The organism is Streptococcus sp. HMSC073D05 (assembly GCF_001812015.1).
Lineage (GTDB): Bacteria > Bacillota > Bacilli > Lactobacillales > Streptococcaceae > Streptococcus > Streptococcus parasanguinis_D.
Window position 1 is genome coordinate 263006 of record NZ_KV807483.1, and the last position, 45131, is coordinate 308136.

Annotated in this window: 44 protein-coding genes and 2 tRNA genes; 43 read left to right on the forward strand and 3 right to left on the reverse strand. The window is 41.8% G+C overall.

The window, feature by feature from the left end:
- The first annotated feature begins 105 nt into the window (after window positions 1-105).
- The 29 genes from HMPREF2832_RS02430 (at window position 106) to HMPREF2832_RS02570 (ending at window position 24264) form a co-directional block, all read left to right on the forward strand.
- The gene (locus HMPREF2832_RS02430; RefSeq protein WP_070505434.1) at window positions 106-801 is read left to right on the forward strand and encodes a B3/B4 domain-containing protein; all 696 of its coding nucleotides are present in this window, start codon (window positions 106-108) and stop codon (window positions 799-801) included.
- A 173-nt stretch (window positions 802-974) separates the two neighbouring features.
- On the forward strand, window positions 975-2588 hold the full coding sequence (locus HMPREF2832_RS02435; RefSeq protein WP_003004055.1) for a CTP synthase: 1614 nt from the start codon (window positions 975-977) through the stop codon (window positions 2586-2588).
- Window positions 2589-2853: 265 nt separating this feature from the next.
- Window positions 2854-2939 (forward strand) — tRNA-Leu (locus tag HMPREF2832_RS02440).
- An 81-nt stretch (window positions 2940-3020) separates the two neighbouring features.
- The gene (locus HMPREF2832_RS02445; protein WP_070505436.1) at window positions 3021-3473 is read left to right on the forward strand and encodes a hypothetical protein; all 453 of its coding nucleotides are present in this window, start codon (window positions 3021-3023) and stop codon (window positions 3471-3473) included.
- Between the two features lie 188 nt (window positions 3474-3661).
- The gene (locus tag HMPREF2832_RS02450; RefSeq protein ID WP_003004573.1) at window positions 3662-4543 is read left to right on the forward strand and encodes a class II fructose-bisphosphate aldolase; all 882 of its coding nucleotides are present in this window, start codon (window positions 3662-3664) and stop codon (window positions 4541-4543) included.
- An 84-nt stretch (window positions 4544-4627) separates the two neighbouring features.
- Complete coding sequence (locus tag HMPREF2832_RS02455; protein ID WP_070505438.1) at window positions 4628-5569, forward strand: alpha/beta hydrolase; 942 nt, start codon at window positions 4628-4630, stop codon at window positions 5567-5569.
- Between the two features lie 359 nt (window positions 5570-5928).
- A complete protein-coding gene (locus HMPREF2832_RS02460; RefSeq protein ID WP_013904684.1) occupies window positions 5929-6921 on the forward strand; it encodes an ABC transporter ATP-binding protein in 993 nt (330 codons plus the stop codon).
- Between the two features lies 1 nt (window position 6922).
- Complete coding sequence (locus HMPREF2832_RS02465) at window positions 6923-7741, forward strand: ABC transporter permease (protein WP_003017344.1); 819 nt, start codon at window positions 6923-6925, stop codon at window positions 7739-7741.
- 1 nt (window position 7742) lies between these two features.
- The gene (locus HMPREF2832_RS02470; RefSeq protein ID WP_003017328.1) at window positions 7743-8528 is read left to right on the forward strand and encodes an ABC transporter permease; all 786 of its coding nucleotides are present in this window, start codon (window positions 7743-7745) and stop codon (window positions 8526-8528) included.
- 38 nt (window positions 8529-8566) lie between these two features.
- On the forward strand, window positions 8567-9028 hold the full coding sequence (locus HMPREF2832_RS02475; protein ID WP_003017336.1) for a GNAT family N-acetyltransferase: 462 nt from the start codon (window positions 8567-8569) through the stop codon (window positions 9026-9028).
- 46 nt (window positions 9029-9074) lie between these two features.
- Window positions 9075-9147 (forward strand) — tRNA-Thr (locus HMPREF2832_RS02480).
- A 200-nt stretch (window positions 9148-9347) separates the two neighbouring features.
- Complete coding sequence (locus tag HMPREF2832_RS02485) at window positions 9348-9659, forward strand: LiaF transmembrane domain-containing protein (RefSeq protein ID WP_049471759.1); 312 nt, start codon at window positions 9348-9350, stop codon at window positions 9657-9659.
- A 143-nt stretch (window positions 9660-9802) separates the two neighbouring features.
- Window positions 9803-10249, forward strand: a complete 447-nt coding sequence (locus HMPREF2832_RS02490) for a LytTR family DNA-binding domain-containing protein (protein ID WP_031576497.1) — start codon at window positions 9803-9805, stop codon at window positions 10247-10249.
- A 4-nt stretch (window positions 10250-10253) separates the two neighbouring features.
- Entirely contained in the window at window positions 10254-10949 is a 696-nt protein-coding gene (locus HMPREF2832_RS02495; protein WP_070505440.1) for a LiaF transmembrane domain-containing protein, read from the forward strand.
- Between the two features lie 118 nt (window positions 10950-11067).
- Window positions 11068-11256 carry a 50S ribosomal protein L28 gene (gene rpmB / locus HMPREF2832_RS02500; RefSeq protein WP_001140948.1) on the forward strand — a complete coding sequence of 63 codons (189 nt, stop codon included), beginning with the start codon at window positions 11068-11070 and terminating at the stop codon, window positions 11254-11256.
- Between the two features lie 310 nt (window positions 11257-11566).
- Entirely contained in the window at window positions 11567-11932 is a 366-nt protein-coding gene (locus tag HMPREF2832_RS02505) for an Asp23/Gls24 family envelope stress response protein (RefSeq protein ID WP_003004393.1), read from the forward strand.
- Between the two features lie 2 nt (window positions 11933-11934).
- Complete coding sequence (locus HMPREF2832_RS02510) at window positions 11935-13599, forward strand: DAK2 domain-containing protein (protein WP_014712937.1); 1665 nt, start codon at window positions 11935-11937, stop codon at window positions 13597-13599.
- Window positions 13600-13883: 284 nt separating this feature from the next.
- On the forward strand, window positions 13884-14438 hold the full coding sequence (locus HMPREF2832_RS02515; RefSeq protein WP_049497663.1) for an SP0191 family lipoprotein: 555 nt from the start codon (window positions 13884-13886) through the stop codon (window positions 14436-14438).
- A gap of 135 nt (window positions 14439-14573) precedes the next feature.
- On the forward strand, window positions 14574-14765 hold the full coding sequence (locus tag HMPREF2832_RS02520) for a hypothetical protein (protein WP_014712940.1): 192 nt from the start codon (window positions 14574-14576) through the stop codon (window positions 14763-14765).
- A 72-nt stretch (window positions 14766-14837) separates the two neighbouring features.
- Entirely contained in the window at window positions 14838-15755 is a 918-nt protein-coding gene (locus tag HMPREF2832_RS02525) for an ABC transporter ATP-binding protein (RefSeq protein WP_049497664.1), read from the forward strand.
- Window positions 15724-16464: an ABC transporter permease gene (locus tag HMPREF2832_RS02530; RefSeq protein WP_049483531.1), complete on the forward strand. Its 741-nt coding sequence runs from the start codon at window positions 15724-15726 to the stop codon at window positions 16462-16464. The genes HMPREF2832_RS02525 and HMPREF2832_RS02530 overlap by 32 nt, the downstream gene beginning before the upstream one ends.
- Window positions 16461-17558 carry a sensor histidine kinase gene (locus tag HMPREF2832_RS02535; protein WP_049475098.1) on the forward strand — a complete coding sequence of 366 codons (1098 nt, stop codon included), beginning with the start codon at window positions 16461-16463 and terminating at the stop codon, window positions 17556-17558. Before HMPREF2832_RS02530 ends, HMPREF2832_RS02535 begins: the two co-directional genes overlap by 4 nt.
- Window position 17559: 1 nt before the next feature.
- Window positions 17560-18159 (forward strand): response regulator transcription factor, encoded by a 600-nt coding sequence (locus HMPREF2832_RS02540; RefSeq protein ID WP_049483533.1) that lies wholly within the window; start codon window positions 17560-17562, stop codon window positions 18157-18159.
- Between the two features lie 189 nt (window positions 18160-18348).
- The gene (locus HMPREF2832_RS02545; protein ID WP_003004603.1) at window positions 18349-20049 is read left to right on the forward strand and encodes an acetolactate synthase large subunit; all 1701 of its coding nucleotides are present in this window, start codon (window positions 18349-18351) and stop codon (window positions 20047-20049) included.
- Window positions 20042-20518 carry an acetolactate synthase small subunit gene (gene ilvN / locus HMPREF2832_RS02550; RefSeq protein WP_003010242.1) on the forward strand — a complete coding sequence of 159 codons (477 nt, stop codon included), beginning with the start codon at window positions 20042-20044 and terminating at the stop codon, window positions 20516-20518. Before HMPREF2832_RS02545 ends, ilvN begins: the two co-directional genes overlap by 8 nt.
- Window positions 20519-20586: 68 nt before the next feature.
- Complete coding sequence (gene ilvC, locus HMPREF2832_RS02555; protein ID WP_003004157.1) at window positions 20587-21609, forward strand: ketol-acid reductoisomerase; 1023 nt, start codon at window positions 20587-20589, stop codon at window positions 21607-21609.
- 76 nt (window positions 21610-21685) lie between these two features.
- Window positions 21686-22936, forward strand: coding sequence for a threonine ammonia-lyase IlvA (ilvA, locus tag HMPREF2832_RS02560; RefSeq protein ID WP_021154480.1), 1251 nt, complete (start codon window positions 21686-21688; stop codon window positions 22934-22936).
- 110 nt (window positions 22937-23046) lie between these two features.
- Window positions 23047-23940 carry an SPFH domain-containing protein gene (locus HMPREF2832_RS02565; RefSeq protein WP_031576451.1) on the forward strand — a complete coding sequence of 298 codons (894 nt, stop codon included), beginning with the start codon at window positions 23047-23049 and terminating at the stop codon, window positions 23938-23940.
- A 108-nt stretch (window positions 23941-24048) separates the two neighbouring features.
- Window positions 24049-24264, forward strand: a complete 216-nt coding sequence (locus HMPREF2832_RS02570) for a capsule biosynthesis transcriptional regulator (protein ID WP_003004771.1) — start codon at window positions 24049-24051, stop codon at window positions 24262-24264.
- A 119-nt stretch (window positions 24265-24383) separates the two neighbouring features.
- Here HMPREF2832_RS02570 and HMPREF2832_RS02575 read toward each other — a convergent pair whose 3' ends face one another.
- Both HMPREF2832_RS02575 and HMPREF2832_RS02580 read right to left on the reverse strand, forming a co-directional pair.
- Window positions 24384-25124: an amino acid ABC transporter ATP-binding protein gene (locus HMPREF2832_RS02575; RefSeq protein ID WP_003010256.1), complete on the reverse strand. Its 741-nt coding sequence runs from the start codon at window positions 25122-25124 to the stop codon at window positions 24384-24386.
- Window positions 25124-26686, reverse strand: a complete 1563-nt coding sequence (locus HMPREF2832_RS02580) for an ABC transporter substrate-binding protein/permease (RefSeq protein WP_070505441.1) — start codon at window positions 26684-26686, stop codon at window positions 25124-25126. The genes HMPREF2832_RS02575 and HMPREF2832_RS02580 overlap by 1 nt, the downstream gene beginning before the upstream one ends.
- A gap of 117 nt (window positions 26687-26803) precedes the next feature.
- Here HMPREF2832_RS02580 and HMPREF2832_RS02585 point away from each other — a divergent pair, with 117 nt between their 5' ends.
- From HMPREF2832_RS02585 to sufB, 9 genes are all read left to right on the forward strand, one after another.
- Window positions 26804-28711: a DUF2207 domain-containing protein gene (locus HMPREF2832_RS02585; protein WP_070505442.1), complete on the forward strand. Its 1908-nt coding sequence runs from the start codon at window positions 26804-26806 to the stop codon at window positions 28709-28711.
- Window positions 28712-28819: 108 nt separating this feature from the next.
- A complete protein-coding gene (locus tag HMPREF2832_RS02590; RefSeq protein ID WP_013904699.1) occupies window positions 28820-29656 on the forward strand; it encodes an undecaprenyl-diphosphate phosphatase in 837 nt (278 codons plus the stop codon).
- A 135-nt stretch (window positions 29657-29791) separates the two neighbouring features.
- Window positions 29792-30529, forward strand: coding sequence for an adaptor protein MecA (gene mecA, locus HMPREF2832_RS02595; protein ID WP_070505444.1), 738 nt, complete (start codon window positions 29792-29794; stop codon window positions 30527-30529).
- Window positions 30526-31683, forward strand: coding sequence for a glycosyltransferase family 4 protein (locus HMPREF2832_RS02600; RefSeq protein WP_049475088.1), 1158 nt, complete (start codon window positions 30526-30528; stop codon window positions 31681-31683). The genes mecA and HMPREF2832_RS02600 overlap by 4 nt, the downstream gene beginning before the upstream one ends.
- Window positions 31684-31817: 134 nt before the next feature.
- Complete coding sequence (gene sufC / locus HMPREF2832_RS02605; protein ID WP_003004238.1) at window positions 31818-32588, forward strand: Fe-S cluster assembly ATPase SufC; 771 nt, start codon at window positions 31818-31820, stop codon at window positions 32586-32588.
- Window positions 32589-32654: 66 nt separating this feature from the next.
- Complete coding sequence (gene sufD / locus HMPREF2832_RS02610) at window positions 32655-33917, forward strand: Fe-S cluster assembly protein SufD (protein ID WP_070505446.1); 1263 nt, start codon at window positions 32655-32657, stop codon at window positions 33915-33917.
- Window positions 33918-33926: 9 nt separating this feature from the next.
- Window positions 33927-35153 carry a cysteine desulfurase gene (locus HMPREF2832_RS02615; protein WP_070505448.1) on the forward strand — a complete coding sequence of 409 codons (1227 nt, stop codon included), beginning with the start codon at window positions 33927-33929 and terminating at the stop codon, window positions 35151-35153.
- Window positions 35140-35574 carry a Fe-S cluster assembly sulfur transfer protein SufU gene (sufU, locus tag HMPREF2832_RS02620; RefSeq protein WP_003004754.1) on the forward strand — a complete coding sequence of 145 codons (435 nt, stop codon included), beginning with the start codon at window positions 35140-35142 and terminating at the stop codon, window positions 35572-35574. Before HMPREF2832_RS02615 ends, sufU begins: the two co-directional genes overlap by 14 nt.
- 32 nt (window positions 35575-35606) lie before the next feature.
- Window positions 35607-37019, forward strand: coding sequence for a Fe-S cluster assembly protein SufB (gene sufB / locus HMPREF2832_RS02625; RefSeq protein ID WP_003010279.1), 1413 nt, complete (start codon window positions 35607-35609; stop codon window positions 37017-37019).
- Between the two features lie 58 nt (window positions 37020-37077).
- On the opposite strand, the gene HMPREF2832_RS02630 is transcribed toward sufB, so the two are convergent.
- Window positions 37078-38319 (reverse strand): serine hydrolase, encoded by a 1242-nt coding sequence (locus HMPREF2832_RS02630; protein WP_070505450.1) that lies wholly within the window; start codon window positions 38317-38319, stop codon window positions 37078-37080.
- Between the two features lie 205 nt (window positions 38320-38524).
- Here HMPREF2832_RS02630 and HMPREF2832_RS02635 point away from each other — a divergent pair, with 205 nt between their 5' ends.
- The 5 genes from HMPREF2832_RS02635 to HMPREF2832_RS02655 all read left to right on the forward strand — a co-directional run bounded on the left by HMPREF2832_RS02635 (window position 38525) and on the right by HMPREF2832_RS02655 (window position 45025).
- Complete coding sequence (locus tag HMPREF2832_RS02635) at window positions 38525-40510, forward strand: peptide ABC transporter substrate-binding protein (RefSeq protein ID WP_070505452.1); 1986 nt, start codon at window positions 38525-38527, stop codon at window positions 40508-40510.
- Window positions 40511-40583: 73 nt separating this feature from the next.
- Entirely contained in the window at window positions 40584-42083 is a 1500-nt protein-coding gene (locus HMPREF2832_RS02640; protein WP_021154493.1) for an ABC transporter permease, read from the forward strand.
- Window positions 42083-43009: an oligopeptide ABC transporter permease OppC gene (oppC, locus tag HMPREF2832_RS02645; RefSeq protein ID WP_003010290.1), complete on the forward strand. Its 927-nt coding sequence runs from the start codon at window positions 42083-42085 to the stop codon at window positions 43007-43009. The genes HMPREF2832_RS02640 and oppC overlap by 1 nt, the downstream gene beginning before the upstream one ends.
- An 11-nt stretch (window positions 43010-43020) precedes the next feature.
- Window positions 43021-44088, forward strand: a complete 1068-nt coding sequence (locus tag HMPREF2832_RS02650) for an ABC transporter ATP-binding protein (RefSeq protein WP_003004369.1) — start codon at window positions 43021-43023, stop codon at window positions 44086-44088.
- Window positions 44089-44098: 10 nt separating this feature from the next.
- Window positions 44099-45025 (forward strand): ATP-binding cassette domain-containing protein, encoded by a 927-nt coding sequence (locus HMPREF2832_RS02655; protein ID WP_003010296.1) that lies wholly within the window; start codon window positions 44099-44101, stop codon window positions 45023-45025.
- Window positions 45026-45131 lie beyond the last annotated feature (106 nt).

Below are 45131 nucleotides of genomic sequence, written 5' to 3' on the forward strand. Positions count from 1 at the left end.
TAACGAATGACCGATTTCTGTCCCACTCTCTTTTTGTTTGCATTGAAAAAAGTGGCGAAATGATGTATGATAATCGTGTAAGCTTTCCCAATAGGAGGTGTTCAGATGGACTTTCGTTTAGATCAAAGTTTAGTAGCTCTTGGTATTGATACGGTTGTGGTCGGAATTGCTAGAAATGTGGATCCTCAAGCAGTTTTGCCCCCTTCTTTTCTTGAAAAGAAGAAAGAGCTTGAACAATGGGCGCTCCAGTGTCAGACAGAAGAAGTAGTGGCATCTCCTGTCATCAAAGGGTATACAGACCTCTTGCAAAAAGTAGGGCGTAGCATCAAGAAAAATCCCCCAACAGTCCTAGCTCTTATCCGAAACATCCAGCATCGAGGAGCTCTTCCTCAGATCAATAGCATCATTGATATCTATAATGTCGAATCTCTGAAGTCTTTTCTCGCGATCGGAGGACATGACCTAGATAAGATTGAGGGACCGATTGAATTTACAGTGAGTCAAAGAGACGATCTCTTCCTCCCGATCCTTTCTAGTGAAAAACGTGTCGCACCGACAGATCCTGTCTACCGGGATCAAAAAGGAGTTCTGGCTTGGTTGGATGTACGCGATAGTGACCATTACAAATTTGAGGAGACTACGCAAAACGCCCTCTTTGTCATTCAAGGAAATACCGAGACATCAGTCGAGATGCGTTTAGAAGCACTGGAGCGAATCCGCAAGGACCTTGCTCTTTGCATGTCTCAGCTTCAATTTGAGAAATTTCTCGTCACAAAAAATGGAGTGGAAAAGGTCTCGTAAACAGCGAAAATCATTTTCATGAAATTTTCAATTTGACAAAGTAGACCATTTGCGGTAAGATATTGTTCGGGCACCTCATTTTGAGGTCGGAGCTCCCTAAGGATTAGGGAGCTATTTTTGTTTTTTCTGCAAAGAGGAATGGCCTCTACAACATTAGAAGAAGAGGAAAGCACATGTCAACAAAATATATTTTTGTCACGGGTGGTGTCGTATCATCCATCGGGAAAGGGATTGTCGCAGCAAGTCTTGGTCGCTTGCTCAAAAATCGTGGATTGAAAGTGACCATCCAAAAATTTGACCCTTATATCAATATCGACCCAGGGACGATGAGTCCTTACCAACACGGGGAAGTATTTGTCACAGACGATGGCGCAGAGACAGACTTGGACCTTGGACACTATGAACGCTTTATTGATATCAATCTGAATAAGTACTCAAATGTGACGACAGGGAAAATTTATAGCGAAGTCCTTCGAAAGGAACGTCGTGGAGAATACTTGGGCGCGACTGTACAGGTTATTCCTCATATCACAGATGCTTTGAAAGAAAAGATCAAACGAGCAGCGACGACGACGGATTCAGATGTCATCATCACAGAAGTCGGGGGAACAGTTGGAGACATTGAATCCCTTCCATTCCTTGAAGCTCTTCGTCAAATGAAGGCAGATGTTGGTGCTGAAAACGTTATGTACATCCACACCACTCTTCTACCTTACTTGAAGGCTGCGGGAGAAATGAAAACCAAGCCGACCCAACACTCTGTGAAAGAATTGCGTGGCCTTGGAATTCAACCAAATATGTTGGTCATCCGTACAGAAAAACCAGCGGGTCAAGGAATTAAGAACAAGTTGGCTCAATTCTGTGATGTGGCACCAGAAGCTGTCATCGAGTCACTTGATGTGGAACATTTGTACCAAATCCCATTGAACTTGCAAGCACAAAATATGGACCAAATCGTTTGTGACCATTTGAAATTGGATGTTCCTGCAGCAGATATGACAGAATGGTCTGCAATGGTCGATAAGGTCATGAACCTCAAGAAGCAGGTCAAGATTTCCTTGGTTGGAAAATACGTAGAATTGCAAGATGCCTACATTTCTGTCGTTGAGGCCTTGAAGCACTCAGGGTATGCCAATGATGCAGAGGTCAAGATTAATTGGGTCAATGCCAATGATGTGACAGCTGAAAATGTGGCAGAACTCCTTGGAGATGCGGATGGGATCATTGTCCCAGGTGGTTTTGGTCAACGGGGAACAGAAGGAAAAATTCAAGCCATCAAGTATGCGCGTGAACAGGACGTCCCAATGTTGGGTGTCTGCTTGGGTATGCAGTTAACCTGTATCGAATTTGCCCGTCACGTTTTAGGCTTGGAAGGGGCCAATTCATCCGAATTGGATCCAGAAACCAAGTATCCAATTATCGATATCATGCGGGACCAAATCGATGTGGAAGACATGGGAGGAACGCTCCGTCTCGGTCTTTACCCATCTAAACTCAAACGAGGATCAAAAGCAGCCGCTGCCTATGACAATCAAGAAGTGGTGCAACGTCGCCACCGTCACCGTTATGAGTTTAACAATGCTTTCCGTGAACAGTTCGAAGAAGCAGGATTTGTCTTCTCAGGCGTTTCACCAGACAACCGTTTGGTCGAAATCGTTGAAATCCCAGAAAACAAATTCTTTGTTGCTTGCCAATACCACCCAGAATTGTCAAGCCGTCCAAACCGCCCAGAAGGACTTTACACAGCCTTCATCACAGCGGCAGTTGAAAACCACGATAGCAAATGAGAATCAAGGCTGGGCAATAAGTGTCCAGCCTTTGGACTATAATAGTAATAACTACATGACGCAGTGGTTGATTGGCATCTTTGTTCGCTTTCCAAGCTCCAAAGATGACCTAATCAACTGTGCGGGGGTGGGAAGACGAACTCTTTTTAATTAGTCGGAGTTCTTTCCCACTCCCTTTTGTGAAAAAATGACAAACTCTGAAAAAAGTTTGAAAAAAATCTTGACAAAAAAGTCGTTGATTGATATACTAGTAAAGTACTCAATCGCGGGGATGGCGGAATTGGCAGACGCGCAGGACTAAGGATCCTGTGACCGCTTTAGGTCGTGAGGGTTCAAGTCCCTCTCTCCGCATCGGATCAAGATAGCTTCGGCTATCTTTTTTTTGTTTTCAAATTTCTTTGTGGTAGAATAGGTGTGAGATGAGGTGAGAACATGAAGAAAAAGTATCTGGTTTTGGTCGATGGCCTCTTTGCACTATTGGGAAGTGCCATTAATTTTTTCGGTCCTATCCTGATTTTAGCGATGGCGATAGGCGCATACAAGGATACTTTTAGATATTTTATTGCCTTAAACATATGGAATGTTTTCATTTTTCTAATTGCGATGGCGTCTCAGTATCTGCTCAGAGATGAAAAAAGAATCAAAAAATGGATTCTTCATCTCTTTCTGATAGCGGGCTTTATTCTCTTTCTTGCGTCAATCCCTGCTGTGGGTGAGAATATTCCCGTTCTTGAGGGAGTGCTAAACGGACTTCTTGGAAAAATATTTACCGACAGTCAGTTATTTGCTGCTTATTTCTATTCTCAATGGGTTGCAGCGGTATCCTTTGTGATTTGCGGGATTGCTTTTCTCCTTTCGTTAAAAAATTTTAAAGAGAAAGATTGAAAGGGGTTAAGCTCCTTTTTTGCTTTTTGAATAGGATGGAAGTCTTAGGAGGGAGAGGGTTCCTCCTCATTTATCGTAAGAAATCGCTTAAAGCCACAGGAAAAACTAGCAATTTCATCTAAAAAGTGATAAAATAAACAATGTAAGTGGGATTAACCCCACAAAAATTTATAGGAGGCCTATAACAAATGGCAATCGTTTCAGCAGAAAAATTTGTCCAAGCAGCTCGTGACAATGGTTATGCAGTTGGTGGATTTAACACAAACAACCTTGAGTGGACTCAAGCTATCTTGCGTGCAGCAGAAGCTAAGAAAGCTCCAGTACTTATCCAAACTTCTATGGGTGCTGCTAAATACATGGGTGGTTACAAAGTATGTAAAGCCCTTATTGAAAACCTTGTAGAATCAATGGGTATTACTGTACCAGTTGCTATTCACCTTGACCATGGTCACTACGACGATGCTCTTGAATGTATCGAAGCTGGTTACACTTCAATCATGTTTGACGGTTCACACCTTCCAGTTGAAGAAAACCTTAAATTGGCGAAAGATGTCGTTGAAAAAGCTCATGCTAAAGGTATCTCAGTAGAAGCTGAAGTTGGTACTATCGGTGGTGAAGAAGACGGTATCATCGGTGACGGTGAATTGGCACCAATCGAAGACGCTAAAGCAATGGTTGCTACAGGAATCGACTTCTTGGCTGCAGGTATCGGTAACATCCACGGTCCTTACCCAGCAAACTGGAAAGGTCTTCACCTTGACCACTTGCAAAAATTGACTGAAGCTGTTCCAGGATTCCCAATCGTATTGCACGGTGGATCAGGTATCCCTGATGATCAAATCCAAGCAGCTATCAAACTTGGTGTTGCAAAAGTTAACGTGAACACTGAATGCCAAATCGCATTTGCAAATGCTACTCGTCAATTCGTACGTGAATACGATGCAAACGAAGCAGAATACGATAAGAAGAAACTCTTCGACCCACGTAAATTCTTGAAACCAGGTTTCGAAGCAATTACAGCAGCTGTTGAAGAACGTATCGACGTATTCGGTTCAGAAGGCAAAGCTTAATTGAAAACAGGAAAGCAAGGTCCCATGTGGATCTTGTTTTTTTGTATGGGAAAAGTTGCTTCCGGGATTTAATTTTTGTACAATATGCCTATGAAAAAATTTAAACAGTTTTGCTGGATCATTTTTGTTTTTCTTATCCTTTTTCTAGGAGGCACATTTGGTTTTCACCAACTTAGTTTGCAAAAAGAAAGTAAGCTTCTGACTCCTATCGGTAAAGAGGTGACGGTCAATGGACATCGAATGAATGTCTCTGTTAAAGGAGAAGGATCTGAAACAATCGTTTTTCTTTCCGGTGCAGGTATCGCCTCTCCTATTTTAGACTTTAAGAATCTATCAGATTCCCTATCCAAAAAATACAAAGTTGTTGTCGTGGAGCGAGCAGGATATGGTTTTAGTGAAGATAGTGATCGTTCAAGAGATGTGATGGAGGTCCTTTCTGAGACCCGTCAAGCTTTGGCGCAAGCTCATGTTTCAGGTCCTTATGTGATTATTTCGCATTCTATGGCTAGTTTAGAGAGTCTTGCTTGGCAAGAGAAATATCCAAATGAAGTGAAGGCTTTGATTGGTCTGGATTGGGCCTTGCCAGCGAGTTATGAAGATTTAAAAGAACACCCAACTCTCATAACCTTAGCCTATTGGACGAGTAAGATTGGCCTGCTCCGTTATTTCCCAGAGTCTGTTTACCTGAAGAATTCTGACTTGACTAAAAGTGAGCGTCAGCAATACCGATTTTTAGCTTACAAGCAGTTGCTGTCGACGGCTATGCTCAATGAGACCCGAACTGTAAAGAAAAATGCCCAAAAGGTTAGTAAATTTACCATTGATCCCAAAATCCCTGTACTTCTCTTGGTTTCAAATGGGGAGGGAACCAGCTTTAGCCAATCAGAGTGGCAACGTTATGCAGAGAGATTTGCAAGCGACCAGTCTAATGTTCAAGTCGACTATATGGATGCGCCTCACGACCTCTATCATTATCAAAGCGATGCTATTGTTTCTCGTATTAAAGAATTTTTAGAGAATAATTGAGGGCTTAAAAATCCATTGAGACTGATGATAATAATTAAATGCTGAAGGATTAACAGTAGAATCGTTAATTTTCTCGATTAAAAAAATTCTTTTTCTTAACAATAAGCCTGCCCCTAAGGGCAGGTTTTTTGGTGTCTTAAGGAAACTATTTAACAGAATTTTTGATTAAAAGTTTCATTTTAAGAGAGAAATCTCTAATTTCATAATCTATAAGCAAACGCTTGCATTCCTTTTTTTATTAGATTATAATAGGTTGGTATAAAGCCTTCTGTAATAATATTGAGTAAGTGTAGAAAGTAAGGATTTAGAATATTTGTAGTCAAAAATACAATGTTGCTTCTTACGATAGGGAGATAGATATGGCAATGATAGAAGTGCAACATCTTCGGAAAAATTTTGTGAAGACAGTTAAGGAGCCGGGGTTAAAGGGAGCCTTGCGCTCCTTTATTCATCCTGAAAAGCAGACCTTTGAAGCGGTCAAGGATTTAACTTTTGAAGTTCCAAAAGGGCAGATTTTAGGATTTATCGGGGCAAATGGTGCTGGGAAGTCAACCACCATCAAAATGCTGACAGGAATTTTGAAGCCCACATCTGGCTTTTGTCGGATTAACGGCAAGATTCCGCAGGATAATCGCCAAGATTATGTCAAGGATATTGGAGTCGTTTTCGGACAACGCACCCAGTTATGGTGGGATTTGGCTCTGCAAGAGACCTACACGGTTTTGAAAGAGATCTATGATGTACCGGACTCGCTTTTCCATAAGCGCATGGACTTTTTGAATGAAGTTTTGGATTTGAAGGAATTTATCAAGGATCCTGTGCGGACTCTTTCACTAGGTCAACGGATGCGGGCGGATATTGCGGCTTCCTTGCTTCACAATCCCAAAGTTCTCTTTTTAGATGAACCGACTATTGGTTTGGATGTGTCGGTCAAGGACAACATTCGTCGGGCCATTACCCAGATTAATCAGGAGGAAGAGACAACTATTCTCTTGACTACTCATGATTTGAGTGATATTGAGCAACTCTGTGATCGGATTTTTATGATTGATAAGGGGCAAGAGATTTTTGATGGAACGGTTAGCCAGCTCAAGGAGACATTTGGAAAGATGAAGACTCTCTCCTTTGACCTGACGCCAGGTCAAAATCATCTAGTCTCTCATTATGAGGGTTTGCCTGATATGTCCATTGATAGACAAGGAAATACTCTCAATATTGAATTCGATAGTTCCCGCTACCAGTCGGCCGATATTATCAAGCAAACCTTATCTGATTTTGAGGTCCGTGATTTGAAGATGGTAGATACGGATATTGAAGATATTATCCGTCGCTTCTATCGAAAGGAGCTCTAAGATGGTCAAATTGTGGAGACGTTATAAACCCTTTATCAATGCAGGGATTCAGGAGTTGATTAGCTATCGAGTCAACTTTATTCTTTATCGGATTGGCGATGTCATGGGTGCTTTTGTGGCTTTTTATCTATGGAAGGCTGTCTTTGATTCCTCCCAGGAGCCTTTGATTCAGGGCTTCAGTATGGCGGATATCACCCTCTACATCATCATGAGTTTTGTGACTAATCTTCTGACTAGGTCGGATTCTTCCTTTATGATTGGTGATGAGGTCAAGGATGGTTCCATTATCATGCGCTTGTTGCGACCAGTGCATTTTGCGGCTTCTTACCTCTTTACGGAGCTTGGTTCCAAGTGGTTGATTTTTATCTCTGTTGGACTGCCATTTTTAAGTGTCATTGTTTTGATGAAAATCTTATCTGGGCAAGGGATTGTAGAAGTGCTGGGACTAACTACCCTTTATCTTTTTAGCTTAACGCTGGCCTATCTGATTAACTTTTTCTTTAATATCTGCTTTGGATTTTCAGCCTTTGTATTTAAAAATCTTTGGGGTTCCAACCTACTTAAGACTTCCATAGTGGCCTTTATGTCTGGGAGTTTGATTCCCTTGGCTTTCTTTCCAAAGGTCATTTCAGATATTCTGTCCTTCTTACCTTTCTCATCCTTAATTTACACTCCGGTCATGATTATTGTTGGGAAATACGATGCTAGTCAGATTCTTCAAGCACTTTTGCTTCAGCTTTTCTGGCTTATAGTGATGGTGGGCTTGTCTCAGTTGATTTGGAAACGAGTCCAGTCATTTATCACCATTCAGGGAGGTTAGTATGAAAAAATATCAACGCATGCATCTGATTTTTATCAGACAGTACATCAAGCAAATCATGGAATACAAGGTAGATTTTGTGGTTGGTGTGTTGGGAGTCTTTCTGACTCAAGGCCTGAACCTCTTGTTTCTCAATGTCATCTTTCAACACATTCCCTCCCTAGAAGGTTGGACTTTTCAAGAAATTGCCTTTATCTATGGATTTTCCTTAATTCCAAAGGGACTAGATCATCTCTTTTTTGACAATCTATGGGCTTTAGGTCAACGACTAGTTCGAAAAGGGGAGTTTGACAAGTATCTGACTCGTCCTATCAATCCTCTCTTTCACATACTCGTTGAGACCTTTCAGATTGATGCCTTGGGTGAACTTTTGGTCGGTGGAATTTTACTAGCGACAACGGCGACTAGCATTGCTTGGACTCTTCCAAAATTCCTGATTTTTCTAGTTTGTATTCCTTTTGCGACCTTGATTTATACTTCCTTGAAAATTGCAACAGCCAGCATCGCTTTTTGGACCAAGCAGTCAGGTGCCATGATTTACATTTTCTATATGTTTAATGATTTTGCCAAGTATCCTATTTCTATTTACAATTCGCTCCTTCGTTGGTTAATTAGCTTTATTGTACCTTTCGCCTTTACGGCCTACTATCCTGCCAGCTATTTCTTGCAGGACAAGGATGGACTCTTTAATATTGGTGGTTTGATTCTGATTTCCCTTGTTTTCTTTGTTATTTCCCTCAAACTTTGGGACAGGGGATTGGATGCCTACGAAAGTGCTGGTTCGTAAGAGGTAAAGTAAGACTAAAATCAGGAAAGGAACTTATGATGTTTGTAATTAAAGAAGTCAAGGGTGAAGATCAAAAAATGGCAGTTGTCGCTGAGATTTTAAGGGATTTGCCAGAATGGTTTGGAATACCAGAAAGCACGCAAGCCTACATTGAAGGAGCTAAGGATTTACGAGTTTGGGCTGCTTATCAAGAAAGTGATGTAGTAGGGTTTATAAGTTTATCATATTCGAGTGAAGATTGTGCTGAAATTGACTGTCTAGGCGTGAAAAAATCATTCCAAGGTCAAGGAATTGGAAGGGAATTAATTACGACTATAGAAAGAGAAGCAGTCAAACAAGTGGACTACCTACAGGTCAAAACAGTCGCAGAAGGTTCAAATAAAGATTATGACCGAACAAATGTCTTTTATCGCAGTCTTGGTTTTAAAAAATTAGAGATTTTTCCGCAACTATGGGATCCACAGAATCCATGTCAGATTCTGATTAAAAAGATCAACTAAAAGTGCTTGACATCCGCTATCAGAGTGCTATACTAAGAAGGTAATCGCCGATTTAGCTCAGTTGGTAGAGCAACGCACTCGTAACGCGTAGGTCACAGGTTCGATCCCTGCAATCGGCATAGAAAAAATCTGCTTTGAAGGAGCGAGACGATGAATAATGGTGATCACATATTCGTTCGGTCTCGCTCCTTCTTTTGACCACATAGGCGCCATTTTTGACCACTTAGTCAAAAGTCCTTGTCTCCGTAGGAGCTCTCTGCTATCATAGAATCATCAAAGGAAGAAATACTTCCGAATAATCAAAATGAGGTATATGATGATGAAAAAACTACTTGGACTTGGATTTATTTTGGTTGCTCTTGCGGTTGTCACAATGGGAATGGTTGGTTTTCCAAAGCTCGATGTGAACATCTGGCCCCTATTTCCTGTTCTCTTATTTGCATTCTTTACACTTGAAAATCTCTTGAAAAAAGATTACAAGGCAAGTGTTATCTGCGCCTTGATCGCATTTATGATCGCAAATGCGATTTACGATGTCCTGCCGGTTTCAAATGGTCTGGTCATCACAGCAGGTGTGCTCGCTTGCGTAGGTCTTAGTTTTCTTTTACCGGACAAGGAAAGCAATAAATAAAGGAGGGCTGGTCACTTGATCAGCTTTTTTACTTCTCAAAAACTACCTCTTGATGGGGAAAACGTGCCACTTACTGAAAAGCCCTTGTTTTGTTTTCAACAGCTGTTATAATGGTACTATCAAAACGTTGGGAAAGGAGTTTTATGAAAGTTAGAATCGAATTGGATCCATCTATGGACGAGCCTGAGATCTTGATTCGAGCTCCGCGCTTGACCCCGGAGTTGACCCAGCTGCAAGAGAGAATCCTCGAACAAAAGGTTGCTCCTTTGGCCTTTTACAAGGATCGAAGTGAGTATTTTCTGGATGTGGCATCGATCCTCTTTTTTGAGACGGACGGGGAGAAGATTTTTGGGCACACCAAGGACGAGGCCTATGAGGTCAAGCAGAAGCTCTACGAGTTGGAGGAGCTGCTTCCCATCGCCTTTTGTCGGATATCCAAATCCACCATTGTCAACACCAAGCAGATCTATTCTCTGGAAAAGTCTTTTTCAGGGACCAGCACGGTCAATTTCTACCAGACCCATAAGCAGGTTCACGTATCTAGACGCTACTATCAACTCTTAAAAGAACGACTAAATGAAATGAGGTAATATCATGAGAAAAAAATTAATCGGAGTATTCTTAATCCTTTTAGCAGCCTTAATCCTTTTACAGGGCTATTTTGTAAAATGGGACATCAGCATCTGGACCTTAGCTTGGGTTACCTTGCTTGCCGTCCTGTCCCTCTCTAGTTTCTTAAAACGCCATTTTGGTTGGGGCTTCATCTATGGACTTTTAGCCCTCTTTTGTCTCAATGGGCAATACCATTTCCTCCCAGTTTCAAATTCAGTTGTCATCCTTTCCTCAATTCTCGCTGTGATTGGACTCAACATTTTGTTTAAACCCTCTAAGAAAACAAAAGCCCGCCTAGCTTCCTATTCTGCTGGATCCATGAATAAGTCGGATGGCAATGACATCGATGTCACTTTTTCAACAGTGACAAAATATCTCAATGACCAACACTTTACCCACGGAAGTGCAGATGTAAGTATGGGAGAAGCATCGGTTTATTTTGATAATTGCCGGATTGAGGGTCCTTCTGCTCAGTTTGTTGTCGATGTTTCCCTTGGGAGGCTGAGCCTCTATGTACCAAGCGATTGGCGCGTCCATGTAAATGTGGATAATTCCCTCTCAGCGATCCAACATCAGGAAAATCCAAGTGCTCTTACTAGCAAGGATTTCTACATTACGGGCGATGTTTCCTTAGGAAATCTGGAAATTATCTATGTCGGAGCGAATTCGTTTTCTTAAGTCGGAAATGAAAAACTTTGGCCAAAAGCTTGCCAAGAGAGATTTTTTTTGGTAATATAGTACGGTATGTGGTGCTAGCACATCCGTTATATTAGATCTAATAGGAGGAAACACAGAAATGGCTAAAGTATGTTATTTCACAGGTCGTAAGACTGTATCAGGTAACAACCGTTCACACGCTATGAACCAAACAAAACGTGCCGTAAAACCAAACCTTCAAAAAGTAACTGTCCTTATCGATGGTAAACCTAAAAAAGTTTGGGCTTCAGCTCGTGCATTGAAATCTGGTAAAGTAGAACGCGTTTAATAAAGAAAGAAGGCTGGGCATAAAGTGTCCAGCCTTCGCTTTTGATAGGAATAGTAGCATGACGCAGTGGTTGATTGGAACTACTCATGTTTGAAACATTCGTACTTCCTAATCAACTGTGCGGGGGTGGAAAAATTGAAAAGGTTTGGGGAACCTTTTCAACTTTTTTTATTTTACGGAGTTCTTTCCCACTCCCTTTTCTTTTTCTCTAGAGACAGCTGTCACAGCGGGAGAAGAATAGTCCCTACCCTTTTACAGCTGATCTCTTTTATGGTAAAATAGAATATAAAATACTTTTGAGGTAGAAATTATGACAGTAAAAATCAATACAAAGGACGGTCAAATTGAATTGACTGATGAGGTTATCGCAACTGTTGTAGGCGGTGCCGCTACTGAGATCTTCGGTGTGGTTGGAATGGCCAGCAAAAATGCGATCAAAGATAATTTCCAAGCCCTCCTAGGGAAAGAAAACTTCTCTAAAGGTGTTGTTGTCAAAACAACGGAAGCAGGAACTATCGCAGTTGATGTTTACACTGTTTTGAGCTATGGAACAAAGATTAGCGAAGTCTCAAAAAATATTCAAGAACGTGTGAAATTTAGTTTGGAAAATCAACTTGGAATCACTACGGATACTGTGAATGTCTATATTCAAAATATCAAGATTGTGGGAGAATAATCGTGGCTAATATTACTACAAGTTTATTTCAAGAAATGGTTCAAGCGGGGGCTACGCGCTTAAATAAACAAGCGGAATATGTAAACTCTTTGAACGTCTTTCCTGTACCAGATGGAGATACAGGGACTAATATGGGAATGACCATCGAAAATGGGGCCAAAGAAGTATCTGACCGTTCTGCATCAACTGTTGGAGAAGCGGCAGGGATCTTCGCTAAAGGTCTCTTGATGGGTGCGCGTGGGAACTCAGGAGTCATCACTTCTCAATTGTTCCGTGGATTTTCTCAAAGTGTCAAAGACAAAGAAGAATTGGATGGAGCAGCGCTTGCAGCAGCCTTCCAGTCTGGTGTAGAAGTTGCTTATAAAGCCGTTATGAAGCCAGTTGAAGGAACCATTTTGACGGTTTCTCGTGGGGCAGCCATCGGTGCCAAGAAAAAAGCAGAATCTACCAACGATGCAGTAGAAGTCATGCGTGCAGCTCTTGAAGGTGCTAAAACAGCTCTTGCTAAGACTCCAGATATGTTGCCGGTCTTGAAAGAAGTTGGCGTGGTAGACTCTGGTGGTCAAGGGTTGGTCTTCATCTATGAAGGATTCTTGTCAGCCTTGACAGGTGAATTCATCGCTTCTGAAGAGTTCCAAGCAACACCTGCAACCATGTCAGAAATGATCAATGCAGAACACCACAAGTCAGTCGCTGGCCATGTCGCAACTGAAGACATCAAGTTTGGTTACTGTACAGAAATCATGGTCGCTTTGAAACAAGGTCCAACCTATGTCAAAGACTTCGATTACGATGAATTCCGTAACTATTTGAACAACCTTGGGGATTCCCTATTGGTGGTGAATGACGATGAGATTGTCAAAGTTCACGTCCATACAGAAGATCCAGGTCTTGTCATGCAAGAAGGTCTTAAGTACGGAAGCTTGGTCAAGGTCAAAGTCGACAACATGCGTAACCAACACGAAGCGCAAGTTGAAAAAGAAGAGCGTCAAGCGAAGCCAGTTGAAGAAAAAGAATATGCCATCATCGCAGTAGTTGCTGGTGACGGATTGGCTGATATCTTTAAAGCGCAAGGAGTTGATTACATCATCTCTGGTGGTCAAACCATGAACCCATCAACAGAAGACTTTGTCAAAGCGGTTGAAGAGTTGAATGCGCGCAACATCATTATCTTGCCAAACAACAAAAATATCTTGATGGCGGCTCAATCTGCAGCAGAAGTGATTGATCAACCTGCAGCAGTTGTTGAGACCAAGACTATCCCTCAAGGATTGACTAGTCTTCTTGCCTTTGATGAAAGCAAATCGATCGAAGAAAACTACGAACGCATGAGCGCTTCATTGGGTGATGTTGCGTCTGGTAGTGTGACAACAGCGGTTCGCGATACCACTATTGATGGGCTTGAAATCCATGAAAATGATAATCTTGGAATGGTCGATGGCAAAATCGTTGTTTCAAATCCAGATATGATGGAAACCTTGGAAGAAACATTCGCTCATATGTTGGATGAAGACAGTGAAATTGTGACCATCTATGTCGGTGAAGACGGCAGTGAGGAGTTGGCAAATGAATTGGCCCAAGCCCTTGCTGAAAAATACGAAGATGTAGAAGTGGAAATCCACCAAGGTGGCCAACCAGTCTACCCATACTTGTTTAGTGTAGAATAATTGAACAGAAGGTTCCTTTCGGAACCTTTTTTTGTATATAGAAAAACGAGGAGATTCCCTATGAAAGCAGCGTGATTCAGAGGGATTGAGATTGAAGCGACCCCTACACGGAAGCTTTATTCGTGAGAAAAAGGGGTTTCTGCAAAAAGTCTCACATTCATCAGATTTTTATTCAAATGGAAGAGCTTGAAAAGAGGGGGAAATGGTTTGAGCAGTGGAGTTTTTAGACAAGAAAGACGCGATATGTTATACTGGTATCAGTATGTGAAAGGAGAGTTATAAAAATGAAGAAATTTTTTGTAACCCTTGGGCTAGCCATTTTGGTATTGACTGGTTGTTCGCAATCCCAAACAAAGAAAACTACAACCGCTAGCTCATCTAGCAGTTCCTCTGTTAAAAAAGAAGTAAAAAATGAAGAAAAAACCACAACCTTAGTAGGAGATATCAATGGAACAAAACACCGGGATATCATAAAATCTAAGGGAGATAAGGTTGAAAACCTTCGTATCGAAGTGACAGCTGATCTGCCCCAACAACTTAGAACTATCGCAGCAGAGAAGTCACCTGAAGAGCTCACGGCAGCCATTCAAGCTTTGCTGGAGCAAAATGAAGACTATAAGAAGCTAAAAACCGTTCCCGGTTTTAGTTTGGAATACACAGTCACACCAGAAAAGAAATTGCTCTCAACCAGTGTGATTGACCTCAACCAAATTGATGCCAAGTCTCTAGAAGAAATTTCTTACTTCAAAGATGCTGGTCTCAATGATTTGAAAAACATGAAGGCAGATGCCTTGGTCAAGGCCTTGAAACTGCATGGCATGAAAGAAGAAGGTCAGTAAGAAGAATAGAAAAAGTCGAGTGAAGTCACTTGGCTTTTTTTAGTGACTTTTGTCATGTGAGCGAGTGACAAAATTATCTAGTGGCTGTTATTTTCTTTCGCTATAATATAGTCAGAAAGTAAGAGGTAAGGAAAAATGAAACAATGGTTCTATAAAGTGTTTACGTTAACAGTGGTGGGGATGGTCGTCTATTTGATCTTTTCAAAGGATGATAGTCTCTATTACCATTTTCCTTGGGAATTATTTGCTGGGATTGGCATCATGAGCTGGGCGGTTCAAGAAGGATTGAAAATGATCAAGGCGGTTAAAAAGGAGATGGAGCAATGAAAACAACGGGAGTAACCCTGGTTGTTTTTGCCATCATTCCGGCCGTTTAAGCCTGGTTGAAAGGAGAGTATCATGAGCGTCATTAGAGTAGAGAACTTGAAAAAAAGTATCAAAGGAAAAGTCATTTTAGAAGATCTTTCTTTTGCAGTTGAACGGGGGGATTGTCTGTCCTTGATCGGGCCAAACGGAGCTGGGAAAACAACCTTGATGAACTGTCTTCTGGGAGATATGAAGGCGACTTCTGGGATTATTGAAGTAGAGGGGAAGGCGCCTGGTCATCCTCAGTTAAAGGCTAGTGTGTCCTATCTCCCTCAAGAGAATGCCATCGTTCAAAAGTTAACCGTGCAGGAACTGATCAACTTCTTTCGCTCTATTTATCCCCACCCCTTAACAGGGGAAGAAATTGATGATTTATTACGTTTTAGCTCAGAACAAAAGAAACAATTGGCTAGTAAGTTGTCTGGTGGTCAAAAGCGCCTCTTATCCTTTGTTCTAACCTTGATTGGTCGTCCTAGCTTACTTTTCTTAGATGAGCCGACTGCGGGAATGGATACTTCCACTCGCCAACGCTTCTGGGAGATTGTTGGGCATTTAAAGGAAGAAGGTGTGACCATTGTCTATTCTTCGCATTACATCGAGGAAGTAGAGCACACGGCAGATCGAATTTTGGTCTTGCATCAGGGGCATTTGCTTCGGGATACGACACCTCTCGCTATGAGAAGCGAAGAGGTAGAAAAACATTTCACCCTGCCCTTGCGCTACCAAGCTCTAGTGGCAGAAATGGAAGACATTGGTGAAGTGGTCGCTAAACCCGATGCCCTTCAGGTTGTGACACGGGATGCTAATCGTTTGTGGAGTCGATTACAAGAAGAAGGATGTTCGATCCAAGAAATCGAAGTAACCAATCGAAGTTTATTGGATTCTATTTTTGAAAATACAAAGGAAGTAGGTAGAGAAGATGAAACGCATGAAAGCTCTCGGCGTGGTTGAGTGGCATTTGACCAGTCGCCAAGCTATTTATTACTTGTTATCAATTGGGATGCCCACGGCCTTTTATCTCTTCTTTTCAGGGATGTACCAGGAAACACCAGGAGCACCTGCTCACTTTATGAGGGATTATCTCCTTTCTATGACGGCATTTTCTATGATGTCTACGGCTATCTTTTCTTTTCCAACCGTTCTTGAAACCGATCGACTCAATAATTGGCAAAAAGTCTTGCGCCATACCCCCGTATCTATGGTAGAATATTATCTAATAAAGGTTGTGGGTCTCTTTGTCGATTTTCTCCTATCGATTGGAGTTGTCTTTACCGTGGGCCATGTGGTGCGGCATGTGAATATGCCCCTACAGGATTGGGTCTTAGCAGCCTTTATTCTCATCCTAGGAAGTCTAGCGTTTGTGGCTCTCGGTCTGGTTTTGACCCTGCTTCCTTCCAGTCAATTGATGTCTGTTGTGGGCAATCTCCTTTACATGGGGCTGGCTGTCATGGGTGGACTATGGATGCCGATTAGTCTCTTTCCAGAATGGATGCAAGCCATTGGCAAATGCCTTCCAACCTATCAATTGATGGAACTGATTAAGACCTTTTTAAACAAGGGACAGGTCAATGTCTTTGCGAGTGTCTATTTAACCTTGTTTACCCTGGTCTTGTTTGCCCTTGTTATCGTTTATCGTCGTCATTCTGAGGTTCGTTCATGATTGAAAAACTCAAACATATTCACCATATGTTTTACGTAGGCTTAATCTTTATGGCCTTTCCCTTTGCTTCTATTTTCTTAGGGCAGATTCCCTGGTGGCATTTCTTTTTAGCCATCTTCTTTATGATAAGCTATCTAGGTATCCTCATTACTGAAAATAAGAAACTGACCTGGCTTTTTTGGATTTATCTTCTGCTGTATATTGCAGGAAATACCTTTTTTGTTGGAACTAGCTTTTGTTGGTTTTACTATTATGTGAGCAATATTTTGATCTATCGTTTTGGGATTCGCGATTTTCGCTCGCCCTTTCTTTGGACGGCTGTTGGATCACTACTGATCCTTTTTGGAGCTCTATTATTTAATAGGGAGATGAGAGAAAATGATTGGCTTTTTGTCCTGATCGTCTCTTTGTTTATCGCGGTTATGACCTTTAGTATGGTTCGGATGGAGATGATGGAAGAGTTGAAAGTTGACCATGCCAAGCAAAACGCCCAGATCAATCTCTTGCTGGCAGAAAACGAGCGCCATCGGATTGGCCGTGATCTGCATGACAGTCTAGGACACACCTTTGCCATGCTCAGTGTCAAGGCGGACCTAGCTGATCAATTCTTGGCATTGGGTCAGGTTGAGAAGGCCCAGGAGCAGGTGCAAGAGATTCAAGCCATCAGTCAAGAGTCCATGCACCAAGTCCGTGAGATTGTGGAGAATTTGAAGCAGCGAACCCTGGCAAGAGAGCTAGAAACCGTCAAGCAAATGCTGGAAGTAGCTCAAATCAAAGTGGAGATTCAGAACGAGCTTGATACAGCCAGCATCTCGCCGATCCTAGAATCTGCTCTAGCCATGGTGTCTCTGGAATTAGCCACCAATATGATCAAACATGCCAAAGCGACACAGGCCCTTCTCTTTTATCGCTCTACCGAGACAGGAGTGGAAATGGTCGCAGAAGACAATGGCATCGGCTTTGCCACAGTCTCCGATAAAGACCTGCACTCGATTCGCGAACGGATTGCCTTGTTGGGAGGAGAGCTGGAGATCAGTCATCAACACAAGCCGACCAGGATAGAAATACGGATCCCCTATCAAGAAAGGAAATAAGATGCGCTTATTAGTTGCTGAAGACCAAAGTATGTTGCGCGATGCTCTCTGCCAGCTCTTGCTCCTGCAAGAGGATGTGGAAGATGTCTTGCAGGCTGGCGATGGACAAGAGGCCATTCGTTTACTCGAAACACATCCAGCCGATATTGCGATTTTAGATATCGAAATGCCCATCAAAACAGGGTTAGAAGTGTTGGAATGGGCTAAAAGTCAACAACCCCAGCTCAAGGTCGTCATCGTTACCACCTTTAAGCGACCGGGCTATTTTGAGCGGGCCCTCAAGGCTGGAGTCGATGCCTATGTCTTAAAAGAACGCCGCATTACGGATTTGATGGCCACTCTTCATGCAGTCTTAGCAGGGCAAAAAGAATATTCGCCTGAATTAATGGAAGGGATCTTGACCCATCCCAATCCTCTGAGCCCTCAAGAAAAGGCAGTTTTAAAAGAAGTCGCAAAAGGGGCTTCTAACCAAGAAATTGCTGATCGCTTATTCCTCTCAAACGGGACCATCCGCAATTATATGTCAGCCATTCTGACCAAGTTGGATGCGGAAAACCGGACCGAGGCAGCAAAGATCGCTCAAGAAAAGGGTTGGTTATAAGGAAGAAAAAGTTTCTAGGATTTCCTAGAGACTTTTTTTCTGATAGACCTAGCATTTTTAGAAAAACTCTCATTCTTCGGATTTGGATAGAAAATTCAGAAAATTTACTATTTTTCCTTGAAATATTTTCTAAAAATGGTATGATAGTAGCATGCTAATTTGATATACAAAGTACTGGAAAGGAGAGACATGGAGAAAATTACCTTAGAAACTGCAAAAACCGGTTCAGAGCTCGTTCTTGAAACCCTGCGTGATTTGGGTATTGACACGATTTTTGGTTATCCTGGTGGAGCGGTTTTGCCTTTATACGATGCCATCTATAGCTTTGAGGGTATCCAGCATATCTTGGGTCGTCATGAACAAGGATGCTTGCATGAGGCTGAAGGCTACGCTAAATCAACTGGAAAGCTGGGTGTCGCAGTCGTCACTAGTGGACCGGGGGCTACAAATGCCATTACAGGGATTGCAGATGCCATGAGCGATAGCGTTCCCCTATTAGTCTTCACTGGTCAAGTCAATCGTGCTGGGATCGGGAAAGACGCCTTCCAAGAAGCAGATATTGTGGGAATTACCATGCCCATCACCAAGTACAACTATCAAGTACGTGAGACGGCAGATATTCCGCGAATTATCACCGAAGCTGTCCATATTGCGACGACTGGACGCCCTGGTCCGGTGGTAATTGACCTTCCAAAGGATGTGTCTGCTTTAGAGACAGATTTTATCTATGAACCAAGTGTGAAGCTTCCAAGCTACCAGCCTACCATTGAACCCAATGAATTGCAGATCAAAAAGATTTTGAAGCAATTGAGTAAGGCTAAAAAACCAGTTCTTCTTGCTGGTGGTGGGGTGAGTTACGCTGGAGCTGCAAAAGAGTTGATTGCTCTAGCAGAGCGCTATCAGATTCCAGTAGTGACCAGTCTGTTAGGTCAAGGAACGATTGCGACCAGTCATCCTCTTTTCCTAGGGATGGGAGGGATGCACGGATCCTTCGCGGCTAATATCGCCATGACAGAGACGGATTTCATGATCAGTGTTGGTTGTCGATTTGATGACCGTTTGACAGGGAATCCAAAGACTTTCGCTAAAAATGCTAAGGTTGCCCATATCGACATTGATCCTGCAGAGATTGGTAAGATCATTGCTGTCGACATTCCTGTTGTTGGCGATGCAAAGAAAGCCTTGCAACAATTGCTAGCAGAGCCAACGGTTCATAACAACACAGAAAAATGGATCGAAAAGGTGACCCAAGATAAGAACCGGGTTCGTTCATACGACAAGAAAGAACGGGTTGTGCAACCACAAGCTGTGATCGAACGCATCGGAGAGTTGACCAAGGGGGACGCTATTGTCGTCACAGACGTTGGACAACACCAAATGTGGGCAGCTCAATACTATCCTTACCAAAATGAGCGCCAATTGGTGACATCTGGTGGTCTAGGAACGATGGGATTCGGTGTTCCTGCAGCTATCGGAGCGAAAATTGCCAATCCAGATAAAGAAGTTGTTCTCTTTGTCGGAGATGGTGGTTTCCAAATGACCAATCAAGAATTGGCAATCTTAAATATTTATAAGGTTCCGATCAAGGTCGTTATGCTCAACAACCACTCGCTTGGAATGGTCCGTCAATGGCAAGAAGCCTTCTATGATGGTCGGACGTCAGAGTCAGTCTTTGATAGCCTTCCAGATTTCCAATTGATGGCGCAAGCTTACGGGATCAAGAATTATAAATTTGATAATCCTGAAACTCTTGAGAAGGATTTGGAAGTCATCACAGAAGATGTACCAATGTTCATCGAAGTAGACATTTCTCGGAAAGAGCATGTCTTGCCGATGGTACCAGCTGGTAAGAGTAATCATGAGATGTTGGGGGTGAAGTTTAATGCGTAGAATGTTAACAGCCAAACTTCAAAACCGCTCAGGTGTTCTGAACCGCTTTACTGGAGTCTTGTCGAGACGTCAAGTCAATATCGAAAGCATCTCTGTTGGCGCAACAGAAAACCCTAATGTATCGCGGATTACCATTATCATTGATGTTGCTTCGCATGATGAAGTAGAGCAAATCATCAAACAGCTCAACCGCCAAGTGGATGTGATCCGTGTCCGGGATATCACTGATAAACCACACTTGGAGCGCGAAGTGATCCTGGTGAAAGTTTCTGCACCTGCTGAGAAGCGAGCAGAAATCTTGGCCATTATTCAACCTTTCCGTGCGACCGTGGTCGATGTAGCCCCAAGCTCTATCACCGTTCAAATGACGGGAAATGCAGAAAAGAGCGAAGCCCTCATTCGTGTTATTCGACCTTATGGGATTAAAAACATCGCCCGCACCGGTGCAACCGGATTTACACGAGATTAATTCTCACCTTAACATTGTTAACCCCGCCTTAAAAAGGCAAATAATATAATAGAAAAGAGATTTTACTTATGGCAGTTCAAATGGAATACGAAAAAGACGTTAAAGTACCAGCACTTGATGGTAAAAAAATCGCCGTTATCGGTTATGGTTCACAAGGTCATGCACACGCACAAAACTTGCGTGATTCAGGTCATGATGTCATCATCGGTGTGCGTCCTGGTAAATCATTCGATAAAGCAAAAGAAGATGGATTTGAAGCTTACCCAGTTGCAGAAGCAACTAAATTGGCTGATATCATCATGATCTTGGCACCAGACGAAATCCAAAAAGATATCTACAAAGATGAAATCGCTCCAAACTTGAGCGCTGGTAAAGCTCTTGGTTTTGCCCATGGTTTCAATATCCACTTTGGTTACATCAAAGCTCCTGAAGACGTAGATGTCTTCATGGTTGCACCAAAAGGACCAGGTCACTTGGTACGTCGTACTTACACTGAAGGATTTGGTGTACCAGCACTTTACGCTGTCTACCAAGATGCTACTGGTAATGCGAAAGACATTGCAATGGACTGGGCAAAAGGTGTTGGTTCAGCACGTGTTGGTCTTCTTTCAACAACCTTCAAAGAAGAAACAGAAGAAGATTTGTTTGGTGAACAAGCCGTTCTTATGGGTGGTTTGACAAGCTTGATCGAAGCTGGATTTGAAGTTTTGACAGAAGCTGGTTATGCACCTGAATTGGCTTACTTCGAAGTCCTTCACGAAATGAAATTGATCGTTGACTTGATCTACGAAGGTGGCTTCAAGAAAATGCGTCAATCATGTTCAAATACTGCAGAATTTGGTGATTTCGTAACTGGTCCTCGTGTTATCGGTCCAGAAGTAAAAGAAAACATGAAAGCTGCCCTTGCTGATATCCAATCAGGTAAATTTGCACGTGAATTCGTTGAAGACCACGATGCTGGTTTCCCACGTTTGAAAGCCTTCCGCAAACAAGCTGAAGAACTTGAAATTGAAAAAGTTGGTGCTGAATTGCGTAAAGCAATGCCATTCGTTGGTCAAAACGACGATGACGCCTTCAAAATCTACAACTAATTGTCTGTAGAAGACTAAGCAAGTTGGGACACCCTAGCTTGCTTTTTTGATCAATACACAGCAACAGAGGTATGAAATGATAACAGCAAAAGATGTGGCTAAGGCCCATAAAATATTAAGTGGAGTCGTTGTCAATACGCCCCTTGAATACGACCACTATTTATCTGAAAAATATGGGGCAAAGATTTATTTGAAAAAAGAAAACGCCCAACGTGTTCGTTCGTTCAAGATTCGTGGAGCGTATTTTGCAATTTCTCAACTCTCTAAAGAAGAGCGTGAGCGTGGGGTGGTGTGTGCTTCTGCGGGAAACCATGCGCAAGGAGTTGCTTATACTTGTAATGAAATGAAGATTCCAGCAACCATCTTCATGCCGATTACAACACCGCAACAAAAGATCGGCCAAGTCCGCTTCTTTGGTGGGGACTATGTAACGATTAAGTTGGTGGGGGATACCTTTGATGCATCAGCTAAGGCGGCCCAAGAATTTACTCTCGCAGAAAAACGGACCTTTATTGACCCGTTTGATGATCCACACGTACAGGCTGGCCAAGGAACAGTGGCCTATGAAATTCTTGAGGAAGCTCGAAAAGAATCGATTACCTTTGATGCTGTCCTTGTTCCTGTTGGTGGAGGAGGCCTCATTTCAGGTGTTTCTACCTACATCAAAGAAACAGAGCCTCGGATTGAGGTCATTGGGGTAGAGGCTGAAGGAGCGCGCTCCATGAAGGCTGCTTTTGAAGCAGGTGGTCCCGTCAAATTACCAGAAATCGATAAGTTTGCAGACGGGATTGCTGTGCAAAAGGTGGGACAATTGACTTATGAAGTGACCCGTCAACATGTGGAAACCCTGGTTGGGGTCGATGAAGGCTTGATTTCAGAGACCTTGATTGATCTTTATTCTAAACAAGGGATCGTAGCTGAACCAGCAGGAGCGGCCAGTGTGGCATCCCTTGAAATCTTGCGCGAATACATCAAGGGGAAAACCATTTGTTGTATTATCTCAGGTGGGAACAATGACATCAACCGTATGCCTGAAATGGAAGAACGGGCTTTGATCTACGATGGAGTAAAACACTACTTTATCGTCAACTTCCCACAACGTCCGGGAGCTCTTCGCGAATTTGTAAATGATATCTTAGGACCAAATGATGATATCACACGTTTTGAATACATCAAGCGTGCTAGTAAGGGAACTGGCCCTGTCTTGATTGGGGTTACTTTGGCCAATAAACATGACTATGCAGGCTTGGTCAACCGTATCGAGCGTTTTGATCCGTCTTTCATTAACTTGAACGGAAATGAAACACTCTATAATATGCTGGTCTGAGTATCATGCAGAAATAATCGACTATTTAAGCAATATATTTTTATGGAATATATTGCTTTTTTATGAAGACTTGTGATATGATATGCGTAAATTAAAAGGAGGAACTTTTTATGTCTGGATTTTTTATCTTTATTTTATTCTTGCTAATGGTTGCAGGATTCATTGTGATTAGCTCACTATATGTGGTCAAGCAACAATCAGTTGCCATCATCGAGCGTTTCGGACGTTATCAAAAAATTAGCGATAGTGGCATTCATATGAGAGCGCCTTTTGGCATCGATAAAATTGCCGCACGAGTTCAATTGCGCGTCTTGCAGAGTGAGATCGTGGTTGAAACAAAAACTCAGGATAACGTGTTCGTTACCATGAATGTGGCGACGCAATACCGAGTGAACGAAAGCAACGTAAAGGATGCCTACTACAAACTCATGCGTCCAGAATCACAGATTAAATCATACATTGAAGATGCTCTTCGTTCTTCTGTGCCTAAGTTGACCTTGGATGAATTATTTGAGAAAAAAGATGAAATCGCTCTTGAAGTTCAAAAACAAGTGGCAGAAGAAATGTCAACTTATGGATATATTATTGTTAAAACCTTGATCACCAAAGTTGAGCCAGATGCCGAAGTGAAACAATCCATGAACGAGATCAATGCAGCGCAAAGAAAACGCGTGGCAGCTCAGGAATTGGCAGAAGCAGACAAGATTAAGATCGTTACTGCTGCCGAAGCAGAGGCGGAAAAAGACCGTTTGCACGGGGTTGGTATTGCCGAGCAACGGAAGGCCATTGTCGATGGATTGGCAGACTCTATTAAAGAGTTAAAAGGTGCGAATGTAGACTTGACCGAAGAACAAATCATGTCTATTCTCTTAACCAACCAGTACTTAGATACCTTAAATAATTTTGCAGATAAAGAAGGGAATAATACGATTTTCCTACCAGCAAACCCTGATGGCGTCGAAAACATTCGTACACAAATATTATCAGCCCTGAAAGCAAAGTAAACTTTTTATCATTTTTTAAAAAAGGTTCGTATTTTCAGCGATTTTAGTTGACAAAATGTGCAAAAAAATTTATATTAGTATTGGAAATAATAATATAGGAGAAAGATCATGGCTAAATCGAACTTTGAAAAAGTAGAATCAGTTGTTGGATGGGTACGTGATAAGAAAATTACAGGGTATCGTATCAGCAAAGAAACAAATGCCCGTGAAATGTCTATCATTGCCTTGGCTCAAGGACGTGCAAAAGTAAAGAACATCTCGTTTGAAACTGCACTTGGATTGATTGATTTTTATGACAAAAATCATCAAAAATTTGAAGATTAATTTGTTGTTCCAATTGAAAACCAGAGAGTTTCCTCTCTGGTTTTTTTCTATGCCTTAAAAGAAGAGGAGGTACAAAAAACAGCTTGCTTCCATACTGGTAAGCAAACTGTTTCAAGAGATTAGTGTAAGAAGCGTTGAAGGAATTCCTTGGTCCGTTCTTCTTTGGGATTACTAAAGATTTCTTTTGGATCTCCCTGCTCAGCAATGACCCCCTTGTCCATGAAGATGACACGGCTAGAGACATCACGGGCAAATTCCATTTCGTGGGTTACGACGATCATGGTCAAACCTTCTTTAGCGAGGTCCTGCATGATCTTCAAAACTTCCCCAACCATTTCAGGGTCCAGGGCGGAAGTTGGTTCATCAAAGAGGATGGCATCAGGATCCATGGAAAGGGCACGCGCGATAGCAACCCGTTGTTTTTGGCCTCCTGAAAGTTGTTTCGGACGGGCAGCCCAATATTGAGATCCCATACCGACTTTTTCAAGGTTTTCTTTGGCAACTTTTTCTGCGGTTTCACGATCACGCTTGAGGACGGTCGTTTGTGCAACGATCGTATTTTCTAAGACATTTAAATTTTCAAAGAGATTAAAGCTTTGGAACACCATTCCCAATTTCTCGCGGTAGTGGGTAAGATCATACTCAGGATCAAGAACATTTTGCCCACGATAGAGAATCTCTCCGGCAGTAGGAGTCTCTAGAAGATTGATGGAGCGAAGAAAGGTTGATTTTCCGCTACCAGAGCTCCCGATGATGGAGATTACCTCTCCTTTTTCAACCGTGAGCGAAATATCTTTCAAAACCTCATTTTGACCATAAGATTTTTTTAAATGTTGGATTTCAAGAATTTTTTCTGCCATTATTTCACCTCCTTGACTTGCATTTGATTGGCACCTGTAGTATAAGTATCAGAATCTAAGCGACGTTCGATGTAGCGAAGAATTCGTGTGATGGTAAAGGTGAGAACGAAGTAAATCACAGCGATGATCGTAAAGGTTGGGAAGTATTGGTAGTTTTGAGTTGCGACCGTATTTCCTGTAAAGTACAATTCAACTACAGAGATAACATTCAAAACAGATGTATCCTTGATGTTAATAACAAATTCATTCCCTGTTGCTGGCAAGATATTGCGAACAACCTGTGGAAGGACGACCTTGCGCATGGTTTGTCCATGGGTCATTCCTAGAGCAGTCGCTGCTTCAAACTGACCTGGATCCACTGCTAAGATCCCACCACGAACAATCTCACTCATGTAAGCTCCGGTATTGATTGATACGATAAAGATGGCGGCCCAGGTACGATCCAAGGAAATGTTGAAGGCTTGGGCGGAACCATAGAAAATGACCATGGATTGAACGATCATCGGAGTTCCACGGAAGATTTCAATGTAGACATTGAGGAACCAACCAAAGGCAGTTTGACATCCAGCAAGGAATTTATTCTTAGCCTTCGGAGCTGTTCGGAAGACACCGATTAACAAACCGATGATCAAACCAGCAATGGTCCCTGTCATGGAGATGAGGAGGGTCATACCCGTTCCTCGTAAGAACTGTGGGCCATTATCCTTTAAAATCTTCATCATTTGGCTAAAGAATGTCTGCTTATCATCACTAGCATCACTGGAAGCTGGTTGCTTCTTAATCATATCATCCATGAGTTTGACTTGGTTTTCAGACGAAATCTTAGCTAGTGCGGCATTGACTTGGTCAATTCTAGTGTCGCCCTTCTTCATCCCGATAGCGATGGTCGCATCTTCTTCTCCAACTTCAAATCCTTTTTTGAATTGGATCATCTTAAATTTAGAATTAGCGGACTCAGCGGTTAGGGCTTCTGGTCGTTCGGAAACATAAGCATCGATGACGCCGGATTCAAGCGCTTGACGCATTTGAGCAAAGTCTCCCATGGCGGTTTCTTGTTTTGCCCCTTTGAGTTGAGAAATAAGCGAGTAGAGGTAGACCCCTTGTTGAGAGGTAACCTTTGCGTCCTTAAAGTCATCTAGACTAGTGGCATTCGCATAGTTTCCGTCTTTGCGGACCAGCATGACCGGCTCGCTGGTATAGTAGCTATTAGAGAAGGCGACCTCTTTTTTACGTTCAGCAGTGGGACTCATCCCGGCGATAATCATATCGATTTTACCAGATGTGAGTGCTGGAATTAAACCGTTCCAAGATGTTTTCACGATCAAAGGTTTTTTACCTAAATCCTCAGCAACTTTTTTGGCGATTTGGACATCGTACCCATTGGCATATTGATTGGTACCGTCAATTTTAACAGCTCCATTTGCATCATCTTCTTGGGTCCAGTTGAAAGGAGCGTAGGCCGCTTCCATTCCGATTCGTAAATAGTCATCTGCATGAGCAACCTGTGTGATCCCCAGGCAAATGAAAAGCCCTGTTAAGAGCGCGAATAATGTTTTTTTCATTTTTTCTCCTCTTCCTTATTTTAACTTCTCCTATTGTACAGTAAAATAGGTTGCATTTCAAACATGGTCCTCTTTTTATTTAAAAAATGCTATAATAATACAAAGGAGCGTGATCAAATGAAAAAGTATTTGTATGTTTTTTTTGCCTTTCTGGCCTGTCTTTTTGTCAGTCAGAATGTCCATGCATCTAGCCCATCTTATGATGTACTTTACTATGGTGGAACCTTGACCTTGGACACTTGGGACGACGCCACCTATGAGGAAGAACTGGTTTATTATTTCAAAGATTCTTATAGAGGGCAGTATGTTAGCCTAGGAACTGCGGGGAACATGCCACAAGGCTTTGCAATTGAGATACCGCCAAAGGTTGAGGTGGAAGGTCGTGATCTTCAAAGAGAACCCGAGATTACGAATCTAGGTGATGGCTACCGAGTGAAAATTTATAACAGTGGTGTAGCGACAGATACTGTCAAAATAAAAGTCACATGGAAATTAAAAAATCTCCTCTATTCACATAAGGATATCTTGCAGTTGAATTGGAAACCAATTACTGATGGCGATCAGAAGGTGGACGAAGTTCAGTTTCGTGTCATCCCTAAGTTTGCACCAGCTAATGCCCAATCGGAACTGTATATCCATACAGCCTTTATGGGACCGGATGTGACTGTAAAGAAAGAAGATGGAATCTATTCTGCCACTTTCTATAACCTAGGCAAAGGAAAGGCTGTGGAGTTGTATGGTTACTGGTTGAAGTCAGATCTAACTACTTTGTATGATTCTGGTCGAAATACAGGATTAACCAAATTGGATGAATTTCACAAGAACCAAGCTAAAATTGAACAGGAAAAATACTGGACACGCATGTTTTGGAACTGGATCTTGCCAGCCTTCATTATTGCACTCTGGCTTCTTTCTCTCTTGGGTCGCAATCGGTTCAAAAAAATGATTTGGCCTGGTGTGACCTATCCGACCAATACTCGTCTTTATGAGATTCCACAGGATATTGCACCTCTTGTTATGAGCTCGGTTGTTTATTCAGCTGAATTAGACGAGGCCTCCCCGACCAATAAAGAGAAGGCAACTCCGCCAGTGTTTACATTTGAAAAAATGCTTCAAGCTACATTGCTGGATTTGATGGATCGTGGAGTGATTGTCTACGAGCAACAAGGAAATGAAGTCGTTTTGACGAGAAAGTCTCATGGACATGTGGATGATTTTGAACGCTCCTTTATGAATATGGCTTTTGGGGATCAAGTTTCCTGTCCTGTTAACCGTCTCTTTGAGAATTATGAATTTAGTGATGATGTATACAAACATGCTAAAAAAGCAGATCAAGATGCGATTCGTTCACTAGGAAGTAAGGCTCAGGCTCGTTTTGATACGGCTGTCAACCAAGTGGCCCGAGATGTTCATCGCAAGGTGGAAGATCTCCATTTGCCAAGCTACTATCGCCCTTTAGAGGCAAATGAAGAAGCACAAGCTAGACGAAGTCTCTTCTTTGGTTGGGCTGCTTGGTTTATCGCTCTTGGAGCAGAAATCTTTGCTATCTTTGGGATGGGTTGGTTCTCTGTTCCTTGTTTGATAGGGATCCTCATACTTTGGTTTATGCCAGTACGCTTCAATGGTGTCTTTAAGGCCTGCCTACGAGATGGGGTTGTCAATCTTGCGGGTGCTGAGCAACGCTATTACTGGGATAGTTTTGGTCGGATGTTAAAAGAGATTGCTCACCTTAACGATGCAGAGTTGCAGTCTCTGGTCCTATGGAACCGCTTATTGGTTTATGCGGCCTTGTATGGTGTAGCCGATCAGGTCACAAAGGTCATGAAACTTCGGAATATTCATTTAGAAAATCAAGCCTTAAACGCCTTCGTTTACACCCCGTTCTATCATGATGTGACCCACTCAAGTCATGCCATGTCTACTTATGGATCGACAGCATCGACAGCTAGTCATTTCACAGTTTCCTCTGGTAGTGGAGGAGGTTTCTCTGGCGGAGGAGGCGGAGGAGGCTTTGGTGCCTTCTAAGTAGCACTAAGAATGGTCTTGGTCGCTCTTTCCCTTCTAGTTTAGAAGGCCTGGTCCAGTCCATGGATTTATGATATAATAGAGCAAATGTAAGTTTAGGAGAAAAAGATGTTTCTGATCGAATTAATCAAGGCGGTTCTTTTTGGGATTGTCGAGGGGATTACAGAATGGTTACCGATCTCAAGTACAGGTCACTTGATTCTGTTACAGGATTTTGTGCAGTTTAAAAATCAAGATCCAGCCTTTATGGAGATGTTCAATGTCGTGATCCAATTGGGTGCGATTCTAGCAGTTGTGGTGATTTATTTTGATAAATTGTATCCCTTCAAACCTGGGAAATCTCCACTAGAAGTACGTCGAACTTGGCAATTATGGGCAAAAGTTGCGGTTGCAACCCTCCCGCTTGTCTTTGTTTTTAAATTAGATGATTGGTTTGAGGCGCATTTCCACAATTCGATTTCCGTTGCGATTATGTTGATCACCTACGGGATTGCCTTTATCTATCTGGAAAGACGGGAACAAGTTGAGCCAGCAGTAACGGAATTGCATAAGTTACCTTATCGAACAGCTCTTTATATTGGACTATTCCAAGTTTTATCGCTATTTCCAGGAACAAGCCGTTCAGGTGCTACGATTGTAGGTGGTTTGATCAATGGTGTTAGCCGCCCAGTGGTGACAGAATTTACCTTTTATTTGGGGATTCCAGCTATGTTTGGGGCTAGCCTCTTAAAGGTTGGAAAATTCGCTCTTGGCGGACATTCACTAGCACTGGGGCAACTCTTTATTCTACTGGTAGCGATGGGAGTGGCCTTTGTGGTCAGCATGTACGCTATCCGCTTCTTGACAGATTATGTGAAAAATCATGATTTCACCGTCTTTGGGAAATACCGGATCGTTCTTGGTTCCATCTTGTTATTGTATGGACTCTTCCGTGTTATTTTCTAAGAGAAGGCTTGAACTTGATCAAATTATTTTCTGAGGTTGGAGACTTTTGTCCCGACCTCTTTTCTATGCATCCTTTTTTTGAATTCTATCCAATTTTTTAGTATAATAGTAAGACTAGAAGTATGAGGTTATGCTATGAAGATGAAGCAAATTAGTGATTCAACCATTAAGATCACGATCCAACTAGAAGACTTAGAAGAACGCGGAATGGAAATTGCTGATTTCCTTGTCCCACAAGAAAAAACAGAAGAATTTTTCTACACTATTTTGGATGAGCTCGAAATGCCTGAAAGCTTCCTGGATAGCGGGATGCTGAGTTTCCGTGTGACACCAAAACCAGATAAATTGGATGTTTTTGTTACCAAATCAAAAATTGACCAACAATTGGATTTTGAGGATTTGTCAGATCTTCCTGATATGGAAGAGTTGTCGTGCATGACGCCAGATGAATTTATCAAAACCTTGGAAAAAACAATCTCTGATAAGACAAAAGGGGATGCAGAAGCTATCCACCATTTGGAACAAGAAGAGTTGCGGGACAATCAAGAACAAGATCCGACACCTGAAGCACCAGTAAGTCAGTATATTTATTACATTTTGCGTTTTTCAAATATCCAGCAAGCAGTTGCCTTTTCAAAAACGGTCAGCTTTCCAGTGGATACCTCTGAATTATACAAAATGGGATCTGATTATTATTTAACTGTCTTGATCGATACAGAAGATCAACCAAATCAATATCCAACCTGGTTACTTGCTATCATTCGGGAGTATGCGGATGATTCAGAAGTGACACGGGCCGTTCTGCAGGAACATGGTCATTTATTAATGGTGTCTGGTGCGATTGAGAATTTGAAGAAAGTTGCTAGCTTATGATGTCTTTTTCCTTGCAATTTGTTCTGGTGCTGATTGGAACTTTTATGATTGCCTTGGTATTGACGCCCTTGGTTCGCCTATTCTCCTTTAAGATTGATGCCGTAGATTATCCAAATGCGCGTCGGATCAATACCAAGCCCATGCCAAGCGCTGGTGGACTGTCTATTGTGATTGCTTTTTCAATTGCGACTCTTGTGTTTATTCCTATGCTGACATCCACTACCGCACCAATCAAAAGTTACCTATCCTATACCTTGCCGGTCGTGGGCGCAGGATGGATTATCGCGCTCACAGGCTTGATCGATGATGTAAAAGAGTTGTCTGCCAAGAAAAAGATGATCGGCATCCTGCTGGCAGCGAGTCTGGTCTGGTTTTTGACAGATTTTCGGCTGAATGATTTTAAGATTCCATTCGGTGGTCCCTTACTTCATTTTGAACCATGGCTATCGTATCTTTTGACGGTGATTTGGATTGTTTCTATTACCAATGCGGTCAATCTGATTGATGGATTAGATGGATTGGTGAGTGGGGTCTCTATTATTTCCCTAGTGACAATGGGGATTGTGTCCTATTTCTTTCTACCAGTACCCAATCTCTTTCTGACCATGACGATCTTTGTCTTGGTTGCGTCCATCGCAGGTTTCTTTCCCTTTAACTACCATCCGGCCATTCTCTATTTGGGAGACACCGGTGCCTTGTTTATCGGATTCATGATCTCTGTCTTGTCCTTGCAAGGTTTGAAAAATGCAACAGCTGTTGCGGTCGTTACCCCTATGATCATTTTGGGTGTACCGATTACAGATACCTTTTTAGCCATTATCCGTCGGACCCTGTCTGGTCAAAAATTCTATAAACCGGATCGCAATCACTTGCACCACCGACTTCTTTCTCTGGGCTTGACACATCGGGGAACTGTATTGGTGATCTATGGAATTTCGATGATCTTCTCCTTGATTTCTCTCTTGCTCAACATCTCGAGTCGCATTGGGGGCGTCCTACTAGTGATCGGGCTCTTGTTTGGAGTAGAGTTGTTAGCAGAATTGATTGGGGTATTGGGGCCACATCATAGTCCTTTGTTAAATGTTCTGCGCTATATAGGGAATTCTTCCTACCGGGAGGAAGTTCGTCAAAAACGAAAAGAAAAAACTAAATAAGAATAGTTCTAATCAAAAGAAAAGCCATTTAGGCTTTTTTTTGATATACTTGAAAGGTAAAAAAATACTTTGTGATGAAGGAATCTTTGCTTTGAGAACCTTCTAGACTTCAAAGTAAAAAGAAAGGGAATGCAATGTCGACATTAGAAATTAAAGACCTTCACGTTGAAATTGAAGGCAAAGAAATTTTAAAAGGTGTAAACCTGACCCTAAAAACTGGTGAGATCGCAGCCATCATGGGACCAAACGGAACAGGGAAATCTACTCTGTCAGCTGCCATTATGGGAAATCCGAATTATGAAGTAACCAAAGGGGAGATTCTCTTTGATGGTGTCAACATCTTGGAATTGGAAGTAGATGAACGTGCACGGATGGGCTTGTTCCTTGCTATGCAGTACCCTTCAGAAATCCCAGGAATTACCAATGCAGAATTTTTACGTGCAGCCATGAATGCTGGTAAAGAAGAGGACGAGAAGATCTCTATTCGTGATTTCATCAAAAAATTGGATGAAAAGATGGAATTGCTCAACATGAAAGAAGAAATGGCAGAACGCTATTTGAACGAAGGCTTCTCAGGTGGTGAGAAAAAACGCAATGAAATTCTTCAATTGTTGATGTTGGAACCAACATTTGCCCTGTTGGATGAAATTGACTCTGGTTTGGATATCGATGCTCTTAAGGTCGTATCTAAAGGGGTTAATGCAATGCGAGGTGAAGGTTTTGGAGCGATGATCATCACCCATTACCAACGTTTGTTGAACTATATTACTCCTGACGTCGTTCATGTGATGATGGAAGGTCGTGTTGTGCTTTCAGGTGGACCAGAATTGGCTGCACGCTTGGAACGTGAAGGCTATGCCCAACTCGCAGAAGAACTCGGTTACGACTATAAAGAAGAACTATAACCTGATGACAAGTGATCTAATGTTGTCATAAAATCAAACAGATAGTATCTTTATTAGGAGAAAAAAATGAGTATTGAAAATATTACCCTCTTTTCGGAACTGCATGCTGAGCCAAGCTGGCTGCAAGATTTACGAAAAAAAGCTTTTGACAAGATCGATCAGTTGGAATTGCCAGCCATTGAACGCGTCAAATTTCACCGCTGGAATCTTGGGGATGGGACGATCACAGAAAGCGAGGCTTCTGCCAATGTTCCCGATTTTACAGCCCTCGATTCAAACTTAAAATTGGTACAAGTTGGAACCCAAACTGTATTTGAACAGGTGCCACAAGCCTTGGCAGACCAAGGAGTCCTTTTCACAGATTTCCATTCTGCCCTAGAAGAAATTCCACAGGTGGTGGAAGGCTACTTCATGTCCTCAGTCAAATACGATGACGACAAGCTAGCAGCTTACCACACAGCTTATTTTAATAGTGGGGCTGTCCTTTATATTCCAGACAATGTCGAAATTTCAGAACCAATCGAAGGTATTTTCTACCAGGATAGCGACAGTGATGTACCTTTTAATAAACACATTTTGATTATCGCAGGCAAAAATAGCAAGTTCAGCTATTTGGAACGCTTGGAATCAAAAGGTGATGGCTCAGCAAAAGCAACTGCTAATGTGACGGTTGAGGTGATTGCCCGCTCAGGTGCCCAAGTGAAATTTGCGGCGATTGACCGTCTGGGTGAAAATGTCACAGCCTACATCAGTCGACGTGGGAAACTAGGTCAGGATGCCAGCATTGATTGGGCTATCGGTGTTATGAACGAAGGTAACGTGGTTGCAGATTTTGACAGTGACTTGGTTGGAAACGGAAGTCATGCAGATTTGAAAGTCGTTGCCTTATCAAGTGGTCGTCAGGTGCAAGGAATTGACACACGTGTGACTAACTTTGGTTGCAACTCGATCGGAAACATCTTGCAACACGGGGTTATTCTTGAAAAAGGAACCTTGACCTTTAACGGAATTGGTCATATTATCAAGGGGGCTAAAGGAGCAGATGCCCAGCAAGAAAGCCGTGTCTTGATGTTATCGGACCAAGCGCGTTCAGATGCCAACCCAATCCTCTTGATTGATGAAAATGACGTTACAGCAGGCCATGCTGCATCGATCGGTCAAGTGGACCCAGAAGATATGTATTACCTCATGAGTCGTGGTCTGGATCAACACACAGCAGAACGCTTAGTGGTGCGTGGTTTCTTGGGATCTGTTATTGTTGAAATCCCAGTTAAAGAAGTACGTGATGAAATGATTGCCACCATCGAAGAAAAGTTATCTCAACGCTAAGGAGAAACAATGCTAGATAAAAATACGATTGCTCAAGATTTTCCCATTCTCGATCAATTCGTCCACGATGAGCCTTTGGTTTATCTAGATAATGCAGCGACGACGCAAAAACCCAAACGTGTTCTTGAAGCCGTTAATCACTATTATTTGCAAGATAACGCCAATGTTCACCGTGGAGTCCATACCTTGGCTGAACGAGCGACAGCAGCCTATGAGGCGGTGCGTGAGAAAGTCAGAAAATTTATCAAGGCTTCATCAACCAAGGAAGTGCTCTTTACAAGAGGGACAACGACCGGACTCAACTGGGTAGCCCGCTACGCAGAAGAAGTCCTAAAGGAAGGGGATGAGGTCCTGATTTCCATCATGGAACATCACTCCAATATCATTCCTTGGCAGCAAGCCTGCAAGAAGACAGGAGCAAAACTGGTCTATGTCTATCTAAAAGATGGCTTACTGGATATGCAGGACTTAAAGAGTAAGCTTAGTGAGAAGACAAAATTTGTCTCCATCACCCATGCTTCCAATGTCTTAGGGGTGGTCAATCCGATCAAGGAAATTGCTCGATTAGCTCATGAAGTTGGAGCGATCATGGTCGTAGATGGGGCTCAATCAACCCCTCATATGGCCATTGATGTACAAGACTTAGATGCGGATTTCTTTGCTTTTTCTGGCCATAAGATGGCTGCACCAACAGGGATTGGTGTCCTCTATGGGAAGGAAGATATCTTAGAGCAAATGTCTCCGATCGAGTTTGGGGGCGAGATGATTGACTTTGTTTACGAACAATCTGCCTCTTGGAAGGAATTACCTTGGAAATTTGAAGCTGGAACACCCAATATGGCTGGTGCAATCGGTCTTGGTGCAGCAATCGATTACTTAGAAGAGCTGGGGATGGACCAGGTAGAAGCGCATGAGCAAGAATTGATTGCTTATGTGTTTCCAAAATTACAGGCGATCGAAGGCTTGACCATCTATGGTTCCCAAGACTTAGCCCAACGTTCTGGCGTCATTTCCTTCAATCTAGGAGATCTCCATCCGCATGACTTAGCAACAGCACTAGATTATGAAGGGATTGCCGTTCGTGCAGGTCACCACTGTGCACAACCGCTTCTTCAATACCTACAAGTCCCAGCGACAACGAGAGCAAGTTTTTATATCTACAACACCAAAGCGGACTGTGATAAATTAATTGAGGCATTGATCAAAGCAAAGGAGTTTTTCAATGGCACTTTCTAAATTAGATTCGCTGTACATGGCGGTCGTAGCTGACCATTCAAAACACCCTCACCATCAGGGCCAGATTGAAGATGTTGATCAGATCCAACTCAACAATCCAACTTGTGGAGATGTGATCCAGTTAAGTGTGAAATTTGATGAGAATGACAGGGTGGAAGATATCGCCTTTGTTAATTCAGGATGTACGATCTCAACCGCTTCAGCTAGTATGATGACGGATGCTGTAATGGGAAAAACAAAAGAGGAAGTCGAGGAATTGGCGCAGGTCTTTTCAGAAATGGTCCAAGGGAAGTCAGATCCTCGCCAAGAGGAATTAGGAGACGCAGCCTTTTTATCTGGAGTCTCAAAATTTCCACAACGGATTAAATGTGCGACCCTCTCCTGGAATGCTCTTAAAAAAGCGATCGAACGTAGCAAATAATTAAAAGAAGAAACAGAGAAAGAAAGGAAATTATGGCTGAAGAAAGAGTCGAACCGAAACCAATTGATCTCGGTGAATATAAATTTGGATTTCACGATGACGTTCAACCCATTCTCTCTACCGGGAAGGGATTGAATGAAGCGGTTATTCGTGAATTGTCTGCAGCAAAAAATGAACCAGAATGGATGCTCGAATTCCGTTTGAAATCTTTTGAAACCTTCAAAAAGATGCCCATGCAAACCTGGGGAGCCGATCTATCAGAGATTGACTTTGATGATTTGATCTATTATCAAAAACCTTCGGACAAACCTGCCCGTTCATGGGACGAAGTTCCAGAGAAAATCAAGGAAACCTTTGAGCGTATCGGGATTCCTGAAGCGGAACGTGCTTACCTAGCGGGAGCTTCTGCTCAGTATGAATCAGAAGTGGTTTACCACAATATGAAAGAAGAGTTTGAAAAGTTGGGGATTATCTTTACCGATACAGATTCTGCCCTAAAAGAATATCCAGACCTATTCAAACAGTATTTTGCGAAGTTAGTGCCACCAACGGATAACAAATTGGCTGCCCTAAACTCAGCAGTCTGGTCTGGTGGAACCTTCATTTATGTGCCAAAAGGCGTAAAAGTAGACGTTCCCCTTCAAACTTACTTCCGTATCAACAATGAAAATACAGGTCAGTTTGAGCGTACCTTGATTATCGTGGATGAGGGGGCAAGTGTTCACTATGTAGAAGGCTGTACAGCACCGACCTATTCAAGCAATAGCCTCCATGCAGCGATTGTTGAGATCTTTGCCTTGGATGGTGCATACATGCGCTACACGACCATCCAAAACTGGTCTGACAATGTCTACAACTTGGTCACCAAGCGGGCCAAAGCTCAAAAAGATGCCACAGTTGAGTGGATCGACGGGAACTTAGGAGCCAAGACAACCATGAAGTACCCATCTGTTTATCTGGATGGAGAAGGAGCGCGTGGGACCATGTTGTCCATTGCCTTTGCGAATGCAGGTCAACACCAAGATACAGGTGCCAAGATGATCCACAATGCCCCTCACACTAGCTCGTCTATCGTATCGAAATCCATCGCGAAGGGTGGCGGAAAGGTAGACTACCGTGGACAAGTGACCTTCAACAAGAACTCTAAGAAATCAGTTTCTCACATTGAGTGTGACACTATTATCATGGATGATTTATCTGCATCAGACACGATTCCATTTAATGAAATCCACAACTCACAAGTTGCTTTGGAGCACGAAGCTAAGGTTTCAAAAATCTCAGAAGAGCAACTTTATTATTTGATGAGTCGTGGTCTGTCTGAATCAGAAGCGACAGAAATGATTGTCATGGGATTTGTAGAACCCTTTACAAAAGAACTTCCAATGGAATATGCCGTTGAGTTAAACCGACTCATTAGCTACGAAATGGAAGGATCTGTAGGATAATTCGTTTTAATAGCAAAATAAAATCACAATGGATTTGACTCCATTGTGATTTTTTTGCTTATAGCTTTTCGTTGACATAACGAACAAATTCATTCCACCAAACCTTTAAGAAAAAGCTTTTCTCAATGGTTCTTCCCGATACCATATCGACCGTTGGCTCTTGATCTTCTAAGTAGCCACGTCCGATTTTATCTGGATCAGTGTAGTGTAATTTTCCAAGATTTGTGCCTGATTTGACAGGTGCTCGGAATGATTCTTGGTCACTCTTGAATTGAATTTTTGGTTCTGCTTGACTGCCTTGCTTTTCAACGATATAGAAGTCTTTTTTTGCAACAGCTAAAACAGTCTCTGACTTCCCATCCATGATAGTTGCCTTACTTTTTCCGTAGGGATCTCCTTCTTTGACGGCAATGGAAGAAACAAAGGTCCGTACCACGTAGTTCATCAGAGAAGAAGTAGCCACAAAGCGTGCATATGGATCACCGTCAACTGCCTCCACTCCTAGGACAACTGTGATCATATGGATGCCATTTTGCGTCGTCGATGCAGCAAAGGTGATGCCACCTTTGGTAGAGTTGCTGACCCGAAGTCCGTCGACTCCCGAACGGTAATTCGGCATGCCTTCTAGCATCAGATTGGGGTTTTCAATCTGCGTGTTTGAAAAAAGAGCAGTGGGCTTTGAAGTATATTTGGTCACTTCAGGAAAATCCTGGAGTAAGTGCTTGGCAATAACAGCAATATCATAAGCACTCAATTGATTTTCGTCTTCTTTCCCGTCAGGATCTCCGCTGATGGTTTGAGTATTTAATCCGGTAGCATTGATTAAATGAGGAGATTGAATGCCCCATTCAGCAAGTTTTTTCTTCATTTTTTCAACGAAGCTTTTCTCAGAGCCCCCCACTTTCTCAGCTAAGGCCAAGGCAGCAGTGCTAGAATTTCCAACTAAAAGAGCAGTCAATAACTGTTCAACCGTATATTGGTTCGCTTCCATAGGAAGAGTACCAGCACCTTCGATATCATTTAAAGCCAGAGCTTTCTCAGACAGTTTGATAGGATCTTTTAGAGAAAGTTTTTTTTCATGAATGGCTTCGAAAATCAGATAAGTAGTCAAGAGTGTAGATAGTCCCCCCACATCTCGCTTTTTCTCCGAATCCTTTTCATATAAGATTTTACCTGTATCAGCTTCAACAGCAATAGCACTTTGAGCAGGAAGATCCAGATCATCTGCTAGAACGACTTGATAAGGTAAACTGCATAACAGCAGCATGAAGGTTAAAAAAGAAAGAAAGAATTTTTTCACAGTTGTTTCCTCGTTGCTTAGTCCTCTCTATTGTATCATACAAATGATTAATGGAAAATCGTAAAATCATCAATTAGGCTAAAAAGTCAATCATAGCAAGGTTTTTGGCTGGTGTTGAAGCAAATATTCAGAAAATTTAGTTTACTTTTTTTTCTACTTGTGATATAATCTTAAACAAATCTAAAAAAACTATTGGAGAATTCCTATGAAAAAAGGTAAAGTATTCGCAGTTGCCGGAGTAACACTCCTTGCAGCTGGATTGTTAGCTGCATGTTCTGGTTCTAATACTAGTAAAGCAAGCTCAGGCGAAGACAAAAACTATGGTTATGTCTACACTTCAGATCCAACAACTTTGGACTATACAATTTCTTCTAAAGCTGCTACCCATGACATCACTACAAATGTGGTAGACGGTTTGTTAGAAAATGATAAATACGGTAACCTTGTACCTTCACTTGCGGAAGACTGGTCTGTTTCTAAAGACGGTTTGACTTATACCTACAAGATTCGTAAAGGTGTCAAATGGTATGATGCGGATGGTGAAGAACACGGCGAAGTGACTGCCAAAGACTTCGTGACTGGTTTGAAACACGCTGCTGATAAAAAATCAGAAGAACTTCCACTAGTTCAAGGCTCAATCAAAGGCTTGGATGATTATGTGCAAGGAAAAACTACAGACTTTAGCCAAGTTGGTGTCAAAGCTGTTGACGATTACACACTTCAATATACATTGAATAAACCTGAAACCTTCTGGAACTCTAAAACGACTAACGGAATTTTGTTCCCAATAAGCACAGAGTTCTTGAAGAGTAAGGGAGATGATTTTGGTCAACCAAACGATGTGAAGTCAATCCTTGCAAACGGACCTTTCCTTCTTAAATCAATCACTTCAAAATCATCTGTTGTATTTGAAAAGAATGACAACTACTGGGATAAGAAAAACGTTCACCTGAAAGAAGTAAAATATACTTATTACGATGGATCAGACCAAGATTCATTGGCACGTGGATTCTCTGATGGTGCTTATACAAAAGCTCGCCTTTTCCCTGCAAGTTCAAACTTTGCAACTGTAGAGAAAAAATATAAAGACGATATCTTTACTACACCAGCAGGATCAGGTGTAGCAGTTCTTGGCTTTAACCTTGATCGTCAATCTTACAAACACACTGCTAAGAAATCCGATGCTGAAAAATCTTCTACTAAGAAAGCAATTTTGAACAAAGATTTCCGTCAGGCCGTCACTTTTGCCTTGAACCGTGAAAGCTACTCAGCACAAGTCAATGGTAAAGAATTTGCTAAACCAGCTATCCGTAATACATATGTTGCACCTGCGTTCGTACAAGTAGATGGAAAAGACTTCGGAAATGTAGTTGCAGATAAGTTGAATACTTATGGAGACCAATGGAAGGGTATCAACCTTGCAGATGGTCAAGATGGTCTTTACAACAAAGATAAAGCGAAAGCACAACTTGAAAAAGCCAAAGCTGAACTTCAAAAAGATGGTGTTCAATTCCCAATTCATATTGATGTACCGGTAGCACAAAATTCTACAAACTTTGTTTCACGGATGCAATCTCTGAAACAAACTGTGGAAGATACTCTTGGTAAAGACAATGTCGTTCTTGATCTTCAAATGATGGACTCAGACGAAGTGTTGAATATTACTTTGAATGTGCCATCAGCTGCAGACGCAGACTGGGATCTTCAAGGAATGGTAGGATGGAACCCAGACTATGATGATCCATCAACTTACCTTGATACTCTTCAACCAGCTTCTGAGGACCAAACAAAAGTTTACCTTGGTTTTGCAGGTGGTGTAGATAACCCATCAGCAAAAGCTGTAGGTTTGGATGAGTTTGCAAAACTTCTTGACGATGCAAACAACGAAACACAAGATGTTGTGAAACGTTATGAAAAATACGCAGCAGCTCAAGCTTGGTTGACAGATAGTGCGATTGTTATTCCAACGATGTCAAGTACAGGTGCTGCAACAGTTGTTTCTAAGGTAGTTCCATTCTCTGAACCATCATCACAAACAGGTAACAAAGGTTCAACATACTTGAAATACGTTGAAGTTCAAGATGAGCCGGTTACTAAGAAACAATACGATGAAGCCCTTAAGAAATGGCAAAAAGAAAAAGCTGAGTCAAACAAAAAAGCTCAACAAGATCTTGAAAAACACGTTAAATAATTAAATTATTGATTTTCATTAGAACTTTCTCTTCTAGGGGAGAAAGTTCTTTTGGACATTAAAGGAATGAAATATGAAAAAATATGTTTTTATGCGTATTTTGCGTTCGTTAGTGTCGATCTTTCTCGTCACGACATTAACCTACATGATTATCTATACGCTAACACCGAGAAATCTCATCTTTAAAAATGACCCTAACTACAATAAAGTAGCGAAGACAAAGGATTCGAAGATCAACTACGAAAATACAGTCTACGATCGCATGGGTTATTTGGAATACATGGATTCAAAGAGCTTGCAACAAAAAGCAAGTAAAGAAGATTCTTCTGTAACAGTTGATGCGACGACTGCTAATGAAAAGATCTATAAGGAATACATTAACAAATTAGGTCATGGTTGGCAGTTGAAACGTTTCCCGGAAAGTAAGTCTTTCTATGCGGTGCGTGAAATTCCGGTTTTTGAACGTGTCATCAGCTTCTATGCGAATTTGATTCAGTTTGATCATCCAGGTTGGGTGAAAGATGCCTCAAATCCAAACCTCAAACGCTATATCCGTATTGAAAATGATCCATCTATTGGTTGGTCAGTAGTAGGTTCTGGTACGAAACACAAATACCTCTTGTACTTTAATGGTCAATTCCCATATGTACACCAAAACTTTGTAACCTTAAACCTTGGAAATTCATATCCAACTTATTCAAATACCCCTGTTCTTCAAGTTATTACCCAAGGACAAGGAACGACTAAGAAGAGTGAAGTGAACTTCCCAACAGGTAAAAAGACATCTTCAATCGATATCTACTCACGTACCTACAAATCACCAAGTAAGGCAGACTCACAAGACATCAGTCGATTTGGTAAAGGGGACGCTTATACAGCAACGTTGAGCAACTATGAGAATCCATCAATGATTGCATCTTCTTCAATCATTGGTTTAATTGGTATTGCGATTGCTTACTTGATTGCGATCCCATTAGGATCTTACATGGCTCTTTTCAAGAACTCATGGTTTGATAGCATCTCAACAGCAACCTTGACATTTATGATGTCTCTTCCAACTATTGCCCTTGTTTACATTGTGCGTCTAGCAGGTTCATTTGTTGGACTTCCAGACTCATTCCCAGTACTTGGAGCACAGGACTGGCGTTCATATGTATTGCCGTCTCTGATTCTTGGTTTGTTGAGTGCGCCATTTATCGCAGTTTGGATTCGTCGTTACATGATAGATATCCATTCGCAAGATTTCGTCCGTTTTGCTCGTTCAAAAGGATTGTCAGAACGTGAGATCTCAAGAAAACACATCTTCAAAAATGCGATGGTTCCATTGGTATCTGGTATTCCAGGTTCTATCATTGGAGTTATCTCAGGTGCGACACTTACTGAAACAGTCTTCGCTTTCCCAGGTATGGGTAAAATGTTGATTGACTCTATTAAAGCATCAAACAACACCATGGTCATCGGACTTGTCTTCATCTTCACATCACTTGGTATCTTTGCTGCCATGTTAGGTGATATCTTGATGACAGTGCTTGATCCACGGATTAAATTAACGAATACGAAAGGAGGCAAATAATGGCTACAATCGATAAAAATAAATTTCAGTTTGTAAAACGCGATGACTTTGCCTCTGAAGTAATCGATGCTCCAGCGTATTCATACTGGAAATCTGTATTTAGACAGTTCTTGAAGAAAAGAACCACGATCATTATGCTTGCTATTTTGATTGGGATTCTCTTGATGAGTTTTGTCTATCCTATGTTTTCAAATTTTGATTACAACGACGTAAGTAAGGTAAATGACTTTTCAGCACGTTTGAATCCACCAAGTGCCAAAGCTTTCTTTGGTACAGATAATAACGGTAAATCTCTCTTTGATGGAGTTTGGTTTGGTGCTCGGAATTCAATTATCATTTCCTTCATCGCCACTGTTATTAACGTGGTTGTCGGAGTTATCGTTGGTGGAATTTGGGGGATCTCAAAATCCATCGACCGTATCATGATGGAAGTTTATAACGTTATTTCAAACATTCCGTTTATGTTGATCGTTATCGTCTTGACTTACTCAATGGGATCTGGTTTCTGGAACTTGATTCTTGCCATGTCCTTAACTGGATGGATCGGAATTGCCTATACCATTCGTGTCCAAATCATGCGTTACCGTGATTTGGAGTACAACCTTGCCAGCCGAACATTAGGAACACCAACTTTGAAAATTGTTACGAAAAATATTTTGCCTCAATTGGTATCTGTTATCGTGACACAAACATCACAGTTACTTCCAAGCTTTATTTCTTACGAAGCTTTCCTTTCCTTCTTCGGACTTGGTCTTCCAATCACAGTTCCAAGTTTGGGACGGTTGATTTCTGACTATTCTCAAAACGTGACTACAAATGCCTACCTATTCTGGATTCCACTTACTGTTTTGATTTTAGTATCCTTGTCATTCTTTATCGTCGGACAAAACTTGGCCGATGCCAGCGACCCACGTACACATAGATAGGAGGAGTAGATATGACATCAAATAACAATATTATTTTATCTGCTCAAGATATCGTAGTGGAATTTGACGTGCGCGATCGCGTACTGACAGCGATTCGTGGCGTATCGCTTGAGCTAGTAGAAGGTGAAGTTCTTGCCTTGGTTGGTGAGTCAGGTTCAGGGAAATCAGTTTTGACAAAGACGTTCACCGGAATGTTAGAAGATAATGGCCGTATTGCCCAAGGTTCGATTAAATACCGTGGTCAAGAATTGACAGATTTGAAATCGAATAAAGATTGGGAAAATATTCGTGGATCTAAGATCGCTACAATTTTTCAAGACCCAATGACAAGTTTGGACCCAATCAACACAATTGGTTCACAAATTACAGAAGTCATTATCAAACACCAAGGGAAAACAGCTAAAGAAGCTAAAGAAATGGCTTTGGACTATATGGAGAAAGTTGGAATTCCAGATGCGGAACGTCGTTTTGATGAGTATCCATTCCAATATTCAGGTGGGATGCGTCAACGGATCGTTATTGCCATCGCCTTGGCCTGCCGTCCAGATATCTTAATCTGTGACGAACCAACAACAGCCCTAGACGTAACCATTCAAGCGCAAATCATTGATTTGTTGAAATCCCTTCAAAAAGAATACCAATTTACAGTTATCTTTATCACCCACGACTTAGGTGTGGTTGCAAGTATTGCAGATAAAGTAGCCGTTATGTATGCTGGAGAAATTGTTGAGTTTGGTAAAGTAGAAGAAATTTTCTACGATCCAAAACATCCATACACATGGAGCTTGCTTTCAAGCTTGCCTCAATTGTCAACCTCAGATGGTGATCTTTACTCTATTCCAGGAACTCCGCCATCATTGTATGCTCCAATCAAAGGAGATGCCTTCGCACTTCGTTCAGACTATGCAATGCAGATTGATTTTGAAGAAGAGGCACCTGCTTTCAAAGTAACCGATACTCACTGGGCTAAGACATGGTTGCTCCATCCAGATGCACCAACAGTTCATAAACCAGAAGTAATCGAAAACCTTCACGAAAAGATTGGCTCAAAAATGGGCTTCACTCACATTACAGAATAGGAGGAAGGAAATGACTGAAAAATTAGTTGAAATTAAAGATTTAGAAATTTCCTTCGGTGAAGGAAGTAAAAAATTCGTTGCTGTAAAGAATGCCAATTTCTTCATTAATAAGGGAGAAACTTTCTCTCTTGTTGGTGAATCAGGAAGTGGGAAGACAACAATTGGACGTGCGATCATCGGTTTGAATGATACAAGTGCTGGAGAAATTATTTATGACGGTCGCAAGATCAACGGAAAAAACTCTCATAGTGAAAAATCAGAGTTGATCCGTAAAATTCAAATGATCTTCCAAGACCCAGCAGCAAGTTTGAATGAACGTGCAACAGTTGATTATATTATCTCTGAAGGTTTGATCAACCACCATTTGTTTAACAGCGAAGAAGAACGTCAGGAAAAAGTAAAAAATATTATGCATGAAGTTGGGCTTCTAGCAGAACATTTGACACGTTACCCTCACGAATTCTCAGGTGGGCAACGTCAACGGATCGGTATTGCCCGTGCACTTGTCATGGAACCAGAATTTGTCATTGCGGATGAACCAATCTCAGCTCTTGACGTTTCAGTACGTGCACAGGTCTTGAACCTTTTGAAAAAATTCCAAAGAGAATTAGGCTTGACCTACCTCTTTATCGCCCATGACTTGTCAGTTGTACGCTTCATTTCTGACCGTATTGCAGTTATCTATAAAGGGGTTATTGTAGAAGTGGCAGAAACTGAAGAACTATTTAACCACCCAATCCATCCATACACTCAATCCCTACTTTCAGCAGTCCCAATTCCAGATCCAATTCTAGAACGTAAAAAAGTTCTAAAAATCTATGATCCAGAACAACATGATTACTCTGAAGATAAACCACAAATGGTTGAAATTAAACCAGGTCATTATGTATGGGCTAACAAAGCTGAAGAAAACAAATACAGACAAGAATATAAATAGAGAGGATTCCCTCTCTATTTTCTTTTTTTTAAAAAAAACTTTCAAAAAAATAAATTTTTTTGGAAAAAAGTATTGACAGTAAGGGTAGGTCATGATATACTAATAT

Bases quoted from the DNA above. Each gene is read 5' to 3' on its own strand.
- HMPREF2832_RS02430 (WP_070505434.1), top strand. From the start codon at position 106: ATGGACTTTCGTTTAGATCAAAGTTTAGTAGCTCTTGGTATTGATACG.
- HMPREF2832_RS02435 (WP_003004055.1), top strand. From the start codon at position 975: ATGTCAACAAAATATATTTTTGTCACGGGTGGTGTCGTATCATCCATC.
- HMPREF2832_RS02445 (WP_070505436.1), top strand. From the start codon at position 3,021: ATGAAGAAAAAGTATCTGGTTTTGGTCGATGGCCTCTTTGCACTATTG.
- HMPREF2832_RS02450 (WP_003004573.1), top strand. From the start codon at position 3,662: ATGGCAATCGTTTCAGCAGAAAAATTTGTCCAAGCAGCTCGTGACAAT.
- HMPREF2832_RS02455 (WP_070505438.1), top strand. From the start codon at position 4,628: ATGCCTATGAAAAAATTTAAACAGTTTTGCTGGATCATTTTTGTTTTT.
- HMPREF2832_RS02460 (WP_013904684.1), top strand. From the start codon at position 5,929: ATGGCAATGATAGAAGTGCAACATCTTCGGAAAAATTTTGTGAAGACA.
- HMPREF2832_RS02465 (WP_003017344.1), top strand. From the start codon at position 6,923: ATGGTCAAATTGTGGAGACGTTATAAACCCTTTATCAATGCAGGGATT.
- HMPREF2832_RS02470 (WP_003017328.1), top strand. From the start codon at position 7,743: ATGAAAAAATATCAACGCATGCATCTGATTTTTATCAGACAGTACATC.
- HMPREF2832_RS02475 (WP_003017336.1), top strand. From the start codon at position 8,567: ATGTTTGTAATTAAAGAAGTCAAGGGTGAAGATCAAAAAATGGCAGTT.
- HMPREF2832_RS02485 (WP_049471759.1), top strand. From the start codon at position 9,348: ATGAAAAAACTACTTGGACTTGGATTTATTTTGGTTGCTCTTGCGGTT.
- HMPREF2832_RS02490 (WP_031576497.1), top strand. From the start codon at position 9,803: ATGAAAGTTAGAATCGAATTGGATCCATCTATGGACGAGCCTGAGATC.
- HMPREF2832_RS02495 (WP_070505440.1), top strand. From the start codon at position 10,254: ATGAGAAAAAAATTAATCGGAGTATTCTTAATCCTTTTAGCAGCCTTA.
- rpmB (WP_001140948.1), top strand. From the start codon at position 11,068: ATGGCTAAAGTATGTTATTTCACAGGTCGTAAGACTGTATCAGGTAAC.
- HMPREF2832_RS02505 (WP_003004393.1), top strand. From the start codon at position 11,567: ATGACAGTAAAAATCAATACAAAGGACGGTCAAATTGAATTGACTGAT.
- HMPREF2832_RS02515 (WP_049497663.1), top strand. From the start codon at position 13,884: ATGAAGAAATTTTTTGTAACCCTTGGGCTAGCCATTTTGGTATTGACT.
- HMPREF2832_RS02520 (WP_014712940.1), top strand. From the start codon at position 14,574: ATGAAACAATGGTTCTATAAAGTGTTTACGTTAACAGTGGTGGGGATG.
- HMPREF2832_RS02525 (WP_049497664.1), top strand. From the start codon at position 14,838: ATGAGCGTCATTAGAGTAGAGAACTTGAAAAAAAGTATCAAAGGAAAA.
- HMPREF2832_RS02530 (WP_049483531.1), top strand. From the start codon at position 15,724: ATGAAACGCATGAAAGCTCTCGGCGTGGTTGAGTGGCATTTGACCAGT.
- HMPREF2832_RS02535 (WP_049475098.1), top strand. From the start codon at position 16,461: ATGATTGAAAAACTCAAACATATTCACCATATGTTTTACGTAGGCTTA.
- HMPREF2832_RS02540 (WP_049483533.1), top strand. From the start codon at position 17,560: ATGCGCTTATTAGTTGCTGAAGACCAAAGTATGTTGCGCGATGCTCTC.
- HMPREF2832_RS02545 (WP_003004603.1), top strand. From the start codon at position 18,349: ATGGAGAAAATTACCTTAGAAACTGCAAAAACCGGTTCAGAGCTCGTT.
- ilvN (WP_003010242.1), top strand. From the start codon at position 20,042: ATGCGTAGAATGTTAACAGCCAAACTTCAAAACCGCTCAGGTGTTCTG.
- ilvC (WP_003004157.1), top strand. From the start codon at position 20,587: ATGGCAGTTCAAATGGAATACGAAAAAGACGTTAAAGTACCAGCACTT.
- ilvA (WP_021154480.1), top strand. From the start codon at position 21,686: ATGATAACAGCAAAAGATGTGGCTAAGGCCCATAAAATATTAAGTGGA.
- HMPREF2832_RS02565 (WP_031576451.1), top strand. From the start codon at position 23,047: ATGTCTGGATTTTTTATCTTTATTTTATTCTTGCTAATGGTTGCAGGA.
- HMPREF2832_RS02570 (WP_003004771.1), top strand. From the start codon at position 24,049: ATGGCTAAATCGAACTTTGAAAAAGTAGAATCAGTTGTTGGATGGGTA.
- HMPREF2832_RS02575 (WP_003010256.1), bottom strand. From the start codon at position 25,124: ATGGCAGAAAAAATTCTTGAAATCCAACATTTAAAAAAATCTTATGGT.
- HMPREF2832_RS02580 (WP_070505441.1), bottom strand. From the start codon at position 26,686: ATGAAAAAAACATTATTCGCGCTCTTAACAGGGCTTTTCATTTGCCTG.
- HMPREF2832_RS02585 (WP_070505442.1), top strand. From the start codon at position 26,804: ATGAAAAAGTATTTGTATGTTTTTTTTGCCTTTCTGGCCTGTCTTTTT.
- HMPREF2832_RS02590 (WP_013904699.1), top strand. From the start codon at position 28,820: ATGTTTCTGATCGAATTAATCAAGGCGGTTCTTTTTGGGATTGTCGAG.
- mecA (WP_070505444.1), top strand. From the start codon at position 29,792: ATGAAGATGAAGCAAATTAGTGATTCAACCATTAAGATCACGATCCAA.
- HMPREF2832_RS02600 (WP_049475088.1), top strand. From the start codon at position 30,526: ATGATGTCTTTTTCCTTGCAATTTGTTCTGGTGCTGATTGGAACTTTT.
- sufC (WP_003004238.1), top strand. From the start codon at position 31,818: ATGTCGACATTAGAAATTAAAGACCTTCACGTTGAAATTGAAGGCAAA.
- sufD (WP_070505446.1), top strand. From the start codon at position 32,655: ATGAGTATTGAAAATATTACCCTCTTTTCGGAACTGCATGCTGAGCCA.
- HMPREF2832_RS02615 (WP_070505448.1), top strand. From the start codon at position 33,927: ATGCTAGATAAAAATACGATTGCTCAAGATTTTCCCATTCTCGATCAA.
- sufU (WP_003004754.1), top strand. From the start codon at position 35,140: ATGGCACTTTCTAAATTAGATTCGCTGTACATGGCGGTCGTAGCTGAC.
- sufB (WP_003010279.1), top strand. From the start codon at position 35,607: ATGGCTGAAGAAAGAGTCGAACCGAAACCAATTGATCTCGGTGAATAT.
- HMPREF2832_RS02635 (WP_070505452.1), top strand. From the start codon at position 38,525: ATGAAAAAAGGTAAAGTATTCGCAGTTGCCGGAGTAACACTCCTTGCA.
- HMPREF2832_RS02640 (WP_021154493.1), top strand. From the start codon at position 40,584: ATGAAAAAATATGTTTTTATGCGTATTTTGCGTTCGTTAGTGTCGATC.
- oppC (WP_003010290.1), top strand. From the start codon at position 42,083: ATGGCTACAATCGATAAAAATAAATTTCAGTTTGTAAAACGCGATGAC.
- HMPREF2832_RS02650 (WP_003004369.1), top strand. From the start codon at position 43,021: ATGACATCAAATAACAATATTATTTTATCTGCTCAAGATATCGTAGTG.
- HMPREF2832_RS02655 (WP_003010296.1), top strand. From the start codon at position 44,099: ATGACTGAAAAATTAGTTGAAATTAAAGATTTAGAAATTTCCTTCGGT.